Genomic DNA, 57,671 nt, shown 5'->3' on the forward strand with positions numbered 1-57,671 from the left:
CTCGCTTACAACTTAATACGCATAATCATGCTTGATGCAACTAAAGAAGAAGATATCTTGCCTACTCAATTAAGCTTTAGCCAATCTATGCGGCAGGTAATCGCTTTCTTCATGTTTACGCCAATACATAGTGCAAGTAAGTTACCTGTTCATTATGATGAGTTACTGAAAACACTTAGGTTGTTTATCTTACCCGATAGGCTACCAGACAGGCATTATCCAAGGGTGATAAGAAGGAAACCAAATAAGTATCCTTACAAAAGAAAATGCCAGTCAGCTCTTAACTGACTGGCATTACGAGCAGAGCCCGGCATTTTCATGTTTTATTTTGCGTAAATAATTACTCGCGAATTTGACCTTCGCCGTTCACTAGGTATTTTTCTGTCGTGAGTGACTCTAAGCCCATTGGGCCATAAGCATGCAGCTTGGTTGTTGCAATACCAATCTCTGCACCTAAACCTAATTGCGAGCCGTCAGAAAAACGAGACGATGCATTAACCATAACCACTGAAGCATCTACACTACGTTGGAATAACTGCGCAGCAGCTTGGTCTTTTGTACAGATCACTTCTGTGTGGTTAGAACCGAATTTAGCAATGTGGTCAATCGCACCCGCGAAATCAGGAACAACTTTAATCGCGATTTCTAAATCGAGGTACTCTTCACCAAACTCATCGTCGGCCAGTACAGTCGCGTTGTCAAAATACGCTGCGGCTTTTGCGTCTGCATTCACTTTTACGCCTTCTTGACGCAGTACCACTGCACATAAGTTTAAAAACTCATCAGCGATATCTTGGTGAACGACTAAACCTTCAAGTGCATTACACACGCCTGTACGCTGCGTTTTACCGTTAAGTAATAGATTAATAGCCACATTTAAGTCGGCGTCTTTATCTACATAAAGATGACATACGCCTTTAAAATGCTGAATAACAGGAATCGTACTATTTTCTGTTACAAAGTTAATTAGGCCTTCACCACCGCGTGGAATGATTAAATCAATGGTGTCACGTTGCTGCATCAGCTCCATGAGTAAACCGCGGTCTGGGTCTGGAATCACCGAAATTAACGCTGTTGGCAGGCCATGCTTTTCTAATACTTTGTGCATCACACTGGCAATCGCTTGCGAGCTTTTAAGCGCTTCTTTACCACCGCGTAATATGACACCGTTACCTGATTTGAAACACAATGCACCCGCATCCGCTGTTACATTAGGACGCGCTTCGTAAATCATACACACCACACCTAAAGGCACACGCATTTTACTGATCTTAATGCCATTCGGGCGCTCAGTAATTTCACGTAGTTGACCCACAGGATCGTCAAGGCTAACAATTACCTCAATCCCTTCAGCCATGGCTTCGATACGCTCATCATTTAACGTTAAGCGATCAATCATTGCCCCAGGGAGATTATTATCACGCGCCGCAGCTAAATCGCTTTCATTTTCTTTGATAATGAACGCTTTACTTTCACGAAGTGCCTGTGCCATCTCAGTTAAAACCTGATTTTTAGTGGCTGTATCCAGTAAGGCTAGCTGGGTAGCAGCGTGTGCTGCTTGGCTCGAAATATCCGTAATTAAACTCATGACTTCTCCAATAATGCGATATCTTTCTCTGATACAACGGGGCCAATTGAATCCTGCATTTTCTCGCTAAATTCACTTTGCTCGTTGTCAGCTATAAAACTTAATAAACAGCTACTGTAATTCGCTGTTGCTTTTGCTAGACGCGTACCATCGTCACTGCGTACTAAAATAGTATCGCCTACGCCAAATTCTCCGTGTACCGCAAGAATTTCATCACTGCGAATACACCCATTTTCTCGGTTTGATGATTCATTAATTGAACCTTCAACCACAACTTCACCTTGCTCATTGGCAGTGTGGGTCATCCAATGCACCGCTTCTTGCATTGGTTTTTCGTATGGGGTGAAAATAGTGCCTGGATTATCACCTGCTAATAAACGGTTAAATGTTTCTTCTTTAAACCCGTTTAAAATATAGGTGGTGATACCATGTGAAGTCGCTTTTTCTGCTGCTTCTATTTTCGTTTTCATACCGCCAGTACCTACAGCACTGGTTGCACACCCAGCCATAGCATAAATTGATTCATCAATGCTTTCGATTTCAGGTAATAAGACAGCGTCCTCATGTAAATTAGGGTTCTTGTCATATAAACCATCGACATCTGAGAAAATCATCAAGGCATCCGCATCTGCCGCAGCCGCAACCATGGCCGATAAGTTATCGTTATCACCTACTTTTAAATCGTCGGTTGTTACCGTGTCATTTTCATTAATGATGGGCAATACACCGTGCTCAAGTAAAGTAAATACTGTTTCTCTAATACTTGTATAGCGTTCACGGTCTCGCAAATCACCATGCGTTAATAAAATTTGCGCCGATGGGAAATCAAAAAAGCGATCCCACATGGCCATCATTTCTGTTTGGCCAGCCGCTGCCATTGCTTTTTTCATCGTCACAGAGCGTTGCTCTTGCTCTGGGAATAAATGCGAACCAGCAGCCACCGAACCTGACGATACTAAAATAACTTCGATACCTTGCGCTCGACAACGAACGATGAACTGTGCAATGGTCAGTAAATAACGAGAACGACACCCATCTTGATCAGGTGCGATTAAGGCGCTACCAACTTTTAGTACTATACGTTGCCATTTAAACTTTTGCATAACTGTTCAACTTTCCATTTTACTATCTGTTCAGTGTCAAAATGCCACTGATTAAAAGACTCACGTTTAGCCGAGCTAAACGCACTGATCATAATTAATCTGTCAAACCACTTATCTGAGCACACAGCTAAGCCACGCAAGTAATGCGATTAGATATAGCACAACTTTTATTCAGTCAGTAGACCAAACGGTTATAAACCATAAGTTGTTATAAAAAGATAAGTGTTGTTTATGTATCGCTGTAAAAAGCTGTGTGCGGCTTTTATTAATAACAACATACATAGAGCCTATACAGTCTGGTACACCAACAGATAGGGTGTAGACTGTATGACCGAGATTTAGCTGCCACGATGGGAACTAAACATTGACCAGACAATGAACTTATATTCTATTCAACACGTAATAAATACACACTGAATAGGGCCAAGCTCATTTCTATTTAATTAGAAAACAAAGTGTAAAATACACACTTAGCTCGCCAAACAATTGATTAAATAGAGCTTGAGCTCTAAGTAGAAAGGGTTTTCGTTACCAATCATTTAGATATCAAATTGTTTGAACACGAAATATAATACGGTAAACATAGGGGTAAGATCAAGTCTGAAAAGCAATCATACCTTTTATACTTACCATAACCTTGAAAAATAGAGCTCAAATAACAAACAGTTAAGACCTAGCATTTATCACTTAATGATTTTTTATCAACTTTTAAAGATTTTGTTGTCGAAAGCAGCCCAAAAAGTAGTAATAACGACTAAAATCGTATGTGAAGCAACAAGTTTGCTTGTGTCTATGACGGTGAGTAGGCTTTAATAGGTAAGCAATTTTATTTAAAAGTTAACGACTGTTTATCGTTTTCAAACGCGATTACCTATCTCGTTGGTGTTTTTAAATAGTAGTAACTAAAGGATACTTTATTCTATGTCAGCAATTTATATAGCAGGGATCGCCTTGTGCTCTGTGTTAGCACAGTGGATAGCCTGGGCGTTTCGTGTACCCGCTATTTTATTTTTACTACTAACGGGTTTATTACTTGGCCCATTTAGCGGCATTTTAAACCCCGATGCCTTACTCGGCGACTTGCTTTTCCCTGTCGTGTCATTGAGTGTTGCAGTGATCCTTTTTGAAGGCTCCTTAACGCTTCATTTTCGAGAGTTAAAAGGCATAGGCAAAGTTGTTCGAAACCTATGCTCCATCGGTATGATCACCACCTGTTTAATTATAAGCCTCAGTGCCTATTGGATTTTAGAACTAAACTGGCGCGTTGCAGCAGTTCTGGGGGCAGTATTAGTGGTTACCGGCCCGACGGTTATTGCCCCTTTATTAAACTCAATGCGGCCTACGCAAGATATCGACCGCATATTACGCTGGGAAGGTATTGTTATTGACCCCATTGGTGCCTTGTTTGCAGTGCTGGTATTTGAAGCCGTTATGCTTGTTGGTCAGGGCGAAGTACTCAGCCACACGATCATTGCTTTATTCAAGACCCTAGGCGTTGGTTTAACAATCGGTGTCGTCGCTGGCTGGTTAACAACCCTACTTATTCGCCGAGAGTGGTTACCGTTCGAACTACATAAGTTTGGCATACTAGCCTTAGTGCTCATTAGTTTCACGGTTTCTAACCACTTAAGCCATGAATCAGGACTACTTGCTGTTACCGTCTTTGGTATATGGCTTGCTAATCAGGACGACTTAGAAATAGACTCTGTGCTTGAATTTAAAGAAGACCTGTCGATGATTCTCATTTCATCCCTGTTCATCTTACTGGCTGCACGTTTACAGCTTTCCGACTTAATGATGCTGCACAGCGACGTGTTTATCTTTTTAGCCATTGTTTTATTTGTGGCGCGCCCTGCGTGTATCGCAATTTCGACGTTTAAAAGTGATTTACCCTTAAAATCTCGTCTCGTCTTATCGTGGATAGCCCCACGCGGTATTGTCGCGGCGGCAGTAGGCTCTGTGTTTGCCCTAAGCATGGTCGAAGCCGGTATCGCGGATGCAGAAAAAATAGTGCCACTTATCTTCACAGTCATTATCGTCACTGTGGTTTTACAGAGTTTAACGGCAACGCCTTTAGCTAAATTATTAAAAGTACGTCAGCCGTCACCTAATACGATTCTTATCATAGGTGCAAACCATGTTGCACGTGCTATCGCCTGTGGTTTAAAAGAACAAAACATTCCTGTTCATTTATCTGACCCCGCGTGGGAAAACTGTCGCATGGCGCGCATGGATGGTTTACCCTGTTATTACGGTAACCCGCAATCAGAACATGCTGAGCGTTACTTACCCCTAACCACAATTAGAAACGTGTTGGCACTGTCGCCAAACCGTCATCATAATGCCTTGGGCGTACAGTATTTTTCTCACCTATTGGATGAAAAAAATGTATTTTCACTGCGCTCATCAACCAACCACGCTAAAGCGAATAAAGACAGTGCGACGTTCTTATCACGACAAATTTTATTTGGTGATAACGGGGCCTATGCTCGTTTAAGTAGCTTAATCGCGAAAGGGGGTAAAGTGAGTGCAACGCGTATTTCTGACGAGTTTAGCTGGGAGCAGTACCAAGAAGTCAACAGTGAAGCAATTCCATTGTTTATTCTAAATGGTGAAAAAGATGATGACGATGATTCACCTATACGTCTTCGCCCTTTCACCACCCACATGGAAAAAACACCTCAAGTTGGTGAACGAGTCGTGGCACTACAGCCTCCTAAACTTTCTGTTTTAAAAGATCCGAATAACGGTAAAAATAAAGAGAAAAAAGAAGACTAATAATAACGATAAGGCCAGCATTTGCTGGCCTTTGTTTAATCAGGTAGACGGGCGCGGGCGACAACGCTGTCGGGCATTTTTTCTGCCAATTTAGCCAGTAACTGTTCTACTTTTTTATGCTGTGCTTTGTCAGCCACCATTGAGTGAAATAACCAACGGTAGGCGTCTTCATAGTCACGAGGGCTGCCATAGCCTTGATTGAATAGGTTAACCAAGCGAATTTGTGCTTTAAGGTTTCCCTGTGCCGACGCTTCTCTGAGGTAGGTGACCGCCATGGCTTTATCTTTCTGTACTAATTGGCCGACATCATAGTAACGACCAAGCTGCTCGAGTGCCGCTGCGAAACCTTGCTGTGCGGCTTGGCGCATGTAATAAACACCCAGCTCAACATTGCGGTCTACACACACCGCATACGCTAACATATCACCATACAGGAATTGATACGATGGCAACGCCATTTTATTGGCTCGCGCTTCAATATCTTGTACTAGCTGGCAATCATCAGCCTTTACCCGTGCCAAATGTGCATTTTTATTAATTAAGCCAATTAACTCGCTCTCAGTATACAAAGGGACTGCTGTAATAGGCTCTTCAGCCATGGCTTGGCTTGAAAAGAGGAATGTTAAAGGCAATAAAACACGCATCAAAATCACTTAATGAAAATCTGTCTTAGTAAATAATATACAATTTTCATTCCAGAATAAATTTTAGGCACAAAAAAAGCTGCCGAAGCAGCTTTTTTAAACATATCGTGATTATGCAAACGGGTTGCGTAATACCATTGTTTCAACACGGTCTGGACCTGTTGAGATGATATCAACTGGCACGCCAGTGATTTCTTCGATACGTTTGATGTAGTCAATCGCTGCTTTTGGCAGCTCTTCAACTGAAGTAACACCGACTGTGTTTTCAGACCAACCAGGCATCTCTTCGTATACTGGTGTTACTTTCTCGTAGCCTTCAGCAGCTAATGGTGTAACGTTCGTTACTGTGCCATCTTCTAACTGGTAACCAGTACAGATTTTCAGTGTTTCTAAACCGTCTAGTACGTCTAGTTTAGTTAAACAGAAACCTGAGATGCTGTTGATTTGTACTGCACGGCGCATAGCCACTGCATCTAACCAACCTGTACGACGTAAACGGCCCGTTGTTGCACCAAACTCATGGCCTTTCTCACCTAAGTGCTTACCTACTGGGTCTTGTTTATCTAGACCGTCGTAAAGCTCGGTAGGGAATGGACCTGAACCTACACGTGTTGTGTAAGCTTTGATGATACCTAATACGTAATCAAGGTGTAATGGACCAAAGCCCGCACCGGTAGCTACACCACCTGCAGTGGTGTTAGACGATGTTACGTATGGGTATGTACCGTGGTCGATATCAAGTAACGTACCTTGCGCACCTTCAAATAAGATGTTGTCGCCCGCTAAACGTGTTTGATCAAGAAGCTCAGTAACATCAACAACCATTGCTTTTAAGATATCAGCGATTGCCATTGCATCGTCAAATGTCTTTTGGAAGTCAACTGGTTCTACTTTGTAGTAATGCTCTAACGTGAAGTTATGGTATTCCAATACTTCTTTAAGCTTACTAGCAAACTGTTCAGGGTTGAATAAGTCACCAACACGTATACCACGACGTGCTACTTTGTCTTCATAAGCTGGACCGATACCACGACCTGTCGTACCGATTGGCTTATCGCCACGTGCTTTTTCACGGGCTAAATCTAATGCAATGTGGAAAGGTAAAATTAGCGGACATGCTTCGCTGATTAATAAGCGTTCACGTACTGGTACGCCACGCTCTTCTAGCATGCCGATTTCTTTCATTAATGCTTCTGGTGATAAAACAACACCATTACCGATCACACACTTAACATTGTCACGTAATACACCCGATGGAATAAGGTGTAAAACCGTCTTTTCACCGTTGATCACCAAAGTATGGCCTGCGTTATGACCACCTTGATAACGAACTACTAAAGATGCTTTGTCTGTAAGGAGGTCAACTACCTTACCCTTACCTTCGTCACCCCATTGGGTGCCTAGTACAACAACGTTTTTACCCATTGCAAATTCACTTAGAAAAAATTAGGACGAGATTTTACCAGAAAACGAGGTGAAAGATCACCCCGTTTAGCTTATTTTTTCTGCGGCTGAATTTTTATCATCTTATTTAATAGCACAATTACAGGCAGAACAGAGGTTTATAAAAACAGACAGTCTATGTTTTAAGCAATCTCAGAAACAAAAAAGCCCCGCAAAATAGGCGGGGCTTTTAACAGCGACAGTAAATTACTGTGCTTTAGAACCTTTCATGTAATTAAAGAAATCGCTATCCGGTGATAGAACCATCACGTCTTGCTTATCTTTAAAGGTATTTTTGTATGCTTCTAAGCTACGAACAAAGCTAAAGAATTCAGCATCTTTACTGTATGCGTTCGCGTAGATAGCTGCGGCATTCGCATCACCTTCACCGCGCACAGTACGTGCATTTCGCTCTGCATCAGCAAGCATAACGGTGACTCGGCGATCGACTTCTGCACGAATTGTTTCCGCTTTTTCCTGACCTTCAGAACGGTGCTCTTTTGCCACTGCAGTACGTTCAGCACGCATACGTTGGAAAATAGAGCTACTCACTTCTTGTGGTAAGTTAATTTGCTTAACACGCACATCAAGTACTTCGATACCTAACTCTTGCGCACTTTCTGATGCTTGTACTAATGCTTCTTCCATCAGCTCACTTCGCTCACCAGAGACAATTTCTCTGATAGTGCGCGAACCGAAGTTAGTACGCAGTCCGTTATTAACTTTTTGCTTTAGGAGTGTTTCAGCGTATTGCTTATCACCACGAGCACGCAAGTAGAAAGCGCTAAAATCGTTAATACGCCATTTTACGTACGAATCAACAATTAAGTCTTTCTTCTCGCTGGTTACAAAGCGGTCTGGTGCACCATCTAGCGTTTGAATACGTGCGTCTAAGCGACGTACTTGGCTAAAAAATGGGACTTTAAGGTGTAAACCAGGCCCATACACCACCGCGTTATCACTGTCGTCTTTTTGCACTTTGCTGAATAACAGCACAATTGCCTTTTCGCCTTCTTGCACAACAAATACTGCTGAGAACGACAATACAAGAGCAAGGGCGAGTATGACTAAACTAAAGTTTTTCATCTTGTTTATCTCCCCTCATTAAAACGGTCAGTAGCGAAACGATCACCGCTTGGATTAACAGTGCTGTTTCGTGATGTGTTTATCTTATTGCGAAGGTCCTTGATATCACTTGAGCTTGGAAGTGCAACTCGCGTTGCCGTGCCTTGCTTTTCCATGATTTTATCAAGTGGTAAATACAGCATGTTATTGCCACCTTTCACATCGACTAACACTTTAGAGCTGTTACCTAACACTTGTTCCATTGCATCAATATATAAACGCTGACGCGTGACTTCTTTTGCTGCTTGGTACTCAGGTAATAACTTTTCAAAACGTGCCACTTCACCTTGTGCTTCAAGGGTAATACGTTCGCGATACGCTTCTGCTTCTTGTGTCATACGTGTGACTTGACCACGTGCACGCGGTTCAATTTCACGGGCATATGCTTCGGCTTCACGAATAAAACGTTCTTCATCTTCTTGCGCTGCAATCGCATCATCAAAGGCATCTTTCACTTCGCCCGGCGGACGAGAGTCTTTAAAGTTCACATCGCTGACAATAATACCGAGGTTATAAGGCTCGATAATTTTGTTTAGTTCATCCCATGTTTGTTGACGAACTACCTCACGACCTGTTGTGAGTACTTGGTCCATTTTCACATGACCAATGACATAACGCAGTGCACTATCAAGTGCCTGTTGTAAGCTGTGATCAGCATCCGTTACACTAAACTTGTAAAGATGTGGGTCAATTACACGGTACTGAACTTCAAACTCAACATTAACTACGTTTTCATCTTCGGTGAGCATAAACCCTTTTGCTGATAATGAACGAACGGCTTCAATATCAACAGGAATAACACGTTCGATGAACGTCATCTTCCAACGTAAGCCAGGTTCAGCAATACGGTCAAATTGACCAAACTGTAGAACCACACCACGCTCGGCTTCTTTTACGGTGTAAATACCACTCAATGCCCATACGATGACGGCAATGATTAAAATGAAAGAAATGCCTGCGCCACCAAGTCCGCCGCCGTTGTTACCTGGTTTGTTACCACCAAATAAACCGCCAAACTTGCCGGAGAACTTACGCAGTACCTCGTCTAAATCAGGTGGGCCTTGATCTTTACCGCCTTTATTATTCCACGGATCTTTATCATTGCCATTATTACCCGGTTCATTCCAGGCCATAGCTATACTCCATTGTTATCTAAATGAATTAGGTTAAATCTATCAAATATACAGCATTTCTCATACTAAAAATGACAAATGCTGCTGATTTTTAGTTCGCCGCTACAAAAGAATCGAGGTCATGCCCCATTTCTTTTTTCAAACGATTCCATTCCGCCATAGGCAAACGTACTGACAAAAGCCAATTGCCTTGCTCATCAAATTGCTCTTCATGCACAGCATTTAAATTAAATAATGCGGCACGAATACGCCCATGTTGTGGCGGTAATTTAAGCTCATCGGCAAACATTTTTTTGGCAAGTAACTCATTAATTGCCTCAGACAACAACTCACAACCGACCCCCGTACGTGCCGAAAGCCAAACGCGAATAGGTTGCCCTTCGTCGTTTCTATCTATACGTGGCGCAACGTCATCTAGCGCATCAATTTTGTTATAAACCAATAATTGTGGCACATCGTCTGCCTCAATTTCTTTGAGTACCGATTGCACCTGCTCTATATTTTCTTTACGGCGAGGGTCTGCCACATCAATCACATGAAGCTGTAAATCGGCTTCACGCGTTTCTGTTAATGTTGCTTTAAAGGCAGCCACTAAATCATGTGGTAAGTGGCGAATAAAGCCCACCGTATCGGCCAAAATAACGGGGCCAATGTCTCCAATGTCCAACTTACGTAACGTTGGATCAAGTGTTGCAAACAGCTGATCCGCTGCATACACATCAGAATTTGTTATACGGTTAAAGAGTGTCGACTTACCCGCATTGGTATACCCAACTAATGACACCGTGGGGATTTCATTTCGAGTACGCGCACGTCGCCCCTGCTCACGCTGAACAGCGACTTTATCTAAACGGGCACGAATATTCTTAATTCTTGCACGCAGTAAGCGTCTATCTGTCTCGAGTTGAGTTTCACCCGGTCCTCGTAAACCAATCCCGCCTTTTTGTCTTTCAAGGTGGGTCCAACCACGGATCAGGCGAGTAGAAATATGGCGAAGCTGAGCCAACTCCACTTGAAGTTTACCTTCGTGGGTACGCGCTCGCTGCGCAAAAATATCCAAGATCAAACTCGTACGATCAAGTACACGACACTGGCAAACGCGCTCTAAATTGCGCTCCTGTGACGGGCTAAGTTGATGATTGAAAATGATGACATCTGCATTGTGGATTTTGACAGTTTCAGCGATTTCTTCTGCTTTTCCGGTCCCGACGAATAGTTTCGGATGTGGTGCTTGACGACTGCCTTGCACAATCGCCAAACTACTAACACCAGCAGAAGATACCAACAACTCTAATTCGTGAAGATCTTCGCGATCCCCCTCTTTAGGTAAGTCGATATGAACTAAAACTGCCTGTTCGCCGGCTTCATAACGGTCAAACAAGCATTACGCTCCTAAATTTAAAAGTTTCCAGCTTCTTGCTCTTCTGCATCATCACTTCCTTGTACACCTTGGAAGTTAACAGATCGCGCTGGAACAACGGTAGAAATAGCGTGTTTATACACCATTTGATTTACGGTGTTTTCTAGTAAAATAACAAATTGGTCAAATGACTGGATTTTACCCTGAAGTTTAATGCCATTAACCAAAAAGATTGATACTGGAATGCGCTCACGACGTAACGCATTCAAAAATGGGTCTTGTAACGACTGGCCTTTTGCCATGTTATTTTCCTTCGTTCTAGGTGTTATTATAATTAAGTAGCTGAACTCATTTAACAAAGCTAAATTTTTTTCAACTACTACTAGCTTAGCGAACTTACTACACGTTGCAAGTTTTCTTCATCACCCGTGGTTAACCAAGTAACATTTGGCCAACCTCTTAACCAAGTTAGCTGTCGCTTGGCTAACTGCCGTGTGGCTGCAATACCACGAAAGACCATTTCATCATAGTCAGTTTCGCCTGCAATGTAATCCCACATTTGTCTATAACCTACGCAACGAATTGATGGCAGATCGGGGTGTAAATCCTTACGTTTATATAGGGATGAAACTTCATTTTCAAACCCCTGGTCGAGCATTATTTTAAACCTTTTCTCAATTCGCTGATGCAATTCACTGCGATCATCAGGTGCAATCGCAAATTGATGGAAAGTATAAGGTAACTCAGGCTGCTTTTGTTTTTGCAGCTCTGTCATTGTTTTACCTGTTATACGATACACTTCGAGCGCACGATTAATGCGTTGTGAATCATTTTCACTCATTTTGCTCGCAGCATCAGGATCAATTTTAATAAGCTCTTTGTGCAAATGCGGCCAACCAAACTGCTTTGCTTCTTTTTCAAGCTCAGCACGTACTTCGGGTGATGCCTCTGGTAGCGGTGATAAGCCATCAAGTAATGATTTAAAATACATCATTGTACCGCCAACCAGTACAGGTACTTTACCTTGCTCATGAAATAGATCAATCTTTTCAATTGCATCGCGACGAAAATCTGCGACTGAATAACTCTCTGCTGGATCAATAATATCAATCAAATGATGTGGCGCTCGCGCTAATTCATCAGCATCGGGCTTAGCCGTACCAATATTCATATCTTTATATACAAGTGCGGAGTCAACACTGATAATTTCAGTGTTAAGGTGCTCGCATAATGCAATTGCCAGTTCGGTTTTCCCTGCAGCTGTTGGTCCCATTAAAAAAATGACGGGTAAGTTATTCAAGCCTGATTACCTTGCTTCGTTTAAAAACTGAGATAGTTCTATTTTAACTGCTTTTTCACGCAAACGTTGCATTGTTTGTGGATTATTTTCTAGTCGCGATATTTGTTCCAAAAAGACTTGGCTTGCAAAATACCGGGTCGGTATTTGGCTATCAAGCCAAATAAGCCAACCGTCTAATGTGCTATCAACACTCTGACAGGCACTAATAAGTCGTGCTATTGCATCACTCACATCTAATAAATACAAACAGGGCGGCAGTTTTTTCACCATCACAAAATGTTTTTCAATGACTAGGTCAAACCCTAATAACGTAAACCAAGATTGCTGCGCATTAAGCGCATTAACGTCATCATCACTCACATTAACACGCACAGGCAACAGCAATGCTTTGCCTTCAAGGTTTCCTGCTTGTTCAACCTGAGTGTGCCAGTCGAGGCTCAGTGCATGCTTAAAGTGAGCTGCAAATAACTGGTTATCTTCACAAAATACACACTGCCCCTCTTGCACATGGATAAGCTGGGTCAATGCGGGTTGTGTATCGGTTACCGCTGCAACACTGGGCTCAGGGCTAACACGGTCAAAATGTGCCGCGTGTTGCTCGCTAATTCCTTGATAAAACGCATTAACATCGTGATGAGTCGTTTTAGTTCGGGGCTCACTTGGCGCACTGCCCCCTGCTCGCGATGCCCCACCCGACGATGAATACGAAGGGTGACGCGCTGGCTGTAATGCCGACTTAGGGTAATCATACTGCTCAGAATAGCTTGTAGCAGGGCGACTCACTGGCAACGTACTTGGTTGAGTGAAATTAAGCGGCGTGTCTGCAACAGAGTCCGTGTTATTAACACCTGACTCAAAATCGACGTCATGCTGAAGCGGCACGACCACTTGTTTAATCGCTTGTAGAATAAAATCATGAACCAAGCGCCCTTGGTGAAAACGCACTTCGTGTTTGGCCGGGTGCACGTTAACGTCAACTTGGCGCGGGTCAATATCAATATAAATAACGAAGCCTGGTAGCTCCTCAGACCCTGCGACCTCTTCAAAGGCCTGACGAATTGCATGCAGAATCAACTTATCGCGCATCATGCGATTATTTACATAGGTGTACTGCGTACTGTTGCTTGACCCTACAGGTAAAACCCAACCTCGCAGCATCAGCCCCGCTTCACCAGATTGAATATGTAAAGCGTGTTCGCTAAATGCTTTACCAGCAACTTGCGCAACACGGGTAATCGCATCTTCAGGGTTTGGTTTAGCACGGTACTGACGCACGACCTTGGCATTATGCGTTAACGTAATCGACACATCGAAGCGGCTTAAAGCGATTCGCTTAATAAGCTCATCAATATGCGAAAACTCGGTTTTTTCGGTGCGTAAAAATTTACGTCGTGCTGGGGTGTTAAAAAATAAGTCTTTCACCTCAATGGTAGTGCCATCGGGGTGGGCTGTTGGCTTGACTTGCACCGCCATATCACGGCCTTCAGCAAACGCTTGCCATGCAGCCTCTTGCTCTTTTGGCTTCGAGCTCAATGTCAAACGTGATACTGAGCTGATCGAGGCCAGCGCTTCACCACGAAAACCCAGCGAACAAATATTCTCCAGATCATCGAGTGACTTTAACTTACTGGTTGCGTGGCGAGATAGTGCCAATGTGAGCTCATCTTTATTAATACCCGAGCCATTATCTCGAATCCGAATAAGCTTATGACCACCACGTTCAATATCTATTTGGATTCGCGTCGCACCGGCATCCAAACTATTTTCAACCAGCTCTTTAACGACTGACGCGGGACGCTCAACCACTTCACCCGCTGCAATTTGGTTAGCCAGTCGCGCGGGTAATATTTCTATACTCATAGTGTTCCTAACACGCTAATTGACTAGCTTTGGGGAATATCAAGCTCTTGCCCGATAAACAAAGTGTTCGATTTTAGGTTATTTACCGTTTTAAGCTTGCTCACAGATGTGCCATAACGACTCGCCAACATGCTTAGCGATTCACCCGGGCGTACCTTATGCTTGGTTGGGTATTGCGCTTTTAATTTAGCAAATAAAGAGTCATCCGGTGGATTTTGTAAGTAATAGCTTTTAATTGATTTAAAGATTGCTTTAGCTAATCGCTCTTGGTGATTGGCTGTTTTTAGTAAACGTTCTTCACGCGGATTCGAGATAAACCCTGTTTCGACCAAAATAGAGGGAATATCTGGCGATTTAAGCACTGCAAGGCTCGCTGCTTGTGGTTCTTTTTTATGTAATTTAGCCACTTTTTTCAGCTCTCTCACCACCTCTTCAGCGACGTTAAAACCCGTTTTCATTGAGTGGTCCATCGACATATCAAGCAATGCTTGCGCTAAATACTTTTCACTAGCGGTGTCTTTTAACACCCCAGCTGCACCGCCTAAAAGCTCCGAATGCTTTTCTTTATCCTCAATCCATTTACCAATTTCTGAGTTTGCACGGCGCAGCGACAACACCCACACAGAGGCTCCATTCGGTTGCGGACTGGTGAAGGCGTCAGCATGAATAGACACAAAAAAGTCTGCTTTTTTCTCGCGTGCAATATTGGTACGCGTATTCAGGTTTACAAAATAATCACTGCGGCGGATCATACGTGAAATCATCCCGCGCTCAGCATCAATCATTCGCTCCAAGCGTTTAGCGATTTGCAACGTGATGTCTTTTTCATAGGTGCCTGATGGCCCTATTGAACCGGGGTCTTCACCACCGTGCCCTGCATCAATCGCAATCACAATATCACGCTCTTGATTAAGCTCGCGCTTTTTGACACTGCTATTCGTACTCGCTATCGGCTCCGCTTTTGGTGTTTTATCAACAAGGTCAACAACTAAACGATGCTTATAAGGGTCGGTAGGTAATAATGCAAATACCACGGGCTTCGTCGCTCGGGTTAATTCAAAAACAAAGCGCACACTTTTGCTGTCTTTTGGTTTCGAATAACGCAGCTTAGAAACTATTTGGTGTTTATTTGGAATACTTGGCAGTGTATCTAACTTATCGGTGTCTTTGAGATCAATCACTAAACGCGATGGATTTTTCAGCATAAAGTAGCTGTAATCGGGTTTGTCGTTTAAATCAAACACAACCCGAGTACTGTCTGGAGAGGGCCACACACGCACGCTATTAATGGAATTTTGTGCCAGCGCAACGTCACTAACAATCAAAAGCATCCAAAAAATTAATAGTTTAAATGTACAACGACCCATTTTTGATAACACACCTTTTATTGTTATTTATTTTATTATTGCGCGCTCTTTAATTGTCTAACTATAGACTGACCACGCTCAGTTAAACTCTTTATTTCAATAGCACGTGCCTCACCTTCATAGCGTAACGTGACATCTAAATCGGGCGTAGGGATAAACTCGCCCCCTTTCTCGGGCCATTCAACCACACAAATTGCCTGTGGTGAAAAATAGTCACGAATTCCCATATACTCAAGTTCTTCAGGGTCACCTAAACGATATAAATCAAAGTGATAGACATCTGCTTTCGTTAATTGGTAAGGCTCTACTAATGTATACGTCGGACTCTTAACCTTACCTTGATGACCAAAACCTTGAACAATACCACGCGTTAAAGTCGTTTTGCCGGCTCCTAAGTCGCCGTGCAAATAAATTACCGCGCCTTGCTCCATTAACGCCGCAAGTTGCTTACCCATGTTTACCGTTGCAGCTTCATCAGCCAGTGGAAAACCAACACTGTCGGTCATTATTACCTCATGAAAAACTAAAAACACACTACTTTGTTAATCATACCAGATTATTTATGTAAGGCGAGAATCAGCCATGCCTTGAATTTGACACAAAAAAACCGGCAAAGTTGCCGGTTTGTTTTAGGTAAACATTATTATGTTTAAAGACCGAGTTTCTTCTCAAGGTAGTGGATATTAGTACCACCGTTTTGGAAGTTTTCATCTGCCAAGATTTTCTTGTGCAGTGGGGTGTTGGTCTTAATGCCGTCGATAACTAATTCGTTTAACGCATTACGTGAACGCGCAATCGCTACATCACGGTTTTCACCGTAACAGATCAACTTACCAATCATTGAATCGTAATGAGGTGGTACAGTGTAATCAGCATAAATGTGGCTGTCCCAACGAATACCTAAACCGCCAGCTGGGTGGAATCGTGTGATTTTACCCGGTGAAGGAATGAAGGTTTCAGGGTCTTCTGCGTTAATACGACACTCAATGGCGTGACCACGAATAACCACATCTTCTTGAGTGAATGATAATGGTTGACCCGCAGCAATTTTTAGCTGTTCTTTAATTAAGTCAACACCTGTTACCATCTCTGTTACAGGGTGCTCAACTTGAATACGGGTGTTCATTTCAATGAAGTAGAACTCACCGTTTTCGTATAAGAACTCAAAAGTACCTGCACCGCGATAACCGATTTCGATACATGCACGAGTACAACGATCACCGATGAACTTACGCATTTCAGCTGTAATGCCCGGTGCGGGTGCTTCTTCAACCACTTTTTGGTGACGACGTTGCATTGAACAGTCACGCTCACCAAGGTGAACAGCGTTACCTTGGCCGTCAGCTAATACTTGTACTTCGATATGACGTGGGTTTTCTAGGAATTTTTCCATGTAAACCATGCCATTACCGAAGAACTGCTTCGCTTCTTGTTGTGTTAATGCGATTGAATCTACTAATTCTTTTTCGCTACGCACAACACGCATACCACGACCACCGCCGCCGCCTGCTGCTTTAATGATTACAGGGTAACCAATGCGCTTAGCGATTTGAATATTGCGTTCATTATCAGCCGTTAATGGACCATCAGAACCTGGTACACATGGTACGCCAGCTTTACGCATTGCTTCAATTGCAGATACTTTGTCGCCCATTAGACGAATTGTGTCGCCTCTTGGACCGATAAATACAAAGCCGCTTTGCTCTACTTGATCAGCAAAGTCTGCATTCTCAGAAAGAAAACCATAACCTGGGTGAATCGCCACCGCATCCGTTACTTCTGCCGCCGCAATAATGCGCGGAATATCTAAGTAACTTTCAGACGCAGCAGGTTTACCAATACAAATTGTTTCGTCTGCCAGTAACACGTGCTTAAGATCACGGTCTGCCGTTGAGTGCACAGCAACAGTTTTGATCCCAAGCTCTTTGCAGGCGCGCAATACACGAAGTGCAATTTCACCTCGGTTTGCAATGACTACTTTATCTAACATAGAGTTGGCCTTTTGTTGCGCTATTATTCAATGATGAATAAAGGTTGATCGAATTCTACTGGCTCGCCGTTTTCAACTAAGATAGCTTTTACTGTGCCCGCTTTGTCTGATTCGATTTGGTTCATCATTTTCATTGCTTCAACGATACACAGTGTATCGCCAACATTTACTTTTGAACCTACTTCTACGTACGGCGCTGCTTCTGGTGATGCTGCTGAGTAGAAAGAACCTACCATTGGTGATTTAACTTGATGACCGGTTGGTGCTGCTGGTGCTGCTTCTGCCGCTGGTGCTTCAGCCACTGGAGCAGGTGCTGCTGCCGGCGCTGGTGCCGCAAAATGTTGAGGTGCATAATGCATTGCAGGACCTGCACTCATATTATTACGGTTAATGCGTACTGATTCTTCACCTTCAGTGATTTCTAATTCAGCAATACCAGATTCTTCTACTAGTTCGATAAGTTTTTTGATCTTGCGAATATCCATTAAACGACCCGCCTGTTAGTTTATTTAAAATTAATGTGTGTTTTGCAACCGATTAACCGCAGCTTCAAGTGCTACTTTATAACCCATTGCTCCTAATCCAACGATAACGCCTTGTGCCACATCCGAAAAATACGAATGATGACGAAATGCTTCACGTGCATGTACATTACTTAAATGCACCTCGTAAAAGGGAATGTTTACACTGAGTAATGCATCTCGTAAGGCAACGCTTGTATGTGTAAATGCTGCAGGGTTGATAATAATACAATCAACCGCTTGCCACGCTGCATGAATTCGCTCAATAAGCGCCGCTTCACTGTTACTTTGAAAATGCGTTAAATCAACATGGTAACGCGTCGCGACCGTGCTTAGTTCAGCCATAATCTCGTCAAGAGATTGTGTGCCATACTTTTCAGGTTCACGCTTGCCAAGCATGTTTAAATTTGGCCCATTTATAACTAAAAGTCTGAATTTTGCAGCCATAATACGCGATATATCCTTTAAGTAACTAGTTTAAACATATTCAACATAAACCCCTGCTTAACTTAAGAGGGTAAATGTAAAATAGCAACTATTTCTCACGTTAACCACCTATTATAGATATTTCGACGTAAATAGCAGCAAAATACTGGTCTAATCACTCTTAAACAAGGCGCATCGTACGTGTGACAAGGAGCTGCGACAAGTTATCCTTGTTGTTTTATTAGGGTGATTAATTATTCAAACCGTTTAAAATTAAACCTAATGTATTAGATTTTACATGAAGTGCTCTTTTAAAAATAAAAACGCCACTCAATTGAGTGGCGTTCAGCTTGTTCGATGCAATTAACCGTTTATTTTGCGTTATTTCGTACTTTTGCTAAATGTTCGGCAAAGTCTTTCGCATTTAAAAAGCCCGTGACTCGTTGCTCGGCTACCTCGTTACCTTGGGTATCAAAAAACAAAATACTTGGTAAACCAAACACCGTGTACTCTTCCATTAACTCAATGGTTTTTGCATCACTTTCGGTTAAATCAATTTGAATTAACTCAAAATGAGCAAACTCACTTTGCACATTGGCATCTGGAAAGGTGTAATGCTCAAATTCTTTACACGCAACACACCAATCGGCATACAAGTCCACCATCACTAAACGGCCTTGGCTATTTGCATCACTAATTTTATCTTTAAGCTCTGCTAGGTTCGCCACTTGTGTAAAGCCGTGGTTTTGCTCTACCACATTAGTAACCACTGCTTTAGTCGGCCAAAAGTAGTTTTTCGTTAACGAAGCCCCTGTAATGACTAATAACGTTGCCGCAAACCATAAAACCGTTTTTAGCTTACTTTGCGACTGACCACTTTGCCAATGGTGCAAATACAACGCGGTTGCAAGTGCAAGTAAACCGGCCATCAACCAAATGATTTCAATATCAACAATTCGCTCTAATAAAATGAGTGGCACAACCAACATAATAAAGCCGAACAAGATTTTAACCTGTTCCATCCAACCGCCGGCTTTAGGGAGTAATTTACCACCTGACGTGCCAAGTAATAATAACGGTAAGCCCATACCTAAGCTGAGTACATAAAGCGTCAAGCCGCCTACCAAGTAGTCGCCACTTTGTGCAACATAAAGCAGGGCTGCTGATAACGGTGCCGTGGTACAAGGTGACGCGATTAAACCCGACAACACCCCCATCATAAACACGCCAACATAGTTGCCGCCTTTTTGCTGGTTACTCACCTGAGTGAGCTTATTCATCATGCCGCTTGGCAATTTAATTTCGTACCAACCAAACATCGACATGGCCAGCAATACAAACAAAATACTAAAGCTAATCAGTACGGTTGGGTGCTGTAAATACCCTTGAACTTGTCCACCCAGTGAAGCAACCACCAAACCTAACGCAGCATATGTCACCGCCATACCTTGTACATAGACAAAAGATAATGAAAATGCTTTTTTCGTTGAAAGGTTTTGCTGGCCTGCTATTAAGCTCGATAAAATTGGAAACATCGGAAAAACACACGGCGTAAAGGCCAGACCCACACCCACCAAGAAGAAAATCACTAAATTAGTCAGTAATCCCTGTGAGGCTAATTTATCTGTATAAGACTGTTCCCCCTTGGGAGCTGCAGGTGTATTTTTTTGTTCTGTTTTTGAAGGCTCTGCATTTTCTAAAGACTCAGCATTGGCTGTTAATGCCGCTAATGCATTACCCGCAGATGCACTGTCGGTAACCTGCTCACCGGCGATGATTGAAAGAGGGATGGTTCTAACTTCTGGCGGATAACATAAGCCAGCCTCTGCACAGCCCTGAAATCGCACTTTTACAACGGCATCTTCTGTCACGTTGCTTAATTTGGAGATGATACTTAAGGAATCAAAAAAAACCTCGGTTCTGCCAAAAAACTCATCTTCGATTATTTCACCTTTGCCAAGGTCTGGAATTTCAATATCAGCTCCTTTGGCAATTATTTCGACTTTCTTTTTATATAAGTAATAGTCTGGCGCTATGTCCCAGCCAATGAAGAGGGTGTTACCTTGCTGATCAAAATCAAAAACAAAGGCCTGATCCACAGGAAGAAAAGTTTGTTCTGCTGGTTGTTGCAGTAAATTTCCGAGTAAATTGCTATTACTTGCACTGGCTGGCAATAACCACAGTGCACAGAGTAATAAAAAGAACGATCGCATTAATTAAGTACCTCATCCATCCAATTAAAATAGGCTAAATTGCCTGTTGCGACATCAACGACCTGAATTTCTGGCACCTCATAACTATGCAACTTCTTGATAGTTTGGATCACCTCATTCATTTTTTCTGATTTTGTTTTGATCAGTAACTTACTCTCTTTGGCTTGAGTCACTTCACCTTCCCACATGTAAATAGATTCAATGGTCGGCAAAATGTTCACACAGGCCGCTAGCTTTTCTTTAACTAGGTGCTGAGCCAGCAGACGCGCTTCATTCTCATTTGCACAGGTAGTAAAAATTAGTCGAAAATGCGTAGTCATAAGGAACCTTTATTTGATTACATGAGTCGCACCATAGTAGCCGATAGTCACTACAATGTGTAGCGGCCTCAATGATCCTTGGTTCTACCTTGAAAAAAGACCTGATCACCCATATTTATATTTCACTGACTCAAAAAAGAGCGACATTTTTAGAGAGCGTTATGTTTAGATTTTTGTTTTTATTATTTATTTTAGTGCCGATTGTTGAGATTGCACTGCTCATTCAAGTGAGTGAAGTCATTGGCGGCTTTGCAACCATAGCGCTTGTCATTGTCACCGCGATTGTCGGTGCAAAACTTGTAAAGCAGCAAGGTATCGGTGCTATTCAAAACGTACAACTGCAAATGGCGCAAGGGCAAATGCCTGCAAAAGAGTTATTTACCGGTCTGTGTGTGATTATCGCCGGTGTCTTACTGATGACCCCTGGTATTATGACCGACGTGTTTGGCTTTTTATTATTAACGCCAGTAGTGCGCAATAAATTGGCGGCAGGCCTTGCCAGTCAAGCGACTGTGCGTATGAGCTCACAAATGAATCAAGGCGCTGCACACTTTCAATATCATAGTAAAACCAGCCAACATGAAGAGCCAACTCACCAGCCAACAACCATTGATGGCGAATTTGAGCGAAAAGATTAAAAATTTTTAATTTTTATACTTGGATTTTTTTAAGCCACCCCCATTATTGAAGGCAATGAAACGCAACGGGTGGCTTTAGCACTCCCCTGCATAACACAAGATTTTTTCTGTACTGTTCAGAAACTGTTAGGAGAACTAAATAAATGAACATTCGTCCTTTACATGATCGCGTCATCGTTAAGCGTCTAGAAGAAGAAACTAAGTCTGCTGGCGGTATTGTTTTAACTGGCTCTGCAGCTGAAAAATCAACGCGCGGAGAAGTTATCGCTGTTGGTAATGGCCGTGTATTAGACAACGGTGAGGTAAGAGCATTAGAAGTAAAAGCCGGTGACACTGTGCTGTTTGGCTCTTATGTTGAAAAAGCTGAAAAGATCGAAGGTCAAGAGTACCTGATCATGCGTGAAGATAACATTCTAGGCATTGTAGGTTAATCCTACTTTTCGTTTAGCAACCCGTTTACAGAATTTAAGAGGAATTAAATCATGGCAGCAAAAGAAGTACTTTTTGCAAGTGACGCACGTGGCAAAATGCTAACAGGCGTAAATATTTTAGCAAACGCAGTAAGAGTAACTTTAGGCCCTAAAGGCCGTAATGTTGTTTTAGACAAATCATTCGGTGCGCCAGTCATCACTAAAGATGGTGTGTCTGTTGCAAAAGAAATCGAGCTTGAAGACAAGTTCGAGAACATGGGCGCACAAATGGTTAAAGAAGTAGCGTCAAAAGCGAATGACGCTGCAGGTGACGGTACAACAACTGCAACCGTATTAGCGCAAGCTATCGTAAACGAAGGCTTAAAAGCAGTTGCCGCAGGCATGAACCCAATGGATCTTAAGCGCGGTATCGACAAAGCGGTTACAGCAGCTGTTGAAGAGCTTAAAGCATTGTCTGTTCCTTGTGCTGACACAAAAGCGATTGCCCAAGTAGGTACTATTTCTGCTAACTCTGATAGCGAAATTGGTAACATTATTGCTGAAGCAATGGAAAAAGTGGGTCGTGATTCAGGTGTTATCACTGTTGAAGAAGGTCAGTCACTAGAAAACGAATTAGACGTTGTTGAAGGCATGCAGTTTGACCGCGGTTACCTGTCTCCTTACTTCATCAACAACGCAGAAAAAGGCGCTGTAGAGCTTGATAACCCATTCATTCTACTTGTAGATAAAAAAGTATCTAACATCCGTGAGTTACTACCTACATTAGAAGCGGTTGCTAAAGCAAGCAAGCCTTTATTAATTATTGCTGAAGACCTTGAAGGTGAAGCACTTGCAACGCTTGTTGTGAACAACATGCGCGGTATCGTTAAAGTATCTGCGGTTAAAGCACCTGGTTTTGGCGACCGTCGTAAAGCAATGCTACAAGACATCGCTGTCTTAACGGGTGGTACTGTAATTTCTGAAGAAATCGGTTTAGAACTTGAAAAAGCAACAGTTGAAGACCTCGGTACAGCGAAGCGCGTTGTGATCACTAAAGATGACACAACAATCATCGATGGCGCAGGTGAAGAAGACGGTATCAATGGCCGTGTTGCACAAATCAAAGCACAAATCGAAGAAGCAACGTCTGACTACGATAAAGAAAAACTACAAGAGCGTATGGCTAAACTAGCTGGCGGTGTTGCAGTAATCAAAGTTGGCGCAGCAACTGAAATCGAAATGAAAGAGAAGAAAGACCGCGTAGAAGATGCATTACACGCAACTCGCGCAGCGGTTGAAGAAGGTGTTGTACCGGGTGGTGGTGTTGCATTAGTGCGCGCTGCAAACAAGCTGGTAGACTTAATTGGTGACAATGAAGACCAAAGTCACGGTATTAAAGTTGCACTTCGTGCGATGGAAGCACCACTGCGTCAAATCGTTACAAACGCAGGCGACGAAGCATCTGTTGTTGTTAACAATGTGAAAGGCGGTGAAGGTAACTACGGTTATAACGCAGCGTCTGGCGAATACAACGACATGATCGAAATGGGTATCCTAGACCCAACTAAAGTAACGCGTTCTGCACTACAGTACGCTGCTTCAATCGCGGGTCTTATGATCACAACTGAAGCAATGGTTGCTGAAATCCCAAAAGATGACGCTGGTGCCCCTGATATGGGTGGCATGGGCGGCATGGGTGGAATGGGCGGCATGATGTAGTCCACTCCAAGCACTTCGCTTAAAAAACCCAGCTTCGGCTGGGTTTTTTATCTCTACAGATCACTTTACTTTATAACACGCTCAATGTGTTCTAATAACACCTCTGTTGTCCAGTCAACGCCATGGTATGGAATATCAGGCCAGTAAAAATCCCCCTTACCGCGCGCTCTGTTTACATAAACTTTGTTAGGGATTATCACTTTGCTTAACCCTGAGGGAGTATCAACAAATCGAACATCCATATAGGTTGAATCAGCACTGCTCGGCGCACCAAATAACACTGTATTTGAAAATAACTTAAAAGTATCAATTGCATCCAGACACGCACTGGCACATTGTCCGGGCACTATAACGATGGCTTTAGTGTTAAAATCACTTTCAGATACTTCATCTGAGACCGGTGTCGTTGCTGGCTTCTTCTCAATATAAAAAGGTTCACCCATATCTAACGCCGTCTGCATACCTGCTGAGACTTGTTTTACTATAGCGAAGACCTCGGGCTGGTCTTGCACTTTTGTTTTTAATGACTCAAGGTATTGCGTATTATCTTTGGATGCTCGCCACCAAACGCGTGTATTTTTAACTAACTGCTCTCTTCGCGATGTCACATGCTGCGGCCCCCAAAGTTGCTCAGCAATTTTCATACTCCAATATGTTGAGCCGCCTTGATTATGGCGAAGATCGAATATCACCGCTTTAGCCGTTAGCAACTGTTCACGCTGCTCGGCTAAATCAGTGAAGAGTTGTCGGTAACGTGCTTTTTGTTCTTCATTTGGTGAAAATGAAGGCATTGCTACCCAAGCAATCTCTTGAGTTGCCCAGTGTAGGCCTACCTCGAGCTCATCACCATTGTAAGCATTTACTAAGTGCTGGCGAACATTTTTTGGGCGCTCAGACCATTCAAGTCTAATGCTATACGTCGCGCCACTGACTTTCACAAAATCACAACTTTTAAAGGGGGTTAGAAATGGGTTTCCATCATCCACTAATAATCGCCATCCTTGGTTCCACCAATGACCGGGTTGATCAACTTCACCATAAAATTTAAACAGGGTATCGCGCATTAAGGGTTCAATAGGCGTGTTATTACAGCGCACTATTTTATCCCCTTTCGTTACTTTATCATGCTCGCTGTAATACACTTTTAAGCCATCACCACGCCATACTGCAGAAAATCCGGGCCAGCGTCGTGGCAACTTAACGTCGTCAGGTAACAGTGCAACTGCCCCAGCGTGACCATCTTGCAAAACCGAATTAAAACGTGCAATTGCGGCTGCGTAACCTTGTGCATTTTCTACTTGGTCGGCAAGCATTAAAGCGTGTTGCTTGGCATTAAACAGTAATTGTGGAAACCCTGGGTTATCGCTATCAAACATGCCGGGGTGATTATCGACTGATTGCTGATAAGCAGCTTCAATATCTTTTTGTGTTGTGGCTTTCCACTGGGTTGCTGTTTTTGGAAAGTGTTTTACGGGATGAGAGCTGTCAGCTTGCACACTCACACTTGCAGTGACTAAGGCTATGCCACTCACGAGTAGAGGCAAGTATAAATTAACCGCTTTATTCATATAAATCCTTTTAATTATTTTAATCCAAACAGTGGGTATACATGTAATAGCAACGCGACGTTTAATCGTGCTACTTATTGTTTAATTTATAACTAATGACTAAAAAATAAAACCCACACTGTCGACACAAGAGCCCATCATTTTGAAACACTCTGATACAACCCGCAATAATACTCAATGATTGTGAGCTGTTTATGAGGCGAATGGGCATAAATGAAATTGGCCCTTTAATTTATGGCTTGTTAAGGTGAATTAACTAACTCTCTGACTATCATAAACAAATCACTTGGCAACATACCACGCTCACCATCGCGCTCAGCGGCGATATCACCCGCTTTTGCATGTAAGCAGACCCCTAGGCAGGCTGCTTGCTGAGTATCTAGCCCTTGTGCAATTAGGGCTGCAATAACGCCAGTGAGTACATCTCCACTCCCCCCAACAGCAAGGGCTGGATTACCATCTGTGCAGACCCAGGTTTTATTGTTATTGCTAATTAATGTGCCAGCCCCTTTTAGTACGCAGGTTGTGGTATAGCTGTGCGCTAAACGTTTGACCGCTGCAAAACGGTCAGTTTCTATGTCTGAGGTGCTGCAATTAAGCAGCCGTGCGGCTTCACCGGGGTGAGGAGTGATAACCGTGTTTGTCAGTGGAAATGACGACGCATGTTGGGCAATTAAATTAAGTGCATCGGCGTCAATAACTAAGGGTTTATTATTGGTGAAACAGTACTGCATGACTGTTTCAAAAGTAGCCTCAGACCAACTATCAAGCCCCAAACCGGGGCCTATGGCAATACAGCTTGCCCATTCAAGAGAAGCAATTAGATTAGCGTCTGTGACCATTAACTCTGGCCTTCCCATACTTACACTGAGAATTGAGCTGGTATGCGTATACACCTTAACCATACCCGCACCTGTTCTCAGTGCCGCTTCTGCCGTTAAGCGAATAGCACCTGCTGTACCTGCATTACCCCCAATGCACAATAACTTACCATGGCTGGTTTTGTGGCTATTGTTATCACGCGCTGGTAGTGAGTTGATTGTTTGCTGATTAATAAGCCAAGCACAGGGTGAGCACAGCAACGCAAATGCATCAGCAATGCCTAAATCTGCAAACTCACATTGCCCTGCATGCGCGCGCCCTTGCCCCGTTACCAAACCTTGTTTAATACCCACAAAGGTCACAGTAACAGTCGCTTTAATTGCAATACCTTGAACGGCGCCAGTATCGGCATGAATACCAGAGGGTAGATCGATAGCTATAATGGGCGCTTGGCTATTATTCGCCGCGTTTATCAGCTCACTAAATGGCGAGCGAACGTCACTTTGAATACCCGTACCAAGCAAACCATCAACGATAACATCAGCCTGTTCAAGCACAGCAAAGTCTGTCACGATTTCGCCTGTGGCATCTAACCAAGCTTGTTGTGCGGTGAGTGCATCTCCTGACAAGGGTTTGTCAGGTACAGCGGCTATCACTGTCACGTTTTTTCCTGCTTGTTTAGCCAAATTTGCAACGATGTAGCCATCACCAGCATTGTTTCCAACGCCGACCAACACCACGTAATGCAACGCGTCCGCAAAGTAGTTCACGCTATGCATAAACACAGCCTGACCAGCACGTTCCATAAGCGTGTACATCGCAACACCACAACGTTTAGCCGCAATGGCTTCATTCGTTCTTATTTGTTCGGCTTTAAATAACTGATGTTCAATCATTGGTTTAGTCATTCTTGAGCAATCTATCAATTTACTGTAGCAAGCAACCCCGTAGATATAAACCTGTTATTCATCTTAATCTTATCGTCTTGTCTATTTATTATTGCTATGTTCTAAAGACACTGACAATAAAAAGAGTTAACCCATGACTAATAACAAAAAAACGGTTATTTCATTATTTTGTGCCTTATTAGCCCTGCCATTAAGCGCAAATACGGTCGATATTTTACCAATGAAAGCGCGCGCTGAATTTATTGATAAAATGACTGAATTACGAGTAAAAACGTTACTGCCCCCATTAATGAAGCAGCATAATATTGATATGTGGCTGCTAATCAGTAGAGAATATAACGAAGATCCTATTTTAAAAACAATGCTGCCTGCGACTTGGTTATCAGCCAGACGCACCACCATTTTGGTGTTTGCTCGAAACCAACAAGGTGGGGTTGATGCGCACGCTATCGCGCCATATAAAATAGGCAAGGTATTCAAAAAGTCATGGGATAAACAAAAGCAACCTGATCAATGGCTTGCTCTAAATGACATAATTGAAACATACCAACCTAAAAATATTGCCCTAAACACCTCTCAAAACTGGGCACATGCCGATGGTCTTGTCGTCGGTGATTTTAATAATCTTAAAAGCGCACTCCCTAAAAAATACCTTGATAAGCTCATTTCTGCTGAACCTCTCGCTATTGAGTGGCTCGAGCAACGTTTACCTGAAGAAGTAGACATGTATAAAAAGGCAGTGGCTATTGCGCATCAAATTATTGCTGAGGGCTTCTCAAGCAAAGTGATAAAGGTAGGTGAAACAACCACAAACGATTTAGCCTGGTGGTTTAGAGAGCGGGTAAGAGAATTAAAACTGCAAACATGGTTTCACCCCAGTGTCAGTATACAGCGTGCCGATAAAACAACGTTTGATCATGAAACAAGCTTTAGCAAAGATAATGAGCACATTATTCAAGCGGGTGATCTACTGCATGTTGATTTTGGCATTACCTATTTGCGCTTGAACACTGACACTCAACAACATGCTTACGTGTTAAAAGAAAACGAAACGCAGGCACCAGACTATTTAGTGAATGCCTTAAAAAGTGGCAATCAATTACAAGATATTTTCACCTCACACTTTGCAGCCGGTAAAACGGGTAATGAAGTACTAAAAGAGTCTCGTGCAGAGGCGATTGCTCAAGGGTTAAAGCCCACAATATACACCCACCCTATTGGTTACCATGGCCATGCTGCGGGAACAACGCTGGGCATGTGGGATTCACAACAAGGGGTTGCTGGCGATGGCGACTATCCACTGCACTTAAATACCGCGTATTCGATTGAATTAAACAACGCCGTTTTTATAAAACAATGGAATAAAGAAATTCGAATTATGCTCGAAGAAGATGCGTTTTTCGATAAATCAGGGGTGTGGTATCTAAATGGCAGACAAACTGAGTTACTGCTTATAAAATAAAAAACGGCGCATAATAATTTTATGCGCCGTTTTTTTAATACGTTACCAGTGACTACTCAGTGTCAGGTAAGTTACGACCGTAGAAGATTTCTTGCATCTCGCGTGTTAGCTTAGAGCGGATCTCTTCTTCTTCGTCTTCTGACAAATCAGATGTAGATACACCGAATAAATAGGTATTTAAGTCGGTTTCTTTTAACATCATTTTAGTGTGGAACAAGTTTTCTTGATACACGTTTACGTCCATCATTTGGTACGCTTCTTTTGTATCTTCAGTCATGTAATTCTGAATAGAATTGATCGCATGGTCGATATAGTGTTTCACACCATCAACATCACGCGTGAAACCACGAACACGGTAGTCAATTGTTACTACATCTGACTCAAGGCTGTGAATTAAGAAGTTCAACGCTTTCAGTGGCGAAATAATGCCACACGTTGATACTTCGATATCAGCACGGAAAGTACAAATACCATCATCAGGGTGCGCTTCTGGGTAAGTGTGAACACAGATATGACTTTTATCTAAGTGTGCTACCACAGTTTCAGGAAGTGGACCCGGCGCTTCATCAACGTCGTACGTTGTTTGCTGCTCAATTGGCTCTTCTGAGATCAGAATTGTTACACTGGCACCTTGCGGATCATAATCTTGGCGAGAAACATTCAAAATGTTTGCACCAATAATGTCCACTACTTCACCTAAAATATCGGTAAGGCGATCAGCACTGTACTGTTCGTCGATATATTCAATATATTCTTTACGCTGTTGTTCAGTCTTCGCGTAGCAAATATCGTAAATACTGAAGCTTAAGCTCTTAGTTAAATTATTAAAGCCATGAAGCTTAATTTTATCGAAGGGTTTATTCATGCTAAACCAACCTTTAAACGAGTGAAACCTGCACCAGCAGAAATAAAAGTTCGCGGATTTTATACGAATTTTGCGTTTGGAAAAAGCGTTATTTTACTTGTTCTTCCACAACTTCATGGCTATGTGTAATTTCTACTGTTTTATCAAGCATTAAGGCTACAGAACAATACTTTTCTGCAGACAATTGAACAGCACGCGCAAGGTGTTTTTCAGACACGTTATCGCCAGTAACCACAAAATGTAGATGAATCTTGGTAAACACACGAGGAGCAGATTCAGCACGCTCAGCACTGAGCTTTACTTGCACGTCAGAAAATGATTGTTTCGCTTTTTTAAGAATACTAACAACATCAACAGATGAGCAACACCCTGCCGACATTAATACCATTTCCATTGGACTTGGTGCAGCACTGTCACTACCCGCATCAAAAACGACATTGTGACCTGAATTTGAAAGGCCAATAAAGGTATCACCTTCTACCCATTTTACATTCGCTTGCATTTATTTTATCTCTAAAAGTTATTTTGCTTGATTGTAAGCAAGTCACACTCAGATGCAATCGAAAAACGATATTAGGTGTTAAAGGAGATTACGCACTTTCAGCAACGGCTGTATCGAATAAGTTTTTTACAAGTCCAGCAAACTCATCTATAAAGGCGTGTTGCTCAACAGTAACAGGTTGATTTGTGACACTGCTTAGTACTTCTTGTAAGTCATAAACGATGCCATCGACTTCGCGAACGATTTGGCTGCGTTGTTCGGTGTTCAATTCTGTATGCTGTTCGCAAAGCAGCATGACATTCTCGGCAATCACGTCTTCAATTAGCTCTAGCACCGTTGGAGCTCCTGGCTTTATTTGACCTGGCTTCTCAAATAGCGCTAAATTTTGAGTGAGATACATGACAAGATCATCGTACCCTTGCCTATCTAAAACCATACGACTGCACACCTAATAAAATGACTAACTCTATAGATTTAAGCAGAAAGCGCTTTTAATTGCTACCTTTGCTATAAAGCCAATACAAAAAAAGCAGCCGAAGCTGCTTTTTATAATCATTAATACTGATTTAGTCTATTTTTAAGCCTGGGCTTAATGTGGCTGGCATAGCCACTTTTTCAAGCTCAACTGACGCAACAGGGTATGCACAGTAGTCTGCTGCATAATATGCGCTTGCTCTGTGGTTACCAGACGCACCAATGCCACCAAACGGAGCCGCACTCGATGCACCCGTAATTGGGCGGTTCCAGTTAACAATACCAGCACGAATACGACGTAAGAAGTGGTCGTAATCTGCTGCATTGTCACTTAATAGACCCGCTGATAAACCAAAGCTTGTGTCATTTGCTTTATCAATGGCAGCATCAAAATCAGTAAAGCGGAAAACTTTAAGAAGTGGACCAAAGTGCTCTTCATCAGGGAAATTAGTCACGTTTGTACACTCTAAAATGCCTGGCGTTACAAAGCCGGTATTTTCTGTATGCGTTAACTCAACTAATACGTCAGCACCTAGTTCTACTAATTGCTGTTGTGCTGCAGCCATACCCGCGGCAGCCGCAGCTGAAATCATAGAGCCCATGAACGGCTGTTCATCAGCATCATATTCACCTACTTTAATCGCTTTGGTTGCTTTTATTAGACCCGCTAAGATGGCGTCACCTTGCTCGCCCACAGGTAAGAATAACTTACGCGCACAGGTACAACGTTGGCCTGAAGAAATAAACGCAGATTGAACTATATCGTGAATAGCAGCTTTAGTATCCGCAACGTCAGTCACGATAAGCGGGTTATTCCCCCCCATTTCTAAAGCAAGGATTTTACCCGGTTGACCTGCAAATTGTTCATGTAGGATATGACCTGTACGCGATGACCCCGTAAAGAATAAGCCGTCAATGCCTTTATGCGCCGCAAGCGCCTTGCCTGTGTCAACTTCACCTTGAACAAGGTTAATAACCCCATCAGGTAAACCTGCTTTTTGCCACAGTTTTAAAGTCAGCTCTGCAACAGCGGGAGTAAGCTCAGAAGGTTTAAATACAACCGTGTTACCCGCTAGTAATGCTGGAACGATATGCCCATTTGGTAAATGACCTGGGAAGTTATACGGACCAAAAACGGCAACAACACCATGTGGCTTATGACGGATCATCGCACGGCCTTGTGGCATGGGGTTTTCAACGTCGCCGGTACGCTCTAAAAACGCTTTTTCAGAAATCGCAATTTTACCCACCATGGCGCCTGCTTCAGTGCGAGTTTCCCACAACGGTTTACCTGTTTCTTGCGCAATGATCAGCGCTAACTCTTCGCTATGCTCTTTAAGCGTTTCAGCGAACGTTTTAACAATAGCTAAACGTTCTGCAAATGATTTATCCGCCCAACTATAAAAAGCTTGGCGCGCGGCATTTACAGCGCTGTCTACTTGCTCAGCCGTGGCTGTATTTGCTTGCCAAATAACATCATTATTTGCAGGGTTTACAGAGTTGAATGCATGACCAAGGCCTGCTTGCCATTGACCATTAATAAATTGCGCTGCATGCGTCATTACTGTGTCTCCTAAATTCTATAGTTTTGCAACTGATACGGTGTCGCCAGCTTCTAAGTGAAGGGCTTTTGCAAGCTCACTTGAAAGGGTAATTGTATCGACATCACACGGTAGATTAATTTGTGTCACTGTGGCTCTAAAGTCAGTCAATTTATCATTAGCGAGCATCACGGTGGTGTCGCCTTGGCTTTGACCTATTTCGACCTGCACCTTTCTTGAATTACGAATCGTAGCGATATTATCCACTTTAGCTTCAACCGTAGGACCCGCATCGAAAATGTCAACGTAGCCGTTAAAAGTGAAACCTTCACTCTTCAACAGCTCAATAGCTGGGCGAGTATTATCATGCACATGACCAATAACAGCTTGCGCATCTTTGCTTAATAGATTCACGTAAATTGGGTATTTAGGCATTAACTCGGCAATAAATACTTTTTGACCTATTCCCGTCAGGTAATCGGCTGTTGGAAAATCCATTGAGAAAAAGTGCTCTTCAAGCCATTGCCAAAATGGGCTTTCGCCATTCTCGTTTGACACACCACGCATTTCTGCAATAACAGTTTCAGCAAAACGTTCTTTATGTTGATTAATAAACATAAAACGTGCTTTTGATAGTAATTTACCATTGTTATTTTTGCGGTAACCATCTCTCAAAAACAATGTACATAGCTCTGTTGCACCGGTGTAATCATTACATAGCGTTAAGATATCAACGGCTTTATAAACGTTAAGTGTACGCGATGAATGAATCGCTTTACTTAAATGATAATGATAAAACGCGTCATCTAAACCCACGGCGGCTTCGATGGCTGAAGTACCCACTACTTCGCCTGTTTCGCTATCTTCAAGAACAAACAGGTAACCTTCATCACCAGGCTGCTGGGCTACTTTTGCAAATGAGCTCAGTGAATGATCGATTTTCTTTTGTAACAACTCTTCATTATTAGGCAAAGATGTAAAACCATGCCCTGATTCATGGGCAATTTTAAGTAATGCTGGGTAATCACTTTGCTGGATTGGGCGAAGGATCATCATGAGTCCGCTTGCTCCCTTATAAATAACGGTAAATTATGAACGCGGGCAAGCAGTGCTTGCCCTGATATGTCAGTTGAATGATTAGCCGTTAACGACTTTAGCAACTGCTTTTTCGAAACGAGCCATACCTTCGCGGATATCAGCGTCAGGGATAACAAGTGAAGGAGTAAAGCGAACAACATCTGCACCCGCTACTAATGACATGACGCCTTCTTCGGTCCCTGCCACTAAAAACTCTTTTGCACGGCCTTTGAATTGCTCAGTAACCACTGCACCCAATAGTAGACCTTCGCCACGAATTTCACTAAATACGTTGTACTTGTCGTTGATTGCAGTTAATAGTTCGCGGAATAAAGCCGATTTTTCTTTAACGCCACTTAATACCTCTGGTGTATTCACCGTATCAAATGCAGCTTCTGCAACAGCACACGCAAGTGGGTTACCACCATAAGTAGAACCGTGTGTTCCTACTTTTAAGTGCTGAGCAATATCAGTTGTGGTGATCATTGCACTAATAGGAAAACCGCCACCTAACGCTTTAGCTGTGGTTAAGATATCAGGCGTGACATTTAAACCTTGATACGCATAAAGCTCACCAGTACGGCCGACACCTGTTTGTACTTCATCAAAAATTAACAGCGCATTGTGCTTAGTACACAGCTCACGTACACCTTTTACAAACTCTTTTGTTGGTGAAATGATCCCGCCTTCACCTTGTAGAGGTTCCATCATGACTGCACATGTATTGTCACTGATCAGTGCTTCGAAAGCCGCTAAATCATTGTAATCACAATGTACGATATCGCCCGGCTTAGGACCGAAGCCGTCTGAATAGGCAGCCTGGCCACCTACTGTTACAGTAAAAAATGTACGACCGTGGAAACCTTTATTGAATGAGATAATTTGTGATTTTTGCTCACCAAAGTTATCAAGTGCAAAACGACGCGCAAGTTTTAATGCGGCTTCGTTTGCTTCTGCACCAGAGTTAGCAAAATAAACTTTTTCTGCGAACGTTGCATCGGTTAACTTTTTAGCTAAACGCAGTGCTGGCTCATTGGTCATCACATTTGATAGATGCCAGATTTTCTCGCCCTGCTCTTTTAATGCACTTACTAAGGCCGGGTGACAGTGGCCAAGGCAGTTAACAGCAATACCACCTGCAAAATCGATAAATTCACGACCTTCTTGGTCCCAAACTCGAGAGCCTTCGCCTCGCACAGGAATAACACTTGATGGTGCATAGTTAGGAACCATTACGTGATCAAATAATTCGCGATTGACTGTCATTTTATATCCTCTTTATCGTAAGCACACGCCATCTTAAGCGGCGCTATAAAGCTAAACTAAGCTATTTTACTAAGCTAATTGAGCTTAGAGTAAAATCACCTTAATTACTCTTTGGTTCAATTTTCATTCATCCATTATTTCAGAAAAAAATCCATCTGTCTCTTAGAAAACTTTCATGCAGCCCTTGAAAATAAAGGGTTTGAGATATTTTTTCATGGATAGTGAATAACTATTTGAGGGGTATTTTTTATACAAAATACACTTAAAAGGCGCGCTGCTAGCAAACCACGCATGGGCACGTTATCTAAATATTGCTATCGCTCAGCATTTACAATGAATGAATAGTCGCAAAAAAATTAACAATTATTTTAATTAATTTGGATATGGAAGTTCTCAAAGTTGCATTTTGCCAGTTCATCAAGCTCATTTTGTGTAAAACCATAATGCGTAAACCAGCGTTGAACTTCATCTTTCTCAACTAACTGATGTTCGTTCAAGCTTAAAAACTGCGCATAGCACCGTGCTTTTAAAATCACTTGGGTCAGAGGAAGGTATTCATCATTTTTAGCAAGGGGTGTCGTTAATTGCTGCAAAACGGCGTTAAACGGCAAATACCGAAATGCCATTTGCTCAATCACGGTGGCTGTCACTTTAAGTGACAATTTGCTTAATAACGAACTTAAAAATAAAGGATCGGGTTTTAACTCTAATAATGCAGTATGCAAATCTTTCTTTTGTTCTTCGCGCGCCATTGCCACCTTGCGTTGCCACACTCGCTCAAAAGTGCGCAAATAGAGCCTTACTAAGGCAATTTTCCCTACATCCAATAACATGCCTAAAGTAAACGCGTGTTCTTCATTAACGCCGTTTAGCTTTGCTATTTCTTGTGCTGCAATAGCGCATGCCATTGAATTATCTCGTAAGCGGCGCTTTAATAAAGGAAAGGGTTCTGTGCTGTGAGGCATCCAGTGACGTACTGCGAATGTCGGGACCACAAATTTCAGGTTATCAAGACCAATATAACGCAATGCGAGTAACGGGTTATCAACTTTAACGGAAGTGTGTTTACTGCGTTGCTGGCGATAGTATGGCAAATTAACAAACGCGACGAGCTCACGCCCAAGCCAAGTTAAATCTTTAATTAACGGCTCTAAGCGACCTACCGATGCTGACCGTGTCGCAAGAATATCTAAAATAGCGGGCACACTGTCTTGAATGCCAATGGTTTCATGTACCACTGAATCAATATCTTCCAGCTGCTTGTTCATCGCATTTTCAATCACTTGATGTAATTGCTGACTCGCTTGAGCACGATACTTATGGTGCGCTGTACTGCTTTTTTGGCGTTTCTTTTGCGCTGCAACTTCAACTTCTAATAAAGTTCGCTGCTCCATTTGCTCGCCATAATCAATTTCTAAAGTATGAATATAGCCAATCTGACGCTGTGCAAAACTGTGGCCAAGCAAAAGATCATGCGCACGCTCATTAAGCACCATCGCAGTCCTTTGTTGTCGGATTTCATCGGTCATTTGCACAGCAGTATTGTCGTTCATATTTGTAAATAATTAGCTTAAGATTAGAAGCGAGTTAAAAAGTTGGCAAGTAATTCAAGCCCTTGTTGCGTCAAAATTGCTTCAGGATGGAATTGCACACCTTCAAGTGCGAGATCCTTGTGCATTATTCCCATTATTTCATCAAAATGCGTATTGTGTTCGGTCCACGCTGTAATACTCAGCTCACTGGGAAGACTCTGTTTATCAACCACCAGCGAATGGTAACGACATACCGTCAATGGGTTGGCTAAGCCTTTAAAAACACCTTGGTTTGTATGGTGCACTAAGGAGGTTTTACCATGCATAACCTGTCGTGCTCGTACGACCTCACCTCCCAATGCTTGCGCAATTGTTTGATGTCCCAAGCAGATACCTAAAATAGGCAGCTGCCCTTTAAACTCTTCAACCACTTGCAGCGAAATACCGGCTTCATTTGGTGAGCAAGGCCCAGGAGAAATGACAATATGTTCGGGCTTTAATTGCTTGATGTCGGCAACACTTATCTCATCGTTTCGTTTAACCAATACCTCTTGATCCAAGCGCTGAAAGTATTGCACTAGGTTGTAGGTAAACGAATCATAGTTGTCGATCATTAACAGCATTGCGTGTAACCCAAAATTACTCAGTCAAAATAATGAAGCGACATTTTACCCCAAGCGCCCAGAAATGTCGGCAAAAAACGGCTACTCAGAAACGAATAAGTGTGCAGAAAGTGCTGCTTTTTCTTGCTCATCTAACTTTTGCGAACATTTATTGGCAAAATCATACCGTACCAAGACCGTTTTACCCACCGCACAACATGTGCCTTGCTGCCACGCTTCTTGACGTAATACAAAGGAGCTTGAACCAATATGCTCAACACTCGTTTTTATCTCAACATCGTGGCCATAAAACAACTCTCCGACAAAGCTTACTTCAACCTTGGCTATAATCAATTTCCACTGATGTGGATTTAAATCCGGTGTAAAAAATCTAAAAATAGGCGCACGGGCGGCTTCAAACCACACGGGGAGTACGGTATTGTTGATATGCCCTAAGACATCCGTTTCGCTAAATCGGGGCGTGATTGATTCAATAAACATAGTAACCCTATAAAAAATATAAACTAAAGGTAGCTCATGACGGACTTTATTCGCGTATACGAAAACGCCCTTAGCAAAGAATTTTGCGATAATTTTATCACGGTATTTGAACAAAGCCCGCATTTAAAACAAGGCATTACCTCTGGTGGCGTTGATTTATCTAAAAAAGACAGCCGCGATTTATACCTAAATAATCACCCAGAATACGCCGAACAATTAAAACATATTCAACAAACCACCGCAGGGTACATCTTTAAGTATCTCGAAGAGCATATTTTTATGATGATTGGCGCGTTTGGATTAAAAGTCTATCACCCAAAAACCGGTCAACCCGTTGACTTAAACCAAGACAACTTTGAAGAAGTCGGCAAGCCGCAACTGCCTTTACTAGTCCAGCAAATCTTTAGAATGGGTAACATTCAGGCGCAAAAATACGACATCAATAAAGGGGGCTATCCATACTGGCACAGTGAGGTATACCCGCAAGTAGGTCATAACGAAGCGCTTCATCGCGTATTGTTGTTTATGTTTTACTTAAACGATGTAGAGGAAGGTGGTGAAACCGAATTTTACTATCAACAACGTAAAATATCGCCCAAGAAAGGAACGATGGTGGTGGCTCCTGGCTACTTTACCCACACTCACCGTGGCAATAAGCCAATCTCAAACGATAAGTATATTTTGACCTCGTGGATATTGTTTAATCGTGCCGAGCAAATTTACGGCCAACCACAGTCATAACGTTCAATAAGATAAGTGCGACACCCCTGTCGCACTTTTTAAGCAATCAGTCTTAATCTGTCACGTTATTTCATCTACAACGGTAAATAGATTTGTGCACTTAAGCCACCTTCGGGGCGATTAAGCAATTGCACTTTTCCGCCATGCATATCAACAATACGTTTGATTATTGCCAGCCCTAAACCGCTACCTTCACTACCACGCGCCGCATCACCTTGTTTAAACGGTTCAAACACGGTTTCAAGTTCACTCTCAGGAATACCAGGGCCTTGATCATTTACAACCACCATCGCGAATTTTTTATTGCTACTCAGGCGAGTTTCAACCTCAATATCACCCTGTGAATAACGTATCGCGTTTTCAATCATATTAGTGACAACACGTTTTATTGCCACCATGCTCACTGGTACATCATGAATACTGGGGTTTTCTTTAAAGGTGATGCTGCGATGATGCTTTTGCTCTGCTTCGACGACTTCTGCAACAATCGCATTTAAATCTTCAAGCGCAAGCTCTTCGCGCTTGTGATGACGCAAGTACTCTATAAATTGGTCAATAATCGCATTCATATCTTCGATATCATGGATTATCCCTTCGCGAAGGTAGTCTTCATCATCTGACATCATTTCTGTGGCTAAACGAATGCGCGTAAGCGGCGTTCTAAGGTCATGAGATACCCCCGCCATTAGTAAACGACGGTCGTTTTCTAATGCCGCAATACCCCGAGACATCTGATTAAAAGCACGCGTTACTTCAATGACTTCGGTTGAGCCCTGCTCTTCGAGTTTGGTGGAGAAGTCGCCCACCCCCACTTTTACAGCAGCTTGTTGTAGTGCTTTTAAAGGACGGTTCAAGTGACGCGCAAACAACCAGCCACCTAGCACACTTAAAAAACCTATACTGGACAAGTAAAAAGTTAAAAATTTCAGGTTGTTTTCTTGCAAACCTGTTAAGGGTACGCGCACCCAATAACCAGGGGCTTGCGGTGCTTCAACCCAATATACAAGCGGATCCGTTTGGCTAATGCGCACACGTGCTGAACCATTTAACTCTTTAGACATGCTGCGCGAAAGCATTGAATACTCACGTGTTTCAGCCAGCCCTTCGCGCATTGCTTGGCGCTGGGTCATGACTTCTATCCCTGTTATTTCAAAGAACTTTTCAGAGGCTTCTTTGCTCACTTCAACGCCTTCTTCCCACTCGATAAACACTGTTTTAATTTGCTTAGCGAGGATCAGATTTACTTGCTCTATGGTTGGCTTTACAACATAAAAGCTGACCGTGATATATGACACGATCTGGTTGATTAAAAGCAACGCTGCGACTAAAAATACGGTTTGCCCAAATGCGCTTCGCGGAAACATACCCATTATTGCTACTTTTCACCATCTGGTACAAATACGTAGCCTAAGCCCCATACAGTTTGAATATAACGAGGATTAGCAGCGTCAACCTCAATCATGCGACGCAAACGCGAAACCTGTACGTCGATACTACGCTCAAGTGCGCTGTAGTCTCGGCCTCGCGCAAGGTTCATTAACTTATCACGACTTAACGGTTCACGCGGGTGTGTGACAAGCGCTTTTAATACCGCAAACTCACCACTGGTTAATGACATGGTGTTATCACCTTGCGTCATCTCACGCGTGGCTAAATTTAATGTGAATTCACCAAAACTAATTTCGTTTTCCTCTGCAGCAGGCGCGCCTGGTACTTCTTTAGCGCGACGACGTAAAATCGCTTTAATGCGTGCCAATAGTTCGCGTGGGTTAAACGGTTTAGGAATATAGTCATCAGCACCGAGCTCAAGACCTATTATACGGTCTACTTCGTCACCTTTAGCTGTTAACATCACAATGGGTATATCGTTTTCTTTTTGTCGTAAACGGCGACAAATGGATAAACCGTCTTCGCCGGGTAACATTAAATCGAGTACGATTAAGTGGAAATTTTCACGCTCGAGTAAGCGATCCATCTGCTCTGAATTTGCTGCTGTACGAACAATAAACCCTTGCTCTACCAAATAACGTTCAAGCAAACTGCGTAAACGCATATCGTCATCAACAACCAATACCTTTGTCGTTTCGTGTCCCATAACTTTCATTCTTGTTGTAATGTGTTACTTGTTAATATAAATGAAAAACTTAAGAATAAAAATCGAATTGCACGCTTAGATTGTTACGGAACATTTCAAAATCCTACTCGACAAAGACAAAAGACTTTTATACCGTGCGGCAGGTTTTCTTGTGAGGCTAAGTAAAATGGCAAAAACAAATTTAATTACGCGTGAAGGTTATCAACAATTACAACAAGAACATGACTATTTGTGGCATGAGAAGCGTCCTGAAATTACCAAAATTGTCACGTGGGCAGCAAGCTTAGGTGACCGTTCTGAAAACGCCGATTATCAATTCAATAAACGTGTTTTACGACAAATAGATCGCCGCGTACGTTACCTAAGAAAACGTATGCCAGACCTAAAAATTGTTGACTACAATCCGCAACAAGCAGGCAAAGTATTTTTTGGCGCTTGGGTCGAAATTGAAAATGAACAAGGCGACATCAAACGATTTCGTATTGTGGGCCCAGACGAAATTTATGAGCGTAAAGATTATATTTCTATCGACGCACCTATGGCGCGTGCGCTATTAGGTAAAGAAGTGGATGACGAATTTTCGGTCATCACACCCGAAGGCACAAAAGAATGGTTCGTCAATGAAATAACTTACCCTAACGCACCCTAATTTATCTTTAATACCATTAACGCTTAATTAAGTGGTCTATTTTGAGGCAATAAAACCGCGTTGATAACAAGGCAAAAATTTAGTTATTTAGTTGTTCTAAATCAGAAATTTTTAACGCAGGTAGCGACTGGTTTAATCACTCAAAATGATTAAGTATTTTTGCGGAATGGTATAAATATTCAGAAAATATTAATTAGTGATTGTCTACTCTAAAAATGTGTTCTATAACTAAAGAGACTCAAGACGCATTTAGTGCTTGAGGTTTTAGAAGGTAGTAAGTATGTCAAACCTAATACATCGCATCATGAGTAATGCCATTGTATTCGCACTTTTAATGAGTGCGAGTTTGATATCTTACGCCAATGACATTGAAAGCCACTCAGACAGTGTTACGCCAACCGCACATTTCATTGCGTGCGACAGTACAGACCCAGCCAATACAGATACTGACTTTGACAAACATACCCCATCGCTGATTGCCAGTGCAGCTCAACCACTGCCAGATGGCCGTGTTGCGGTGTATGTTAATCCTTGTTCTGTTATTTCTGTGTTCAGCGCGCATCAGCGAGGTCCCCCTGCTTTTTAATTAACTCAAAATTGTTTCAATTAAAGTTTTATTAAAATGTATGGTGATCAAAATGAATAATTTCAAAGAATTACGTCTACAAGACATTTCAAATGGCGCATTATCTAATGCTGTAAATGAAGTTGAGCCAACCCTAGACCTAACCTCTCCGGCGCTTAAAGTATTAAATAGCTTCACCAGTAAAGACCCGTTACGCGCTCATTACGACACAACGATTGTTAATGCGCTGAAACAAACTAGCAATCACTGTTCTGACTTTATCTTAGTAATTGATAGTGAAGATAAGTTACTGGGTATTACATCAAGTGCTGACCTGCAAAGCTCTAAGATTATGATGCTTGCACAGCGCTTAAACCTGCACCGTGACGAGATTACATTACACGATGTAATGACACCGCTTAGTAATTTAGCGGGTGCAAGCTTACAAAGCATTAGTTACGCATGCATTGGCGATGTACTACAAACAATGGAGCATCAAGGTATGATGTTCTTGCTAGTCACCAGTAAAGAGCATGAAATTTGTGGGCTAATTTCTGCGCGTCAAATTGCTAAAAAGTTACATATTCCTGTTAATATCAACCCCATTGCTAATAGCTTCAGTGAAGTGATGCAACACATCGATCACCCTCACTAAGTATTAAAATTTGCGTTGTGAAGAACTATTTCAGCGGGCCTTAAAAGCAGTGCTTTTAAGGCCTTCTTATTGTGATATTATTCAGGCAATTAATCTTCAGTTTTACTGATTTTCTATTTTTTAAAAAGGTTTATGCATGAGCAATATCTCTGCACGCTTAGCGACTGAGCTAAATGCCCAGCAACCACAAGTTGTTGCTGCAATCAAATTACTTGATGAAGGTGCCACAGTACCTTTTATCGCGCGTTATCGTAAAGAAGTAACGGGTGGCTTAGACGACACGCAACTGCGTTTACTTGAGCAACGCCTATCGTATTTACGTGAACTAGAAGAGCGCCGTAGCTTTATACTTGCCACGATTAAAGAGCAAGGAAAACTAACAACCGAGCTCAGTGCGGATATTAATAACGCGGACAGTAAAACGGAGCTTGAAGATTTATATCTGCCTTTCAAACCTAAGCGCCGTACCAAAGGGCAAATTGCAATTGAAGCAGGTATTGAACCACTTGCTGATGCCCTGTTTAATGATCCAAACTTAGACCCTGAACAACACGCCACTGACTACATCAATGCCGATGCTGGTTTTGCTGATACGAAAACAGTACTCGATGGGGCTAAGTTCATTTTAATGGAGCGCTTTGCTGAAGATGCTAAGTTGCTTGCAAAATTCCGCAGTCATATAAGTCAACATGGTCAAATTGAGAGCCGCGTTATTGCTGGCCAAGAAAATGATGGCGCAAAATACCGTGATTACTTTGAACACCAAGAGCCACTAAAAAAAGTGCCTTCTCACCGTGCTTTAGCCATGTTAAGAGCACGAAATGAAGGCGTATTGCAGCTCAATATTAACCCTGAACCCAGTGCTGAAAATCCGGCACAAATCTGCGCACAAATGATTGCCGATCATTATCGCTTAGATGTTAGCAACTCAGCAGCGAGTGCATGGTTAATGAGCGTAGTGCAGTGGGCGTGGAAAATTAAATTAAGCTTACATCTTGAAAATGAGTTTTTAGGGGCGATGCGCGAAAAAGCCGAAACCGGTGCCATTGACGTATTTGCAAAGAACTTAAAAGACTTATTAATGGCAGCTCCGGCTGGTCCTCGTACAACATTGGGCCTAGATCCAGGTTTACGTACGGGCTGTAAAATAGCTGTTGTAGACAGCACTGGTAAACTATTAACGACACAAACTATTTTTCCACATGCCCCTCAAAATCATTGGGAAAAATCACTGCGCACGCTTGAACAGTTATGTCGCCAGCATAAAGTTGAGTTAATCGCCATTGGTAATGGCACCGCATCTCGTGAATCAGACAAACTCGTCGCAGAGCTTATAAAAGCAAACAGCGAGCTTAACCTTAACAAAATTATGGTCAGTGAAGCCGGAGCATCTGTTTACTCTGCCTCTGAGTTTGCTGCGAATGAATTCCCCAATCTCGATGTATCGTTACGTGGTGCTGTTTCAATTGCACGTCGTTTACAAGACCCCCTTGCAGAGCTTGTTAAAATTGAACCTAAGTCAATTGGTGTGGGCCAATACCAACACGATGTGTCACAAAGTCAGTTGGGGCAAACTTTGACTTCGGTGGTTGAAGACTGTGTAAACTCTGTCGGTGTTGATTTAAATATGGCTTCAGTGCCGTTACTTACTCGTGTATCGGGTTTAAACAAAACTCTGGCACAGAACATTGTTAACTACCGTGATGCGAATGGCTCATTCAGCAAGCGTTCTGAGCTTAAAAAAGTAGAGCGTTTAGGGCCAAAAGCATTTGAACAAGCCGCGGGCTTCTTACGTATCACTAATGGTACAGACCCTCTTGATAAGTCATCAGTTCACCCTGAAGCCTACCCGATTGTTAAGCGTATTTGCGAAAAGAACAACCTGGATGTCAATAGCTTAATCGGTAACTCAGATATACTAAACAAGCTTGTTGCGAACGACTATATTGACGACAAATTTGGTTTACCAACCGTCACAGACATCATTAAAGAACTTGATAAGCCAGGCCGCGACCCGCGCCCTGAATTTAAAACGGCCGAGTTTAAAGCCGGTGTTGAAACAATTAACGATTTAAAACCGGGCATGATTCTAGAAGGTGTGGTGTCAAACGTAGCAAACTTTGGTGCCTTCGTTGATGTAGGTGTTCACCAAGACGGTTTAGTGCATATTTCTGCTATCACGAATAAGTTTATCTCAGATCCGCGTGAAGTAGTCAAAGCGGGTGACATCGTAAAAGTAAAAGTGCTTGAAGTGGATGCTGCTCGTAAACGTATTAGCTTTACCATGCGCTTAGACGATGATGTTGATACCAGCAATAAAGCGGCAACTACAAGCAAACCTGCCGCGGCTCAAAAGGTAAAAAACACCTCTAAACCAAAACGTGACTTTGGTAATGCAGCCATGGGCAATGCCTTTGCCGATGCCTTTGCCAACGCTAAAGTTAAAAAGTAGCCATTATATTAGGCTAATAAAAAACCGCGTAAGTTAAGCTTACGCGGTTTTTTGTTTTTAAAGGCTCACTAAAATGAGCCTTTAAAGCGATTACTTACGACGACGTAGTGCAAGTAATGGAAGGAGTAACACGATGAAGTGACCGAATGAACCACTGTCATCATCTTCTTCTACTTCTGGGTATACACAGCTACCATCATCAGTATTAGCATTCGCATCGTAGTTTGTTGCAGCGGTATCTGTACAACCTAATTCAATACCGTCTGAAACAACTGTAAGTGCAAATTCTTCCATCAATGATTTTTCACCACTGGTTAAAGTGACTTTAACTGTCGTTGTACCATAGTAGTTAGCATCAGGCGTTACGCTGAATGACATGCCATCGACTGATGTCGTCGCATTATCAGCATCAACAGACAGTGTGAACTCTTCAGCTGTCTCACGCGTTAAACTAACCATAATATTGTCAACTGACTCGTTTTCCATCACCGACATATCTTCTAGCGCAACAATCGCAAGATCAACGGCGGTTACTGTAACCATAAAGTCAGTTGAGATAGTAGTATCTGTGCCCGTTAATGTCACTGTTACAGGGATCTCACCATAGAAGTCAGCGTCAGGTTTAAGGCTAAATGTCATGCCATCAACCATTGATGTCGCATTATCAGCGTCTACAGTAAGAGTGAACGCTTCTTCTGTTTCACGTGATAAAGAAACAGCAATACTTTCTAACATATCGCCTTGCATCACAGTCATATCTTCAATGTCGTTAACCATCACGGGGGCTTCTTCACCATCAGACTCAACAGTCAGTAAAAACTCTTTGCTTACTTTATCTGTTGGGTTTGCTTTGTCTTGCACTGTAACAGTTACAAAAGTTTCACCGAAGAAATAAGGTTCAGGGATCAGGTTAAACGACATACCGTTCACCTCAGCTGACACATGTTCACCCGTGATTACTAGCTCATTTGGCGATTGATCAGCATCAATAACCATCACTTCAATGCCATCAATACGACCATTTTCAGCAACCGTCATATCAGCAATATCTGCCATTTTAAGATTGCTTTGTACACCAATCGAGTGCATTAATGTACCTGACTCTTGACTACCTAATAGATAATCAAGCGCGATGTCTTGCATGGTACCTTTCGCTTCTGGCTTTATTGTCGCTGTAAAGTTAAATTCAACTTCACTTTGCTCAGGGCCCACGTAATCAAAACAAATGACTAAGTCATCTTGTAAGATTTTACCAAGGTCATCGAAACCGATCACATTGCTTAGAGCACCGTCTTTGTAGCCCGCGGTTGTAGCATAAACACTGTCACCACCTTCAATAAAGATAGTGCCTGTATCAATATCAGAACCTAGATTGTCGTATGCAAAAATCGCTTCAAACTTACCTTCATGGTCATCAATACCACTGCGTAAGATCACTTCATAATCATAAGTATCACCCGTATTCTTGTCGGTAACATTATCAAATTCCATGAACAGAAGGTCACCAAGATCAGGACGTTCTTCTGCATATTGACTTGCAATTGTTAACCCTGTTGGATCGCTTGGATCACGTAGATTAGTGATTTCAAATGAACCACGCCAGAACGGGGCTAATGCTTCAACTAAGAAACCTGGACCACGGTGCGCACTCATCATCCACCAAATTGGTGTAAATTGCATAGCACCTGTTGGGTGTAAACGTACTTCGTTGTTGTTTGCTTGATTATAAACTTCAAACTTAGCGCCTTGTTTGTAGAATAACCAATCAATTGGTACATCAAAGTAAACATTTGAGCCACCTTCATACCAAGAAGCATCTGGTTGAATGCGGAAGTCACCCCATAAATCGATGTAGCCACCTGTTGAGTACTCATCGATCATTGGCGTTTTACACATTTCATTGGTGATGTTATTCGTGACAACATAATCACGCTTCACATTGCGAGTAGCCTCTTGAGTCCCTTTAATTGTTAAAGTGTTGCCCTCTACTTCCAATGAAGCAGCAACTGACTCGTTGTTAGAAGTCAATGTATCAGGCCAAACTTCCATGCCCTCAGGAATGGTTAACGCTAAAGTGTAATCGCGCGCGTCAGATTCATAGTTAGCTTTGAGTTTCACGTTAACATTTACAAGATCCATAGCGCGTGCTGAGTCTTGATCAATATTAAGGGTTAACGCTTCAGCGTCACGTTTAAAGTTAACTGATGTAAACCCTAAAGTCCCTTCAGCACCTTCTGAATCACCCAGTTCAAAACCACCGTAATACACATCGTTTAGCTGCGCTTCTGGTAGGTTCCAATTAATCGCAATTTCATAGTTGCCATTACCTGAATGTTGTTGTGGAGCCGACACACTGAACTCACCCGTATTTTGCTCTTTCACAAATGCATAGTGAGTCACTGTTTGATAACCCACATCGCGTAAACCAGCTAACGCTGCGGTAGCGAACCAGTATTTACCAGGCTTAGGATCGATAATATTACAGTAGTTATCCTCAACACTGCTTGAAGAATAACAAATCATCTCTTCGTTCAGTGCTTTAATTAATGCATTTGGATCTTCAGCAATGTCTTCATCCGACACCATGAACGAGCCACTACCATTCGCATCATAACCCACCACTAAGTGTGCTTTTTTAATTTGCCAACGCGGTTCAACGATATCTGATAAATCAGTCGTTTGCTCTGTTGATGCCACTTTAATCATCAGGCGTTTTGTACCTTCAGGTACCTCAATTGCCTGAATATCCCATGCTTTTTCTACACGGTCTTTCGTTACATAAGGTGATACACCTAAGATATTGGCTGTTACTTCAGTCGGTTTTACAAGGCCATAATAAGTTGGTGTAAACTCACTGTAGCTGTCAGTATTCACAACGATTGACTCTGATGCATTGGCACGAGCCATATCGATATCAACCATGGCTGGAAGCTCATCAATGACATTTTTAGCCGCTAATGTGAAGTGAGCATCAGGTGAATTACCATCGGTATTTTTAAAAAGTACTTTACCGTTAAACCACGCATTTTTGTTTATAATGCTGTCCCATGGTGCGCCGGGTTCTGCTGGGTCTAGTTTAGACTGAATGATATTCGGTAACTTCATCGTTACCATCACGTCTTGTGTTTCACCCGCTTTAAGTGTGAAGTTACTTGGTGTAACACTCACTTCGACACCCGCACTTTCTTGCTCGCCTTCAATACCCCAACCATAGGCTGTTGCATCCCACGAACCATCTTTAGTCGCTTTCACTGTGCGCATCCAAGAACAGGTCAGTTCACAGTCTTGGTTTACTAATGTCGGCAGGTTTAACCACTCCACTAAACCGCCATTACGCGGGTTAGCATTGTGATAGTTTTCGATTGTCTCATCCATGATAAGACCTGCATTTGCCGCTTGCGCAACATCAATTGAGCCACTTCCCGTCATGAAGTTGTAGTAAGGGTCAACTAACGTAACACCGTTAGAAATGCGCACTTTATTCGCCGTCATCATCAGAGCCGATTGTACTTCAGCAGGCGTCCAATCTGGGTGCATTTGCATCAATAAAGTCATGGCACCGGTTACATGCGGAGTAGCCATTGACGTACCACTCATGAATGTCCAGTCTGATGCTCTAGGATTGGCGGTGAATGGTTGGTCATCAGCATTCGCAGCATAAATATCAACACCTGGTGCCGTCAAATCAGGAACAAGGTTGTTAATATAATAACTTGGGCCCATAGAGCTAAAAATAGCGAGCTGGTTGCCAGCTTCTTCGTCAAACGAATAGTTATTTTGCGGCTCACCAATAGTCGCAATTGCAGCGCCATCAGGGTTAGCATTCACCCAGTTGCGAATAGCAAAACGCGCACTTGAAGATAAGTGAATACCTGGGATCACATAGTTATCTGCAACAACGTTCTCACCAAAAGCAATATTTTGCAGGATAAAACCACCTGCGCCACCCGCAGCTACGTTTTTCGCTTTATCAACACGCGCAATATCACCCCGTAAACACACCACTATTTGGTCTGCGGTGAAAGTACCCGCAGGGAATGGGGCATTACAGCTAGCTGCATCATAGCCATCGTCAGCATTAGGGTCGTCGTAATTCTCAGCTAAAACAACCTCACCAGTAATTCCACCAGCGAAACTCTTACCTGCATACTCACCAACAGAAGGTGCACGTGTACCTTGGAAGTTGTTAATGGTTTTAACACCTAATTCCATCACGCGATCATGCGTTGATGCCCCCACTGTCGTCACCCAAGGTGATGTATGATCCGCAGACATATAGTACGGACCTGAGTTACCCGCAGCAGCGGCAACAGAAATACCGGCCTCACGTGCGCTTAAAAATGCCATTTCCATTGGGTCTTCCCACGGGAAGCTTTCACCGCCACCGATTGAGAAGTTAATCGCATCAACGCCATCTTCAATTGCATCTTCAAAAGCAGATAAAATCGCCGACTCAGGACAACCAGCGTATAAGTCGCCCGAGTTGCCCGCGCGACATACTTGGTATGAAATAATGTGCGCGCGCGGTGCAACACCACTGGTGTGATCAAAGGTAAATGGCAAGTTTTCACCATCACTCACTTTCTCACCTGTGGCTGCTTGAAGTGGCGTATTCTCTATGTAGTTACCCGCGGTTGTGCTTGCAGTATGTGAACCATGACCGTTGTAGTCTTCACCATTCTCTGGACGACGATCAGCACGTGCAAATCGATAGTCTGAATTCGCAGCCGTAATTTCAGGGTAAGAGCGAACACCAATTAACTTGTCATTACATAACGTAGGATCAGCTTCACAATCACCAACGAAGTTACCTGCACCAAATGGATTTGATTTGCTGTACTCTTCATCGCTTGCAAACGCAGGGTGGTCAGTATTGATACCTGTATCAATAATACCTACAACCATGCCTTCGCCTTTAACACCCACTGATGATGCAGGTGTAGCGCCTTGCCATAATTGATCTGCGCCAATAAACTCTGGGCCACGGTCTGTACGTAGTTCGAAAATACGGTTTGGTGTGATGCGTTTCACACCCGATTGCTTAGCCAGTAGCTCAGCATCCGCCTGCGTCATTTCGACAACAACGGCATTGTTTGCTAACGTAAATTGCTTTTTAACATCAATGCTAGCACCCACGGCACGTGCTTTGCTTAATACAGATGTTTGGCGCTGCTTCAAGAAACCCTGATAAGCACGCACCTTATGTGCCGATGTATCCAAGCGCTCATTAACCATTAACGAACGAGATTCAGTAACCGCTGTTGCAGTAAAGCCCTGAATGTCACCTTGGTAACTCGCGACTGGCTCTTCAGTCATTTGAACGATATAAGTTTGAACACCTGTCACACCCTCTTGAGGCTGGAACACATGTTCTGGTTGTTGATTTTGATAATGTTGATTTAAACGCTCAACACTGCCCTTTAATAAGCTTGGATGATCAGCAATTTGTTTTTGTTCTTGATACTTTGCGATATCTTCAGCTGTAAATGTTGGCTGATAAAAGCCTTTGTCTGACACTTTATTAAAGCCCGGCTCTGCCGCAGCATAACCTGAAGTACCTACATACAATGCTGTAAGTACTGCAACTGAGCTCTTTTTCAAGTGTGCTATTTTATTATTGCTAGGTTGCATATGATTCCCACTGATTTAATTTAAAACAGCTTTGCTTACGCAAAAGCTGAGACACTAAATTCTATTAGCAGACAGACATATACAGGCGGCGTTATGAAGGGTCAAACTGTGAGGTATACATTTCAGACACAAAATTAACACCATGTAAACATTGAAGTGGTGATATATAAAGCGTTGCGGATTATTTATACAAAATGTAGCTTTTTGTAGAAAACACTATTGCAGGAACAGAAATAATATATAAAAAGAAGCTAGCGAAAGGTTCGCTAGCTTGCTAATTAACTAAAAATTATAACGAATTGAGAAGGTAAGATCTGAATAGTCGTTTACATCTCGATACGCTGCGGTCACTAACCAATCAGCTGTAATCGCATAATTTGCACCGACATGAAGCACGGTATTATTTTCGCTTTCTTCATCATGCAGACGCTCGTAACCGATACCCGCATTTAGCTCTATTGAATCGGTTAATAAGTGCCTAATTTGTGCATTTACAGATAAAATATCAGCTGTATCTGAATCAGAATATCTCTCAGAGTTGGTATCGAGTACTTGTTCTTGATAAGTGATATCTTGCTTGTACAGTACGTCACCTTCAAATTTTAGCTGGCCCAGCTTCGCTGAATAATCAATTTTAGTCACATCAGACAGAGAGTAAATATAGCCTAAAGCTAACTCATAACGCGTGATATCTAACTCTGTACGATAAAGATATTCAGTCTGCCCCGTACCGACTGGGTTGTTGTTCATATCATAAACAGTCACATTGTCGTAGATATCTAACTCTGTAAAGTCATCAGATACTTTTGAGTAGTGGCCATGCACATACCAGTTTTGTGCAAATTGTTTACTGACGTTGATACCATAGCCCGTGAGAGAAAGATCATCAGCATCATCAATTTTCATTTTCTGATAGCCAGCATCAACATAATCATAGCTAAGAGGTGTGGTGTTTTGTGCCATAACAGCTGTTGATACAAGTGAAAGTGCACCGATAAGTACAGCATATTTCATGTTAAATCATCCTTATTTAAAATCGTGGACAATCTAACAGAGCTAATTTTTTACCACAATAGGAACAACCCTATTTATAGTAAGTAATGTGTAAGAAAATATGAGGTTAAATAACCGCAGAAAATTGGTTTTGAGCCGCAGCAGAGGTTGCCGCTTGATAGAAATTAGCAATTCGTTGAGCGCGTTGATCTACTTCCACGTCACGCTTTGCTGTTTTAGTCTCCGATGCACTCACTTGCGGGCTATCTTCATTGGCAAATTCACGGTTAATTTTAAATGACGCTTGCCCATTTTGCTGCTTATCGTCATCAGACTGAGTCGCTAACTCAGCTTGAGCCGCCGCAAGTTTTTGCGTTGCATCTGCCGCTATAGCACGGTCAGCACCTGAGGGTTCTTGTGGAGCAAGCGCTGCTGCTCGTACAGTTTGCATTTTTTCAATGGTGGCTTTTGGATCCCCCTCGATTTGTGCAACATCGATTTGAACCTCTCCACCAACAGCGTAATTAGTACCATCGGGACCGCGCTGATACTCATAACTTGGCGCACCCGCATATTGCCCACCGACAGATGCATGTGCTTGCTCGTGAATGCGCACTTCAGTATCACGGGCTTTTAATTCCTTTATTTGTTCCGCATCTTGCTGCTCTTGTTCAGCAACTTGTTGCTCTTTTTTTTGTTCTTGCTTTGTTTCTTGTTGCTCTTGTTCCGATTGCTCAGAATCGCCTTGTTGGCGTTCTTGAACTACGGTGTTGTCATCAAGACGGCCTTTCGCATCATAGGTGCCAGCGTCAGTGCCTGGTTGTCTGGCTTTTTCGCCATCGTTTAAAGTTTTATTTTCAGCGTTACTGGGTTTGGTTGCCGTAGGTGCGGGGATTACCTCGCGCAACTGGTTATCACGGCGCGCACTTTCTGTATGCACATTCGCAGTGTTTAAGTTAATGGCCGGATAAGGAGTAACGATGTTCATGATATTTATACTTTAATATCGATTAAAGTGCCCAGTACCTCATCCGCGGTTTGAATGCTATTGATATTCGCCTTGGCATTAAACTCTTCTACTTTTAAGTTGACCAGCGACTCATCAATACGCGCGGGTTGTGATACAGGAGGCGTGACTGCTTCATCGGGGCGAGCGGCTTGTAATTGGCGCTGCTGCGCAAGCTGAGCATCATCTTGTTGATCTATTGAGGCACGGCTAATCTCAGCGCTTGCCTTTTCAATACCTTGGCTAGCACGGTTATAACCTTCTACCGCATTATTAAAAACAGAACCGATTGCCATGATGGTCTCCAACAGTGAGATCTAACCGTAATTATCGCTCACAAAACGAACAAAATAAAGTATAATCCCGCTATTTTTATGGCCTCAAGCTAGGTTTTGTTTAACACACTGATTTAAGAGCTGTTATAAATGCCTCTTTGTGAGAAATAAACGGGGCATGGGATGCTTTATCAATTACCTCGTAGTCAAAATTAGGCTGCAGCGCCTGCATTTTCTTAAGAGCACGATAAGGCACTAACGCATCTAAGCGACCAAAAATGCCGACTATAGGCACCGTTAACTGTGCAAACATAGCGCGTAAATCATCGTGCTGTAGTATATCGAGTCCTGCACTTAGCGCCTGCTCTTTGGGAGCGGGGTATTGATTCAATAATAATTTTAGCTGCTTTATATCATCACGAGCAGACTCACTGCCCATAGCTTGAATAGCGAGAAAGCGTTCTATGGTTTTTTCTCTATGGCTCACTAACTGATCTTTAAACGCATTCAGGACGTCCGGCTTAATACCCGGCCAATCATCGTGCTGGGCAAAAAATGGGGTTGATGCTACCAGCACAACTTTGGCCACTTTGTCAGGCCAGTGCGCAGCAATATACAAAGCAAACAGCCCTCCCAGTGACCAGCCGACAAGTATTGATCCTTCATTTAATTCGCTACTGAGCTGCTCTGCCGCAGCATGCAAAGTGTAAGGTGTTGGTATTGACTGTGCGTTACCAAACCCAGGTAAATCTAAGCAGCGAACTGCGCCATCATGAAAAAACGTAAGTTCAGGCATAATGACTTGCCACACACCTTGATTCATTCCCCAGCCATGTAACAACACCATTTCATTTTGCATATTTATAAACTCTCAACCACACTTAGCGCTCATAATAGCGTTTAAAGGAATGAATGCAATGGCGGGCTTAATTCAGGCGTTTAAAGTCGCTTTAGATGCGCTGTTCCCAAATTTTTGTTTGGGTTGCAGGGGCCACATTGAAAGTAATCAGTCACTCTGCCCACACTGTATGGATGACCTTGCACTTTTTGACTTAGCACGTCATCCAAACCTTTTACATCGCCCCGATATTTGTGACGCTTTTCCTGACTGTCATTTTGATCATCTCATTGCCTGTGCGTGGTATCAAGCACCCTATAAACAATGGCTCATACAGTTAAAATTTAACAATCAACAGCATTATAAAGTGGCTTTACAGCAAATCATAACCAAACAGCTGCAACATGCCCTTGCAGCAAACACACACTGGCCTGATGTATTTATCATAATGCCGTTACATAAAAGGCGTTTTTTATCGCGTGGCTATAACCAAGTAAGCCAAACGTGGTTACCGGTTCTAGAGGGCTTACAGCAAGACGTTATTACGCCTCTTCATAAACAAAAAGCCACCCAGCCACAATCAAAACTAAGTAAAACAAAACGGGTAAAGAATGTAAAAAATGCGTTTGTATGTCAGCAAGATCTGACAGGGAAATCGGTGGCTATTGTTGATGATGTGATGACCTCTGGTGCTACATTAAACGCAGCAACAGAGGCATTAAAACAGGCAGGGGCCAAACAAGTATGGGCAATCCTTACATGTTTGACTCCCCTTAATTAGTCACCCGATGCACTAAATGCATGACCAAAGAACAATGCATTACTTAGTAATCGGCTTGTTCCATACCAGTAACCACGAAAAACGGGGTTATCAGTCATACCGATCACACTGCCTTTTCCGTAAGAGTGCGCAATTAAACCTGCAGCACCGGCTACCTGCTCCACATTGACATCATCAGTAAAGCCTGCAAGTAATGGCGTGTCTGTATAAGTAAGCACATTAACAAATGGTGCCTCCGATTTTTCAAGTAACCAAGTGCTATTTTTAAATACAGGTAAGTTATTGCGCTCAAGCGAGAACGTCAGTGGGTGCGATAAGTCAACGTGAGTATTAAAAATGGCACCTGCAATGCGTTGGCGCCCTGCTAAGTCATCTTTATCGGCATAAGTAAGGCCTTTTGTATCAAATGCACTTGCAACATCACGGCGTGACAAATAATTCGCTTTTAATAGTTGCTGATCCGCTAAGAATTTAGCACCGCCTTTATGGCCCCAGATTACCCCGCCTTTACGAACCCACGCTTTTATTGCAATTTTAGTCGCATCATCAAGGCGATTATAATTACCATGCGCAAGCACAATATGGCTGTACTTATCGAGGTTAATATTATCTAAACGCTCCATTTCAATAATACTCGGGGCAATGTCAACAAAGCGATCAAGGTAATACCACACTTCGCCAAGCTCATACTGGCTGGTTCCTTCGCCACCAATAAGCAGTACCTTAGGTGCTTTAACAACAGCCATAGAACGAGACCCTAAATCAGCCCCTTTCACTGTTAAACCAGAGCTGATGGGAACAATTTCAATACCGAAATCTGTTTGTGCTTGGTTTAAATAACGCACCCAATTAGGGTCTGTTTGAATACCGGCTGGTAATAAAATACTGCCTGGCTCAAAAGCAACCTCACCTGCGGGTGTTTTTGCTGTAAGTGAACTAAGCGCAACACGTGCTTGAACACCTTGCTTAAGTAAGTTATTTAACATTTTAGGAGCAAGGTAGTCATCCCACTTAAATGCATAAGCATAGCTTTGTGGTAACGCAGCGAAGCTTGATTTAACCGTTTTCTGCCACGGCATTTTTGCAATGTTTAAGCCCCAATTGCTGCTCACTTTGGCAAACTCTAAATTAAATGCATGGGCCAATGTCCAGCCCGAAACATCATAAAAAGTATTGTCAACAAAGCGTTGTTGCTCGCTAAAAATCGCTTTTACTAAACGAAATTGTGGCTGTGCTAATGGCACGTAGTAGCTTTTTTCAGAAAAGCTCTGACCATTCACTTTTAAGGGCTCTTCAAGCAAATACGCATTGATTTGGTGTTGCTTTAACACGTCTAAAAAATACGCCATACGGCTATTATCAGCGCCGCCTTTTACCACATAGCCTTTAAAATCTTCATCGCCAGCAAGATCCGTAGCTTTAGTGTAAAACTCAGCTTGATAGTCTAGTAAGTCTTGGCGATTATCAATCGCTGCTTGGAATGTAGATAAGCTCGTTAACAGTTGATTTTTAATAGTAAATGGAAAACTCAACGGGCCGTTAATTGTTTCTTGTAAGTGCCCACGAGAACTGGCTTGTTCAAATAAAATACCCACGCCACCATTTACATCTGGGTAGGTTGACCCCTTGCCATAGTAAAAATCGTCAAAGCTTTCTTCAGTAAAATACAGCGCATTATGCTCATCAAGCGTCTTTGCATGATAATTTGCAATTGCTTTCGTTAATGTCACATTTTCTTCTGGTGTAATTGGGTGTTTACGCGTTGGTATTCCCGGTTGAAAGAAGAATGTGCTATTTGGGCCCATTTCATGAAAGTCAGTTAAAATATTAGGCTTCCAGTGATGGAACTGGGCAATACGCGCACGTGACTCAGGGTGTTGTAGTAACAACCAGTCACGATTTAAATCAAAAAGATAATGGTTAGTACGACTGCTCGGCCAGCTTTCACGGTGCTCACGTGTTTCAGGGTCCGATGATAAGTTCATGCCTCGATTGCTATTTGCCCAATTCGCAAAACGCGCTAAGCCATCAGGATTCAAAGAGGGGTCTAATAAAATAACGGTGTTGTTTAATAAGGTGTCAATTTCAGGCCCTTGTGCCGCAGCAAGATAATAAGCAACTAATAGCGATGCGTTGCTACCTGAAGACTCATTGCCATGCACACTGTAACCCATCCACACAACCGCAGGTTGCTTGCTTGAGTCAGTATTTCCACCGCTTAAGCGAGCTAAATGTGCTTTACGAATTTGCTCTACTTGGCCTAATTTATCTGGCGCAGTAATCGTTAACATGACCAAGGGTCGCTGCTCGTGCGTCCGGCCAATTACTTCAATGTTAATACGCTCACTTTTGTCTGCCAATATTTGCATATACTGAACAAGTTGATCATGGCGTACATGCCACTCGCCCACTTCGTAGCCTAAAACCTCTTGCGGGGTTGGAATAAGCGGATCAAATTTCACATCTTCTTCAAAATAATAGGAAAGTGGTTTTGCTAATGCTGAAAAACTCACTAGCATGGTTAATATTGTTATTATTAAACGCATAGATAGCACCTGTTATTGTTTGATGTTTTCACGCTACCATTCGATAAAATAGATGCAACTTTTTACGCTCAACACTGGCGACAACACGATGAGCGGAGTATGATAGGCAGTATCCGAGTAATTTAGTCAAGTATAGTTCGTTTTATGATTTCTATTTCTGAATCTGCACAATCTCATTTTGCTAAACTTTTAGCAGACCAAGCTGAACAAACTAACATTCGTGTGTTTGTTGTAAACCCAGGTACTTCGCAAGCTGAGTGTGGTGTTTCTTACTGCCCTGAAGACGCAGTTGAAGCAAGCGACATTCGTTTACCATTTAATGGTTTTGATGCCATTGTTGATGCAGAAAGTGCTCCTTTCTTACAAGAAGCTGAAATCGATTTTGTGACTGACAAAATGGGTACTCAGCTAACGCTTAAAGCACCGAATGCAAAAGCACGTAAGCTGACCGACGATGCGACGCTTCAAGAACGTGTTCAACATATGCTTGAAACCGAAGTTAACCCGCAACTTGCTAACCACGGTGGCCAAGTAAGCCTTGTGGAAATTACAGCCGATGGTATTGCAGTACTGCAATTTGGTGGTGGCTGTAATGGTTGTTCAATGATCGATGTGACGTTAAAAGAAGGCATCGAAAAAGAAATGATCGCTAAATTTGATGAGATCACAGGGGTGAGAGATATTACTGATCACAACCCGGGTGAGCACTCATACTACTAATTAGCGCTTAAGATGCTTAAGCAGTGGGTTTTTCGCTTAGGTAGCGACCCCAAATTAAGCCTAAAACGCTTTCTTCGCGGCTTAGCACTGTTTGTGCTAGCCGTGATATTCATTGCTATCGGCTATTATGGACCCGCAATTTTCCAGCTTGTGGGGCTTGTCATTTTAGCTGTTGCATTGTTTTTTGCATTTTGGGGCTACTTAGGTATTTTTGCGAACCGTTTCGCACAAGTGCTTAAGCGTACATCCCCTAAAGATGATGATCTTGACCTGTGGAAATAACCACTCAAATTAACAACTGTTGTTGCTTAACCATTGCGCGATAACGTAGCCATAACGTAACGCCACGCAATAACATAAAGCTTGTCATAGCGAACCATAATCCATGATTTTGCCAGTCGCTTACCAACCAAAATAACCCAAAGAAACCAAATGTCGCGCTTATTAGCATGGTATTTCGCATGTCTTTTGCGCGTGTTAAACCAACAAATACACCATCGAATAAAAAGCACCCCATGGCCGCAATGGGCAATATAATGACCCAAGGTAAGTAGTGTGTAGCCAGACTGACAACCTCAGGCACATCGGTTAAAAGGCGAATAATAGCGCCACCAAACACTAAAAAAATCAGGCTATAAAAGAGCGCAAAGAGTCCTCCCCAGAACA

The 57,671-nt window shown here is 42.6% G+C and carries 50 protein-coding genes and 1 pseudogene (1 of these 51 running past the window's edge); 14 read left to right on the forward strand and 37 right to left on the reverse strand.

Annotation, left to right across the window (positions count from 1 at the left end; translation table 11 throughout):
* Positions 1-288 (forward strand): annotated as a pseudogene (locus tag LPA49_RS13710) (IS4 family transposase); the annotation flags it as partial.
* 52 nt (positions 289-340) lie between these two features.
* Here LPA49_RS13710 and LPA49_RS13715 read toward each other — a convergent pair.
* Both LPA49_RS13715 and proB read right to left on the reverse strand, forming a co-directional pair.
* Complete coding sequence (locus LPA49_RS13715) at positions 341-1,588, reverse strand: glutamate-5-semialdehyde dehydrogenase (RefSeq protein ID WP_074989209.1); 1,248 nt, start codon at positions 1,586-1,588, stop codon at positions 341-343.
* The gene (gene proB / locus LPA49_RS13720) at positions 1,585-2,691 is read right to left on the reverse strand and encodes a glutamate 5-kinase (protein ID WP_036973345.1); all 1,107 of its coding nucleotides are present in this window, start codon (positions 2,689-2,691) and stop codon (positions 1,585-1,587) included. Before proB ends, LPA49_RS13715 begins: the two co-directional genes overlap by 4 nt.
* 921 nt (positions 2,692-3,612) lie before the next feature.
* Between proB and LPA49_RS13725 the strand changes: the two genes are divergently transcribed.
* Entirely contained in the window at positions 3,613-5,469 is a 1,857-nt protein-coding gene (locus LPA49_RS13725) for a sodium:proton antiporter (RefSeq protein ID WP_036973346.1), read from the forward strand.
* Positions 5,470-5,504: 35 nt separating this feature from the next.
* Here the strand turns inward: LPA49_RS13725 and LPA49_RS13730 are convergent, their stop codons facing one another.
* The 15 genes from LPA49_RS13730 to cutA form a co-directional block, all read right to left on the reverse strand.
* Positions 5,505-6,113, reverse strand: a complete 609-nt coding sequence (locus LPA49_RS13730; RefSeq protein ID WP_230236843.1) for a tetratricopeptide repeat protein — start codon at positions 6,111-6,113, stop codon at positions 5,505-5,507.
* Between the two features lie 111 nt (positions 6,114-6,224).
* A complete protein-coding gene (locus LPA49_RS13735; RefSeq protein WP_036973348.1) occupies positions 6,225-7,538 on the reverse strand; it encodes an adenylosuccinate synthase in 1,314 nt (437 codons plus the stop codon).
* Positions 7,539-7,763: 225 nt separating this feature from the next.
* Positions 7,764-8,642: a protease modulator HflC gene (hflC, locus tag LPA49_RS13740; protein ID WP_036973349.1), complete on the reverse strand. Its 879-nt coding sequence runs from the start codon at positions 8,640-8,642 to the stop codon at positions 7,764-7,766.
* Positions 8,643-8,647: 5 nt separating this feature from the next.
* The gene (gene hflK / locus LPA49_RS13745) at positions 8,648-9,814 is read right to left on the reverse strand and encodes an FtsH protease activity modulator HflK (protein ID WP_036973350.1); all 1,167 of its coding nucleotides are present in this window, start codon (positions 9,812-9,814) and stop codon (positions 8,648-8,650) included.
* Between the two features lie 91 nt (positions 9,815-9,905).
* Positions 9,906-11,195 (reverse strand): ribosome rescue GTPase HflX, encoded by a 1,290-nt coding sequence (hflX, locus tag LPA49_RS13750; protein ID WP_036973351.1) that lies wholly within the window; start codon positions 11,193-11,195, stop codon positions 9,906-9,908.
* A gap of 17 nt (positions 11,196-11,212) precedes the next feature.
* The gene (hfq, locus tag LPA49_RS13755; RefSeq protein WP_036973352.1) at positions 11,213-11,476 is read right to left on the reverse strand and encodes an RNA chaperone Hfq; all 264 of its coding nucleotides are present in this window, start codon (positions 11,474-11,476) and stop codon (positions 11,213-11,215) included.
* A gap of 80 nt (positions 11,477-11,556) precedes the next feature.
* Positions 11,557-12,474 (reverse strand): tRNA (adenosine(37)-N6)-dimethylallyltransferase MiaA, encoded by a 918-nt coding sequence (miaA, locus tag LPA49_RS13760; protein ID WP_074989208.1) that lies wholly within the window; start codon positions 12,472-12,474, stop codon positions 11,557-11,559.
* Positions 12,475-12,480: 6 nt separating this feature from the next.
* On the reverse strand, positions 12,481-14,334 hold the full coding sequence (gene mutL / locus LPA49_RS13765; RefSeq protein ID WP_230236846.1) for a DNA mismatch repair endonuclease MutL: 1,854 nt from the start codon (positions 14,332-14,334) through the stop codon (positions 12,481-12,483).
* A gap of 23 nt (positions 14,335-14,357) precedes the next feature.
* The gene (locus tag LPA49_RS13770) at positions 14,358-15,665 is read right to left on the reverse strand and encodes an N-acetylmuramoyl-L-alanine amidase (RefSeq protein ID WP_227006797.1); all 1,308 of its coding nucleotides are present in this window, start codon (positions 15,663-15,665) and stop codon (positions 14,358-14,360) included.
* 71 nt (positions 15,666-15,736) lie between these two features.
* Positions 15,737-16,207, reverse strand: a complete 471-nt coding sequence (gene tsaE, locus LPA49_RS13775) for a tRNA (adenosine(37)-N6)-threonylcarbamoyltransferase complex ATPase subunit type 1 TsaE (RefSeq protein ID WP_036973356.1) — start codon at positions 16,205-16,207, stop codon at positions 15,737-15,739.
* 143 nt (positions 16,208-16,350) lie between these two features.
* On the reverse strand, positions 16,351-17,691 hold the full coding sequence (accC, locus tag LPA49_RS13780) for an acetyl-CoA carboxylase biotin carboxylase subunit (RefSeq protein ID WP_036973357.1): 1,341 nt from the start codon (positions 17,689-17,691) through the stop codon (positions 16,351-16,353).
* Positions 17,692-17,714: 23 nt separating this feature from the next.
* A complete protein-coding gene (accB, locus tag LPA49_RS13785; RefSeq protein WP_036973358.1) occupies positions 17,715-18,176 on the reverse strand; it encodes an acetyl-CoA carboxylase biotin carboxyl carrier protein in 462 nt (153 codons plus the stop codon).
* A 30-nt stretch (positions 18,177-18,206) separates the two neighbouring features.
* Complete coding sequence (gene aroQ / locus LPA49_RS13790) at positions 18,207-18,659, reverse strand: type II 3-dehydroquinate dehydratase (RefSeq protein ID WP_036973359.1); 453 nt, start codon at positions 18,657-18,659, stop codon at positions 18,207-18,209.
* A 350-nt stretch (positions 18,660-19,009) separates the two neighbouring features.
* A complete protein-coding gene (locus LPA49_RS13795) occupies positions 19,010-20,851 on the reverse strand; it encodes a protein-disulfide reductase DsbD (RefSeq protein ID WP_230236848.1) in 1,842 nt (613 codons plus the stop codon).
* A complete protein-coding gene (cutA, locus tag LPA49_RS13800) occupies positions 20,851-21,171 on the reverse strand; it encodes a divalent-cation tolerance protein CutA (protein ID WP_036973361.1) in 321 nt (106 codons plus the stop codon). The genes LPA49_RS13795 and cutA overlap by 1 nt, the downstream gene beginning before the upstream one ends.
* A 161-nt stretch (positions 21,172-21,332) precedes the next feature.
* Here cutA and LPA49_RS13805 point away from each other — a divergent pair, with 161 nt between their 5' ends.
* The 3 genes from LPA49_RS13805 (at position 21,333) to groL (ending at position 23,938) form a co-directional block, all read left to right on the forward strand.
* Positions 21,333-21,809, forward strand: a complete 477-nt coding sequence (locus LPA49_RS13805) for an FxsA family protein (RefSeq protein ID WP_036973751.1) — start codon at positions 21,333-21,335, stop codon at positions 21,807-21,809.
* A gap of 143 nt (positions 21,810-21,952) precedes the next feature.
* Positions 21,953-22,240, forward strand: coding sequence for a co-chaperone GroES (locus LPA49_RS13810; RefSeq protein ID WP_036973362.1), 288 nt, complete (start codon positions 21,953-21,955; stop codon positions 22,238-22,240).
* Between the two features lie 51 nt (positions 22,241-22,291).
* Positions 22,292-23,938 carry a chaperonin GroEL gene (gene groL, locus LPA49_RS13815; protein ID WP_075594292.1) on the forward strand — a complete coding sequence of 549 codons (1,647 nt, stop codon included), beginning with the start codon at positions 22,292-22,294 and terminating at the stop codon, positions 23,936-23,938.
* Between the two features lie 65 nt (positions 23,939-24,003).
* On the opposite strand, the gene LPA49_RS13820 is transcribed toward groL, so the two are convergent.
* Together LPA49_RS13820 and LPA49_RS13825 are read right to left on the reverse strand one after the other, a co-directional pair.
* A complete protein-coding gene (locus LPA49_RS13820) occupies positions 24,004-25,506 on the reverse strand; it encodes a S41 family peptidase (RefSeq protein WP_230236849.1) in 1,503 nt (500 codons plus the stop codon).
* A gap of 242 nt (positions 25,507-25,748) precedes the next feature.
* Positions 25,749-27,224, reverse strand: coding sequence for an NAD(P)H-hydrate dehydratase (locus LPA49_RS13825; protein ID WP_180311659.1), 1,476 nt, complete (start codon positions 27,222-27,224; stop codon positions 25,749-25,751).
* A gap of 145 nt (positions 27,225-27,369) precedes the next feature.
* Between LPA49_RS13825 and LPA49_RS13830 the strand changes: the two genes are divergently transcribed.
* Positions 27,370-28,698: a M24 family metallopeptidase gene (locus LPA49_RS13830; protein WP_036973369.1), complete on the forward strand. Its 1,329-nt coding sequence runs from the start codon at positions 27,370-27,372 to the stop codon at positions 28,696-28,698.
* Between the two features lie 52 nt (positions 28,699-28,750).
* Here LPA49_RS13830 and speD read toward each other — a convergent pair whose 3' ends face one another.
* From speD to LPA49_RS13875, 9 genes are all read right to left on the reverse strand, one after another.
* Positions 28,751-29,563, reverse strand: coding sequence for an adenosylmethionine decarboxylase (speD, locus tag LPA49_RS13835; protein ID WP_036973370.1), 813 nt, complete (start codon positions 29,561-29,563; stop codon positions 28,751-28,753).
* 88 nt (positions 29,564-29,651) lie between these two features.
* Positions 29,652-30,065 (reverse strand): OsmC family protein, encoded by a 414-nt coding sequence (locus LPA49_RS13840; RefSeq protein ID WP_036973371.1) that lies wholly within the window; start codon positions 30,063-30,065, stop codon positions 29,652-29,654.
* An 88-nt stretch (positions 30,066-30,153) separates the two neighbouring features.
* Positions 30,154-30,501 (reverse strand): DUF3802 family protein, encoded by a 348-nt coding sequence (locus LPA49_RS13845; protein WP_065979400.1) that lies wholly within the window; start codon positions 30,499-30,501, stop codon positions 30,154-30,156.
* A gap of 130 nt (positions 30,502-30,631) precedes the next feature.
* Positions 30,632-32,101 (reverse strand): succinylglutamate-semialdehyde dehydrogenase, encoded by a 1,470-nt coding sequence (gene astD, locus LPA49_RS13850; protein ID WP_180311208.1) that lies wholly within the window; start codon positions 32,099-32,101, stop codon positions 30,632-30,634.
* Positions 32,102-32,119: 18 nt separating this feature from the next.
* Complete coding sequence (astA, locus tag LPA49_RS13855) at positions 32,120-33,136, reverse strand: arginine N-succinyltransferase (RefSeq protein WP_036973377.1); 1,017 nt, start codon at positions 33,134-33,136, stop codon at positions 32,120-32,122.
* A gap of 81 nt (positions 33,137-33,217) precedes the next feature.
* The gene (locus tag LPA49_RS13860; protein WP_180311209.1) at positions 33,218-34,423 is read right to left on the reverse strand and encodes an aspartate aminotransferase family protein; all 1,206 of its coding nucleotides are present in this window, start codon (positions 34,421-34,423) and stop codon (positions 33,218-33,220) included.
* Positions 34,424-34,791: 368 nt separating this feature from the next.
* Positions 34,792-35,952, reverse strand: coding sequence for an HDOD domain-containing protein (locus LPA49_RS13865; RefSeq protein WP_036973752.1), 1,161 nt, complete (start codon positions 35,950-35,952; stop codon positions 34,792-34,794).
* A gap of 47 nt (positions 35,953-35,999) precedes the next feature.
* A complete protein-coding gene (locus LPA49_RS13870; protein WP_036973380.1) occupies positions 36,000-36,578 on the reverse strand; it encodes an aminodeoxychorismate/anthranilate synthase component II in 579 nt (192 codons plus the stop codon).
* 81 nt (positions 36,579-36,659) lie between these two features.
* Positions 36,660-37,058, reverse strand: a complete 399-nt coding sequence (locus LPA49_RS13875) for a thioesterase family protein (protein ID WP_036973381.1) — start codon at positions 37,056-37,058, stop codon at positions 36,660-36,662.
* Between the two features lie 36 nt (positions 37,059-37,094).
* On the opposite strand from LPA49_RS13875, the gene LPA49_RS13880 reads away from it, so the two are divergent.
* Positions 37,095-37,799 (forward strand): 2OG-Fe(II) oxygenase, encoded by a 705-nt coding sequence (locus LPA49_RS13880; protein WP_065979402.1) that lies wholly within the window; start codon positions 37,095-37,097, stop codon positions 37,797-37,799.
* A 74-nt stretch (positions 37,800-37,873) separates the two neighbouring features.
* Here LPA49_RS13880 and envZ read toward each other — a convergent pair whose 3' ends face one another.
* Together envZ and ompR are read right to left on the reverse strand one after the other, a co-directional pair.
* Positions 37,874-39,169: a two-component system sensor histidine kinase EnvZ gene (gene envZ, locus LPA49_RS13885; RefSeq protein WP_118844720.1), complete on the reverse strand. Its 1,296-nt coding sequence runs from the start codon at positions 39,167-39,169 to the stop codon at positions 37,874-37,876.
* 5 nt (positions 39,170-39,174) lie between these two features.
* The gene (ompR, locus tag LPA49_RS13890; RefSeq protein WP_036973384.1) at positions 39,175-39,894 is read right to left on the reverse strand and encodes a two-component system response regulator OmpR; all 720 of its coding nucleotides are present in this window, start codon (positions 39,892-39,894) and stop codon (positions 39,175-39,177) included.
* Positions 39,895-40,060: 166 nt separating this feature from the next.
* Between ompR and greB the strand changes: the two genes are divergently transcribed.
* From greB to LPA49_RS13910, 4 genes are all read left to right on the forward strand, one after another.
* The gene (greB, locus tag LPA49_RS13895; protein ID WP_036973385.1) at positions 40,061-40,543 is read left to right on the forward strand and encodes a transcription elongation factor GreB; all 483 of its coding nucleotides are present in this window, start codon (positions 40,061-40,063) and stop codon (positions 40,541-40,543) included.
* 280 nt (positions 40,544-40,823) lie between these two features.
* Positions 40,824-41,129 (forward strand): hypothetical protein, encoded by a 306-nt coding sequence (locus LPA49_RS13900; protein WP_180311210.1) that lies wholly within the window; start codon positions 40,824-40,826, stop codon positions 41,127-41,129.
* 52 nt (positions 41,130-41,181) lie between these two features.
* The gene (locus tag LPA49_RS13905; protein WP_065979404.1) at positions 41,182-41,763 is read left to right on the forward strand and encodes a CBS domain-containing protein; all 582 of its coding nucleotides are present in this window, start codon (positions 41,182-41,184) and stop codon (positions 41,761-41,763) included.
* 136 nt (positions 41,764-41,899) lie between these two features.
* Positions 41,900-44,215, forward strand: a complete 2,316-nt coding sequence (locus tag LPA49_RS13910; protein ID WP_065979405.1) for a Tex family protein — start codon at positions 41,900-41,902, stop codon at positions 44,213-44,215.
* A 90-nt stretch (positions 44,216-44,305) separates the two neighbouring features.
* Here LPA49_RS13910 and LPA49_RS13915 read toward each other — a convergent pair whose 3' ends face one another.
* From LPA49_RS13915 to bioH, 5 genes are all read right to left on the reverse strand, one after another.
* Positions 44,306-49,846 (reverse strand): S8 family serine peptidase, encoded by a 5,541-nt coding sequence (locus LPA49_RS13915; protein WP_180311211.1) that lies wholly within the window; start codon positions 49,844-49,846, stop codon positions 44,306-44,308.
* Positions 49,847-50,128: 282 nt separating this feature from the next.
* The gene (locus LPA49_RS13920) at positions 50,129-50,860 is read right to left on the reverse strand and encodes an outer membrane beta-barrel protein (RefSeq protein WP_180311212.1); all 732 of its coding nucleotides are present in this window, start codon (positions 50,858-50,860) and stop codon (positions 50,129-50,131) included.
* A 106-nt stretch (positions 50,861-50,966) separates the two neighbouring features.
* Positions 50,967-51,827 carry a putative metalloprotease CJM1_0395 family protein gene (locus LPA49_RS13925; protein ID WP_074989202.1) on the reverse strand — a complete coding sequence of 287 codons (861 nt, stop codon included), beginning with the start codon at positions 51,825-51,827 and terminating at the stop codon, positions 50,967-50,969.
* 5 nt (positions 51,828-51,832) lie between these two features.
* Positions 51,833-52,141, reverse strand: coding sequence for a hypothetical protein (locus LPA49_RS13930; protein WP_036973397.1), 309 nt, complete (start codon positions 52,139-52,141; stop codon positions 51,833-51,835).
* A 100-nt stretch (positions 52,142-52,241) separates the two neighbouring features.
* Positions 52,242-52,979, reverse strand: coding sequence for a pimeloyl-ACP methyl ester esterase BioH (gene bioH, locus LPA49_RS13935; RefSeq protein WP_036973398.1), 738 nt, complete (start codon positions 52,977-52,979; stop codon positions 52,242-52,244).
* Between the two features lie 58 nt (positions 52,980-53,037).
* On the opposite strand from bioH, the gene LPA49_RS13940 reads away from it, so the two are divergent.
* Complete coding sequence (locus LPA49_RS13940; RefSeq protein WP_074989201.1) at positions 53,038-53,739, forward strand: ComF family protein; 702 nt, start codon at positions 53,038-53,040, stop codon at positions 53,737-53,739.
* Here the strand turns inward: LPA49_RS13940 and LPA49_RS13945 are convergent.
* Positions 53,736-56,285 (reverse strand): M14 metallopeptidase family protein, encoded by a 2,550-nt coding sequence (locus tag LPA49_RS13945; protein ID WP_180311213.1) that lies wholly within the window; start codon positions 56,283-56,285, stop codon positions 53,736-53,738. The two genes, LPA49_RS13940 and LPA49_RS13945, sit on opposite strands and share 4 nt — an antisense overlap.
* 144 nt (positions 56,286-56,429) lie before the next feature.
* Here LPA49_RS13945 and nfuA point away from each other — a divergent pair, with 144 nt between their 5' ends.
* Together nfuA and LPA49_RS13955 are read left to right on the forward strand one after the other, a co-directional pair.
* On the forward strand, positions 56,430-57,005 hold the full coding sequence (nfuA, locus tag LPA49_RS13950; protein WP_036973401.1) for a Fe-S biogenesis protein NfuA: 576 nt from the start codon (positions 56,430-56,432) through the stop codon (positions 57,003-57,005).
* 12 nt (positions 57,006-57,017) lie between these two features.
* A complete protein-coding gene (locus LPA49_RS13955) occupies positions 57,018-57,287 on the forward strand; it encodes a hypothetical protein (protein ID WP_118844723.1) in 270 nt (89 codons plus the stop codon).
* Positions 57,288-57,291: 4 nt separating this feature from the next.
* On the opposite strand, the gene dinF is transcribed toward LPA49_RS13955, so the two are convergent.
* Positions 57,292-57,671, reverse strand: the final stretch of a protein-coding gene (gene dinF / locus LPA49_RS13960) for an MATE family efflux transporter DinF (protein WP_118844724.1). 955 nt of this gene lie beyond the right edge of the window; 380 of the gene's 1,335 nt are visible here — the last part of the coding sequence; the start codon falls outside the window, past its right edge; it ends in the stop codon at positions 57,292-57,294.

Origin of the sequence: Pseudoalteromonas sp. MB41 (assembly GCF_020966275.1) — a bacterium.
Taxonomy (GTDB): Bacteria; Pseudomonadota; Gammaproteobacteria; order Enterobacterales; family Alteromonadaceae; genus Pseudoalteromonas; species Pseudoalteromonas lipolytica.

Excerpts from the sequence above, each read along its gene's own strand:
- accC (WP_036973357.1), bottom strand. The coding sequence starts at position 17,691 with ATGTTAGATAAAGTAGTCATTGCAAACCGAGGTGAAATTGCACTTCGT.
- LPA49_RS13820 (WP_230236849.1), bottom strand. The coding sequence starts at position 25,506 with ATGAATAAAGCGGTTAATTTATACTTGCCTCTACTCGTGAGTGGCATA.
- LPA49_RS13920 (WP_180311212.1), bottom strand. The coding sequence starts at position 50,860 with ATGAAATATGCTGTACTTATCGGTGCACTTTCACTTGTATCAACAGCT.
- speD (WP_036973370.1), bottom strand. The coding sequence starts at position 29,563 with ATGAATAAACCCTTCGATAAAATTAAGCTTCATGGCTTTAATAATTTA.
- LPA49_RS13925 (WP_074989202.1), bottom strand. The coding sequence starts at position 51,827 with ATGAACATCGTTACTCCTTATCCGGCCATTAACTTAAACACTGCGAAT.
- LPA49_RS13955 (WP_118844723.1), top strand. The coding sequence starts at position 57,018 with ATGCTTAAGCAGTGGGTTTTTCGCTTAGGTAGCGACCCCAAATTAAGC.
- LPA49_RS13715 (WP_074989209.1), bottom strand. The coding sequence starts at position 1,588 with ATGAGTTTAATTACGGATATTTCGAGCCAAGCAGCACACGCTGCTACC.
- tsaE (WP_036973356.1), bottom strand. The coding sequence starts at position 16,207 with ATGACCGACAGTGTTGGTTTTCCACTGGCTGATGAAGCTGCAACGGTA.
- nfuA (WP_036973401.1), top strand. The coding sequence starts at position 56,430 with ATGATTTCTATTTCTGAATCTGCACAATCTCATTTTGCTAAACTTTTA.
- LPA49_RS13725 (WP_036973346.1), top strand. The coding sequence starts at position 3,613 with ATGTCAGCAATTTATATAGCAGGGATCGCCTTGTGCTCTGTGTTAGCA.
- LPA49_RS13805 (WP_036973751.1), top strand. The coding sequence starts at position 21,333 with ATGTTTAGATTTTTGTTTTTATTATTTATTTTAGTGCCGATTGTTGAG.
- LPA49_RS13810 (WP_036973362.1), top strand. The coding sequence starts at position 21,953 with ATGAACATTCGTCCTTTACATGATCGCGTCATCGTTAAGCGTCTAGAA.
- LPA49_RS13905 (WP_065979404.1), top strand. The coding sequence starts at position 41,182 with ATGAATAATTTCAAAGAATTACGTCTACAAGACATTTCAAATGGCGCA.
- LPA49_RS13825 (WP_180311659.1), bottom strand. The coding sequence starts at position 27,224 with ATGATTGAACATCAGTTATTTAAAGCCGAACAAATAAGAACGAATGAA.
- hflK (WP_036973350.1), bottom strand. The coding sequence starts at position 9,814 with ATGGCCTGGAATGAACCGGGTAATAATGGCAATGATAAAGATCCGTGG.
- greB (WP_036973385.1), top strand. The coding sequence starts at position 40,061 with ATGGCAAAAACAAATTTAATTACGCGTGAAGGTTATCAACAATTACAA.
- LPA49_RS13880 (WP_065979402.1), top strand. The coding sequence starts at position 37,095 with ATGACGGACTTTATTCGCGTATACGAAAACGCCCTTAGCAAAGAATTT.
- cutA (WP_036973361.1), bottom strand. The coding sequence starts at position 21,171 with ATGACTACGCATTTTCGACTAATTTTTACTACCTGTGCAAATGAGAAT.
- astA (WP_036973377.1), bottom strand. The coding sequence starts at position 33,136 with ATGATGATCCTTCGCCCAATCCAGCAAAGTGATTACCCAGCATTACTT.
- groL (WP_075594292.1), top strand. The coding sequence starts at position 22,292 with ATGGCAGCAAAAGAAGTACTTTTTGCAAGTGACGCACGTGGCAAAATG.
- LPA49_RS13795 (WP_230236848.1), bottom strand. The coding sequence starts at position 20,851 with ATGCGATCGTTCTTTTTATTACTCTGTGCACTGTGGTTATTGCCAGCC.
- LPA49_RS13865 (WP_036973752.1), bottom strand. The coding sequence starts at position 35,952 with ATGACCGATGAAATCCGACAACAAAGGACTGCGATGGTGCTTAATGAG.
- LPA49_RS13945 (WP_180311213.1), bottom strand. The coding sequence starts at position 56,285 with ATGCGTTTAATAATAACAATATTAACCATGCTAGTGAGTTTTTCAGCA.
- aroQ (WP_036973359.1), bottom strand. The coding sequence starts at position 18,659 with ATGGCTGCAAAATTCAGACTTTTAGTTATAAATGGGCCAAATTTAAAC.
- LPA49_RS13875 (WP_036973381.1), bottom strand. The coding sequence starts at position 37,058 with ATGTTTATTGAATCAATCACGCCCCGATTTAGCGAAACGGATGTCTTA.
- LPA49_RS13730 (WP_230236843.1), bottom strand. The coding sequence starts at position 6,113 with ATGCGTGTTTTATTGCCTTTAACATTCCTCTTTTCAAGCCAAGCCATG.
- LPA49_RS13910 (WP_065979405.1), top strand. The coding sequence starts at position 41,900 with ATGAGCAATATCTCTGCACGCTTAGCGACTGAGCTAAATGCCCAGCAA.
- LPA49_RS13940 (WP_074989201.1), top strand. The coding sequence starts at position 53,038 with ATGGCGGGCTTAATTCAGGCGTTTAAAGTCGCTTTAGATGCGCTGTTC.
- LPA49_RS13735 (WP_036973348.1), bottom strand. The coding sequence starts at position 7,538 with ATGGGTAAAAACGTTGTTGTACTAGGCACCCAATGGGGTGACGAAGGT.
- hfq (WP_036973352.1), bottom strand. The coding sequence starts at position 11,476 with ATGGCAAAAGGCCAGTCGTTACAAGACCCATTTTTGAATGCGTTACGT.
- bioH (WP_036973398.1), bottom strand. The coding sequence starts at position 52,979 with ATGCAAAATGAAATGGTGTTGTTACATGGCTGGGGAATGAATCAAGGT.
- LPA49_RS13860 (WP_180311209.1), bottom strand. The coding sequence starts at position 34,423 with ATGACAGTCAATCGCGAATTATTTGATCACGTAATGGTTCCTAACTAT.
- envZ (WP_118844720.1), bottom strand. The coding sequence starts at position 39,169 with ATGGGTATGTTTCCGCGAAGCGCATTTGGGCAAACCGTATTTTTAGTC.
- ompR (WP_036973384.1), bottom strand. The coding sequence starts at position 39,894 with ATGGGACACGAAACGACAAAGGTATTGGTTGTTGATGACGATATGCGT.
- astD (WP_180311208.1), bottom strand. The coding sequence starts at position 32,101 with ATGACGCATGCAGCGCAATTTATTAATGGTCAATGGCAAGCAGGCCTT.
- proB (WP_036973345.1), bottom strand. The coding sequence starts at position 2,691 with ATGCAAAAGTTTAAATGGCAACGTATAGTACTAAAAGTTGGTAGCGCC.
- mutL (WP_230236846.1), bottom strand. The coding sequence starts at position 14,334 with ATGAGTATAGAAATATTACCCGCGCGACTGGCTAACCAAATTGCAGCG.
- LPA49_RS13840 (WP_036973371.1), bottom strand. The coding sequence starts at position 30,065 with ATGCAAGCGAATGTAAAATGGGTAGAAGGTGATACCTTTATTGGCCTT.
- hflC (WP_036973349.1), bottom strand. The coding sequence starts at position 8,642 with ATGAAAAACTTTAGTTTAGTCATACTCGCCCTTGCTCTTGTATTGTCG.
- LPA49_RS13930 (WP_036973397.1), bottom strand. The coding sequence starts at position 52,141 with ATGGCAATCGGTTCTGTTTTTAATAATGCGGTAGAAGGTTATAACCGT.
- LPA49_RS13770 (WP_227006797.1), bottom strand. The coding sequence starts at position 15,665 with ATGCTTTTGATTGTTAGTGACGTTGCGCTGGCACAAAATTCCATTAAT.
- LPA49_RS13900 (WP_180311210.1), top strand. The coding sequence starts at position 40,824 with ATGTCAAACCTAATACATCGCATCATGAGTAATGCCATTGTATTCGCA.
- LPA49_RS13830 (WP_036973369.1), top strand. The coding sequence starts at position 27,370 with ATGACTAATAACAAAAAAACGGTTATTTCATTATTTTGTGCCTTATTA.
- LPA49_RS13870 (WP_036973380.1), bottom strand. The coding sequence starts at position 36,578 with ATGCTGTTAATGATCGACAACTATGATTCGTTTACCTACAACCTAGTG.
- LPA49_RS13915 (WP_180311211.1), bottom strand. The coding sequence starts at position 49,846 with ATGCAACCTAGCAATAATAAAATAGCACACTTGAAAAAGAGCTCAGTT.
- LPA49_RS13845 (WP_065979400.1), bottom strand. The coding sequence starts at position 30,501 with ATGGTTTTAGATAGGCAAGGGTACGATGATCTTGTCATGTATCTCACT.
- accB (WP_036973358.1), bottom strand. The coding sequence starts at position 18,176 with ATGGATATTCGCAAGATCAAAAAACTTATCGAACTAGTAGAAGAATCT.